This window comes from Candidatus Hydrogenedentota bacterium (genome assembly GCA_012730045.1).
GTDB lineage: Bacteria > Hydrogenedentota > Hydrogenedentia > Hydrogenedentales > CAITNO01 > JAAYBR01.
The window spans coordinates 1-57671 of sequence record JAAYBR010000110.1; the positions used below are offsets into that span (position 1 = coordinate 1).

Annotated in this window: 46 protein-coding genes, 1 tRNA gene and 1 pseudogene (1 of these 48 running past the window's edge); 27 read left to right on the forward strand and 21 right to left on the reverse strand. The window is 70.2% G+C overall.

Annotation, left to right across the window (positions count from 1 at the left end; translation table 11 throughout):
* The first annotated feature begins 480 nt into the window (after window positions 1–480).
* From GXY15_12255 to GXY15_12275, 5 genes are all read left to right on the forward strand, one after another.
* Entirely contained in the window at window positions 481–2259 is a 1779-nt protein-coding gene (locus GXY15_12255; GenBank protein ID NLV41984.1) for a hypothetical protein, read from the forward strand.
* Window positions 2260–2281: 22 nt separating this feature from the next.
* Complete coding sequence (locus GXY15_12260) at window positions 2282–4096, forward strand: hypothetical protein (GenBank protein ID NLV41985.1); 1815 nt, start codon at window positions 2282–2284, stop codon at window positions 4094–4096.
* Window positions 4097–4526: 430 nt separating this feature from the next.
* Window positions 4527–7220 carry a fused MFS/spermidine synthase gene (locus GXY15_12265; protein ID NLV41986.1) on the forward strand — a complete coding sequence of 898 codons (2694 nt, stop codon included), beginning with the start codon at window positions 4527–4529 and terminating at the stop codon, window positions 7218–7220.
* A gap of 271 nt (window positions 7221–7491) precedes the next feature.
* Window positions 7492–8229: a glycosyltransferase family 2 protein gene (locus GXY15_12270; protein ID NLV41987.1), complete on the forward strand. Its 738-nt coding sequence runs from the start codon at window positions 7492–7494 to the stop codon at window positions 8227–8229.
* Entirely contained in the window at window positions 8226–8375 is a 150-nt protein-coding gene (locus GXY15_12275; GenBank protein NLV41988.1) for a hypothetical protein, read from the forward strand. The genes GXY15_12270 and GXY15_12275 overlap by 4 nt, the downstream gene beginning before the upstream one ends.
* Window positions 8376–8393: 18 nt before the next feature.
* On the opposite strand, the gene GXY15_12280 is transcribed toward GXY15_12275, so the two are convergent.
* On the reverse strand, window positions 8394–8804 hold the full coding sequence (locus GXY15_12280) for a hypothetical protein (protein NLV41989.1): 411 nt from the start codon (window positions 8802–8804) through the stop codon (window positions 8394–8396).
* A 243-nt stretch (window positions 8805–9047) separates the two neighbouring features.
* Here GXY15_12280 and GXY15_12285 point away from each other — a divergent pair, with 243 nt between their 5' ends.
* The gene (locus GXY15_12285) at window positions 9048–9992 is read left to right on the forward strand and encodes a DUF1559 domain-containing protein (protein NLV41990.1); all 945 of its coding nucleotides are present in this window, start codon (window positions 9048–9050) and stop codon (window positions 9990–9992) included.
* Window positions 9993–10076: 84 nt separating this feature from the next.
* Here the strand turns inward: GXY15_12285 and GXY15_12290 are convergent, their stop codons facing one another.
* The 3 genes and pseudogenes from GXY15_12290 to GXY15_12300 all read right to left on the reverse strand — a co-directional run bounded on the left by GXY15_12290 (window position 10077) and on the right by GXY15_12300 (window position 14001).
* The gene (locus GXY15_12290; protein ID NLV41991.1) at window positions 10077–11027 is read right to left on the reverse strand and encodes a hypothetical protein; all 951 of its coding nucleotides are present in this window, start codon (window positions 11025–11027) and stop codon (window positions 10077–10079) included.
* Between the two features lie 61 nt (window positions 11028–11088).
* Window positions 11089–13731: a hypothetical protein gene (locus GXY15_12295; protein ID NLV41992.1), complete on the reverse strand. Its 2643-nt coding sequence runs from the start codon at window positions 13729–13731 to the stop codon at window positions 11089–11091.
* Between the two features lie 147 nt (window positions 13732–13878).
* Window positions 13879–14001 (reverse strand): annotated as a pseudogene (locus tag GXY15_12300) (polyphosphate kinase 2).
* A 98-nt stretch (window positions 14002–14099) separates the two neighbouring features.
* On the opposite strand from GXY15_12300, the gene GXY15_12305 reads away from it, so the two are divergent.
* The 4 genes from GXY15_12305 (at window position 14100) to GXY15_12320 (ending at window position 17644) form a co-directional block, all read left to right on the forward strand.
* Entirely contained in the window at window positions 14100–15056 is a 957-nt protein-coding gene (locus GXY15_12305; GenBank protein NLV41993.1) for a hypothetical protein, read from the forward strand.
* Between the two features lie 20 nt (window positions 15057–15076).
* On the forward strand, window positions 15077–16231 hold the full coding sequence (mnmA, locus tag GXY15_12310) for a tRNA 2-thiouridine(34) synthase MnmA (GenBank protein NLV41994.1): 1155 nt from the start codon (window positions 15077–15079) through the stop codon (window positions 16229–16231).
* Between the two features lie 107 nt (window positions 16232–16338).
* Window positions 16339–17247 carry a serine/threonine protein kinase gene (locus GXY15_12315; protein ID NLV41995.1) on the forward strand — a complete coding sequence of 303 codons (909 nt, stop codon included), beginning with the start codon at window positions 16339–16341 and terminating at the stop codon, window positions 17245–17247.
* Window positions 17248–17302: 55 nt separating this feature from the next.
* Window positions 17303–17644, forward strand: a complete 342-nt coding sequence (locus GXY15_12320) for a hypothetical protein (protein NLV41996.1) — start codon at window positions 17303–17305, stop codon at window positions 17642–17644.
* A gap of 370 nt (window positions 17645–18014) precedes the next feature.
* Here the strand turns inward: GXY15_12320 and ftsA are convergent, their stop codons facing one another.
* A complete protein-coding gene (ftsA, locus tag GXY15_12325) occupies window positions 18015–19316 on the reverse strand; it encodes a cell division protein FtsA (protein NLV41997.1) in 1302 nt (433 codons plus the stop codon).
* A gap of 27 nt (window positions 19317–19343) precedes the next feature.
* On the reverse strand, window positions 19344–21065 hold the full coding sequence (locus GXY15_12330; protein ID NLV41998.1) for a hypothetical protein: 1722 nt from the start codon (window positions 21063–21065) through the stop codon (window positions 19344–19346).
* 424 nt (window positions 21066–21489) lie between these two features.
* Between GXY15_12330 and GXY15_12335 the strand changes: the two genes are divergently transcribed.
* The 8 genes from GXY15_12335 to GXY15_12370 all read left to right on the forward strand — a co-directional run bounded on the left by GXY15_12335 (window position 21490) and on the right by GXY15_12370 (window position 35062).
* The gene (locus tag GXY15_12335) at window positions 21490–24243 is read left to right on the forward strand and encodes a galactose-1-epimerase (GenBank protein NLV41999.1); all 2754 of its coding nucleotides are present in this window, start codon (window positions 21490–21492) and stop codon (window positions 24241–24243) included.
* A gap of 24 nt (window positions 24244–24267) precedes the next feature.
* Window positions 24268–25596, forward strand: coding sequence for an alpha-L-fucosidase (locus GXY15_12340; protein ID NLV42000.1), 1329 nt, complete (start codon window positions 24268–24270; stop codon window positions 25594–25596).
* A gap of 51 nt (window positions 25597–25647) precedes the next feature.
* Window positions 25648–26604 (forward strand): ChbG/HpnK family deacetylase, encoded by a 957-nt coding sequence (locus tag GXY15_12345; protein NLV42001.1) that lies wholly within the window; start codon window positions 25648–25650, stop codon window positions 26602–26604.
* A 281-nt stretch (window positions 26605–26885) separates the two neighbouring features.
* Window positions 26886–27491 carry a response regulator gene (locus GXY15_12350; GenBank protein NLV42002.1) on the forward strand — a complete coding sequence of 202 codons (606 nt, stop codon included), beginning with the start codon at window positions 26886–26888 and terminating at the stop codon, window positions 27489–27491.
* Window positions 27492–27965: 474 nt separating this feature from the next.
* The gene (locus GXY15_12355; protein NLV42003.1) at window positions 27966–29264 is read left to right on the forward strand and encodes a Gfo/Idh/MocA family oxidoreductase; all 1299 of its coding nucleotides are present in this window, start codon (window positions 27966–27968) and stop codon (window positions 29262–29264) included.
* Between the two features lie 29 nt (window positions 29265–29293).
* Window positions 29294–31966, forward strand: a complete 2673-nt coding sequence (locus tag GXY15_12360) for a DUF1080 domain-containing protein (protein ID NLV42004.1) — start codon at window positions 29294–29296, stop codon at window positions 31964–31966.
* Between the two features lie 179 nt (window positions 31967–32145).
* Window positions 32146–33516, forward strand: a complete 1371-nt coding sequence (locus GXY15_12365) for a uroporphyrinogen decarboxylase (protein ID NLV42005.1) — start codon at window positions 32146–32148, stop codon at window positions 33514–33516.
* Window positions 33517–33553: 37 nt separating this feature from the next.
* Complete coding sequence (locus tag GXY15_12370; protein ID NLV42006.1) at window positions 33554–35062, forward strand: sialate O-acetylesterase; 1509 nt, start codon at window positions 33554–33556, stop codon at window positions 35060–35062.
* 264 nt (window positions 35063–35326) lie between these two features.
* On the opposite strand, the gene GXY15_12375 is transcribed toward GXY15_12370, so the two are convergent.
* Both GXY15_12375 and GXY15_12380 read right to left on the reverse strand, forming a co-directional pair.
* Window positions 35327–36271 carry a tetratricopeptide repeat protein gene (locus GXY15_12375; protein NLV42007.1) on the reverse strand — a complete coding sequence of 315 codons (945 nt, stop codon included), beginning with the start codon at window positions 36269–36271 and terminating at the stop codon, window positions 35327–35329.
* Window positions 36272–36369: 98 nt separating this feature from the next.
* Window positions 36370–36534, reverse strand: a complete 165-nt coding sequence (locus GXY15_12380) for a hypothetical protein (GenBank protein ID NLV42008.1) — start codon at window positions 36532–36534, stop codon at window positions 36370–36372.
* 154 nt (window positions 36535–36688) lie between these two features.
* On the opposite strand from GXY15_12380, the gene GXY15_12385 reads away from it, so the two are divergent.
* Both GXY15_12385 and GXY15_12390 read left to right on the forward strand, forming a co-directional pair.
* Entirely contained in the window at window positions 36689–37978 is a 1290-nt protein-coding gene (locus tag GXY15_12385) for a Gfo/Idh/MocA family oxidoreductase (protein ID NLV42009.1), read from the forward strand.
* A 40-nt stretch (window positions 37979–38018) separates the two neighbouring features.
* The gene (locus tag GXY15_12390; GenBank protein ID NLV42010.1) at window positions 38019–39509 is read left to right on the forward strand and encodes a sugar ABC transporter ATP-binding protein; all 1491 of its coding nucleotides are present in this window, start codon (window positions 38019–38021) and stop codon (window positions 39507–39509) included.
* Between the two features lie 80 nt (window positions 39510–39589).
* On the opposite strand, the gene GXY15_12395 is transcribed toward GXY15_12390, so the two are convergent.
* Together GXY15_12395 and GXY15_12400 are read right to left on the reverse strand one after the other, a co-directional pair.
* On the reverse strand, window positions 39590–40774 hold the full coding sequence (locus GXY15_12395) for a glycosyltransferase family 9 protein (GenBank protein NLV42011.1): 1185 nt from the start codon (window positions 40772–40774) through the stop codon (window positions 39590–39592).
* 102 nt (window positions 40775–40876) lie between these two features.
* Window positions 40877–40966 (reverse strand) — tRNA-Ser (locus tag GXY15_12400).
* A gap of 288 nt (window positions 40967–41254) precedes the next feature.
* Between GXY15_12400 and GXY15_12405 the strand changes: the two genes are divergently transcribed.
* Window positions 41255–42748: a PilT/PilU family type 4a pilus ATPase gene (locus GXY15_12405; GenBank protein ID NLV42012.1), complete on the forward strand. Its 1494-nt coding sequence runs from the start codon at window positions 41255–41257 to the stop codon at window positions 42746–42748.
* Here the strand turns inward: GXY15_12405 and GXY15_12410 are convergent.
* The 11 genes from GXY15_12410 to GXY15_12460 form a co-directional block, all read right to left on the reverse strand.
* Window positions 42741–43718, reverse strand: coding sequence for a DMT family transporter (locus tag GXY15_12410; protein NLV42013.1), 978 nt, complete (start codon window positions 43716–43718; stop codon window positions 42741–42743). The genes GXY15_12405 and GXY15_12410 overlap by 8 nt on opposite strands.
* Window positions 43719–43788: 70 nt before the next feature.
* Window positions 43789–44625 (reverse strand): MBL fold metallo-hydrolase, encoded by an 837-nt coding sequence (locus GXY15_12415; protein NLV42014.1) that lies wholly within the window; start codon window positions 44623–44625, stop codon window positions 43789–43791.
* 295 nt (window positions 44626–44920) lie between these two features.
* A complete protein-coding gene (locus GXY15_12420; GenBank protein ID NLV42015.1) occupies window positions 44921–45259 on the reverse strand; it encodes an ATPase in 339 nt (112 codons plus the stop codon).
* Window positions 45259–45690, reverse strand: a complete 432-nt coding sequence (locus GXY15_12425) for an iron-sulfur cluster assembly scaffold protein (protein ID NLV42016.1) — start codon at window positions 45688–45690, stop codon at window positions 45259–45261. The genes GXY15_12420 and GXY15_12425 overlap by 1 nt, the downstream gene beginning before the upstream one ends.
* A 5-nt stretch (window positions 45691–45695) precedes the next feature.
* Window positions 45696–46577, reverse strand: a complete 882-nt coding sequence (locus GXY15_12430; GenBank protein ID NLV42017.1) for a 4Fe-4S binding protein — start codon at window positions 46575–46577, stop codon at window positions 45696–45698.
* A complete protein-coding gene (locus GXY15_12435; protein ID NLV42018.1) occupies window positions 46574–47449 on the reverse strand; it encodes a P-loop NTPase in 876 nt (291 codons plus the stop codon). The genes GXY15_12430 and GXY15_12435 overlap by 4 nt, the downstream gene beginning before the upstream one ends.
* Window positions 47446–47808: a dinitrogenase iron-molybdenum cofactor biosynthesis protein gene (locus tag GXY15_12440; GenBank protein ID NLV42019.1), complete on the reverse strand. Its 363-nt coding sequence runs from the start codon at window positions 47806–47808 to the stop codon at window positions 47446–47448. Before GXY15_12440 ends, GXY15_12435 begins: the two co-directional genes overlap by 4 nt.
* A complete protein-coding gene (locus GXY15_12445; GenBank protein NLV42020.1) occupies window positions 47805–48146 on the reverse strand; it encodes a DUF5320 domain-containing protein in 342 nt (113 codons plus the stop codon). The genes GXY15_12440 and GXY15_12445 overlap by 4 nt, the downstream gene beginning before the upstream one ends.
* Window positions 48147–48183: 37 nt before the next feature.
* A complete protein-coding gene (locus tag GXY15_12450) occupies window positions 48184–48690 on the reverse strand; it encodes a hypothetical protein (protein ID NLV42021.1) in 507 nt (168 codons plus the stop codon).
* A gap of 284 nt (window positions 48691–48974) precedes the next feature.
* Window positions 48975–50360, reverse strand: coding sequence for a sigma 54-interacting transcriptional regulator (locus GXY15_12455; GenBank protein NLV42022.1), 1386 nt, complete (start codon window positions 50358–50360; stop codon window positions 48975–48977).
* Window positions 50357–51631: an amidohydrolase family protein gene (locus GXY15_12460; protein NLV42023.1), complete on the reverse strand. Its 1275-nt coding sequence runs from the start codon at window positions 51629–51631 to the stop codon at window positions 50357–50359. Before GXY15_12460 ends, GXY15_12455 begins: the two co-directional genes overlap by 4 nt.
* A gap of 215 nt (window positions 51632–51846) precedes the next feature.
* Between GXY15_12460 and GXY15_12465 the strand changes: the two genes are divergently transcribed.
* The 6 genes from GXY15_12465 to GXY15_12490 all read left to right on the forward strand — a co-directional run.
* Window positions 51847–53085 carry a beta-lactamase family protein gene (locus GXY15_12465; protein ID NLV42024.1) on the forward strand — a complete coding sequence of 413 codons (1239 nt, stop codon included), beginning with the start codon at window positions 51847–51849 and terminating at the stop codon, window positions 53083–53085.
* Between the two features lie 112 nt (window positions 53086–53197).
* Window positions 53198–54097: a sugar phosphate isomerase/epimerase gene (locus GXY15_12470; GenBank protein ID NLV42025.1), complete on the forward strand. Its 900-nt coding sequence runs from the start codon at window positions 53198–53200 to the stop codon at window positions 54095–54097.
* Between the two features lie 22 nt (window positions 54098–54119).
* Window positions 54120–55259: a Gfo/Idh/MocA family oxidoreductase gene (locus tag GXY15_12475; GenBank protein NLV42026.1), complete on the forward strand. Its 1140-nt coding sequence runs from the start codon at window positions 54120–54122 to the stop codon at window positions 55257–55259.
* 22 nt (window positions 55260–55281) lie between these two features.
* Window positions 55282–56499: a hypothetical protein gene (locus GXY15_12480; GenBank protein NLV42027.1), complete on the forward strand. Its 1218-nt coding sequence runs from the start codon at window positions 55282–55284 to the stop codon at window positions 56497–56499.
* Window positions 56500–56800: 301 nt separating this feature from the next.
* Entirely contained in the window at window positions 56801–57259 is a 459-nt protein-coding gene (locus tag GXY15_12485; protein ID NLV42028.1) for a hypothetical protein, read from the forward strand.
* A gap of 175 nt (window positions 57260–57434) precedes the next feature.
* Window positions 57435–57671, forward strand: partial view of a hypothetical protein gene (locus tag GXY15_12490; GenBank protein NLV42029.1) — the beginning only. It continues 1176 nt past the right edge of the window; 237 of the gene's 1413 nt are visible here — the first part of the coding sequence; it begins with the start codon at window positions 57435–57437; the stop codon falls past the right edge of the window.

Here is a 57671-nt window from a genome sequence, read left to right on the forward strand (position 1 = left end):
CCCGGGGATGATCCATGCCGCACCCCTCACGGCAGCTCTTTCCCGGGAACCAAAGCGGCGTCGTTGCCGCCGCACTCCAAAAGGAGACGCCGCGCGCCCCTCTCGTCTCGCCACGGCTTCAGCTCCCTCCATCGCCCAAACCACGCGCCCCCTGGGATCGCCAAGCTCCAGCTTGGCCTCTTGGGTTCTTCCGCGCGGGCCTGGTCGCCCCGTGTTTCCCCGAAAGCCAAGCTGGAGCTTGGCGATCCCAGGGGCGCGGCCGCTCCAGCAAACCCGGTACTTTCTTAGCAGGAGCGCAGCGACTGCGGCGATCTCATTCCCGCCACGGCTCCGGCCCGCGCCCGTGTTCTCCGGCGATCCGGCGGGTGGGACGCGCGGCCGGGAATGGTGTACCATAGGGCGGTCCTGCGGCGGGACGGGCCGCGTAACAGAAGTCCGGGACGGCCGCCGTGCCGTCCCCCGGCGAATGGTAAGGCAATCGTGTTCATTTTCATCCGACGACCGGTGCTGCGCGCGCTGTGCGCGCTTTTCCTGATGCTCCTTCCCGCGGCGCTGGCGGCGGGGCAGGACCCCAACCCGCCGACCCTGCGCTCGACGCAGGGGGCGTGGCCCATCCGGCGGCAGTGGACGCCCGCCGAGACGCGGCACTACGCGAAGTGGTGGGAGCACCTCTACCTCATGAAGACCACGGGGGACCCGGAGCAGCGCCAGGCCAAGCTGGAGCGCCTGCTGACGGACCCGGCGATGAACCTGCTGCAGGACCCGGCGTTCCTGGGCGAGGGCGGCAACCCGCAGCTTCCGGGCGACGTGATGCGGGCGATGCACCACTTCATGGACTGCGGCAAGTTCACGGCGTTCATGCCGGCCTACTACGCCTACCGCCGCGCCCTACCGTGGATGACCGCGGTGGTGACCTCCGGCGAGGGCGACATCCGCACCTCGCCGTTCAACATCCCCATTAACAGCGTGAACAGCTTCGCGTACCCGTCCGCGGGGGCCTTCTTCCGCGAGGCGGTGGGCTGCTTTATCTCGGGCAACTACCGCGTGCCGCTGGACGGCAAGAACGCCCACCTGACGGACACGGTGCCCGTGGCGGTGACGCGCGAGTTTCTGCTGCCGGGCTGCGTGAACTATGTGGACGGCCACTGCCTCATGCTGGCGCAGGTCTCGGAGTACGGCGAGCTGCGCTTCCTGAACTGCAGCACGACAGACTCGCGCGATATCTTCTCGTACAACGGCATGAACGTGGTGACGGGGATCACGCCGCGGAACAGCGGCGCGACGGAGTGGGAGGGCTGCTTCCAGGGGCTGCGCGTGCTGCGCTACCCCCTGGCCGTGACCGACGCCTCCGGGCGCGTCACCTCGGTGCGCCGCCGCACGGACGAGGAGATGCGGGAGTTCGGCTTCTCCACGGAGCAGTATGAGATCGTCGGCGAGATCACGCGCACCCACACCATCGCCATGGGCAAACTCAAGGCGCAGAGTTTCCACGACTTCGTGCGCCTGCGCATGAAGTCCGTGGACCGCATCGCGCCCATGCCGTTCATGGAGTCCTATGTGGACGAGGTGCTGGAGGCCTACGCGGCCCGCGTGCCCTTCGTGCAGGACGCCTGGGCCGACGTGCGCGCCCACGGCCCCATCACCTATCCCGAGGAGCTGCACAAGGAGAACATCTTCCAGGCCCTGGGCCGCTGGGAGACCTGGAGCTCGCCGTCGTCCGACGTGGACCGCCGCAACAAGTACTTCTACCTCGCCGACTGGATGGAGTACGCCATCCGCCTCTACGGCATTGACCCGGGCTTCGTGGACCTCACGGGGCTGGAGAAATATGCGGTGCGGACCCAGTCCGATCTGGCGAAGGCCATGATCGCCGAGAAGAACCGCCTCTTCGCCGAGCATTCGCTGGAGTACACGACGTCCAAGGGGGACAAGGTGCGCCTGACACTGCTCGACCTCGAGACACGGCTCTACGACCTGTCCTTCGACCCGAACCACCCGCCCGAGCTGCGCTGGGGCGCGCCGATGGGGAGCGAGGAGCGGGCGAACGCCCCGGAGCGCCCCACGCCGGTGCCCAAGGGCGGCAGCGTGGCCATGGAGGACGCCTACCGCTGGCAGTATTTCTACCGCACCCTGTGCGAGCGGGAGACCGGAATGAGCTGCCTGCGCGGCATGTTTGTGAAGGGATTCCCCGTCCGCGACAAACTCGACCAACAGGTGGGCAAGTGGGTGGACGACGCGCCGCCCGCGGCCGCCCCCTGAACCCGCCGAGGACCTTAAGCCGATGACGAGACCGCTGTTCCCGCGGGCCCTGGCCCGCGCTGTCTGGATGTTGCTGGCGCTGTGCCCGGCGGCCCTCGCCGCCGACCCGAACCCGCCGACCCTCGACTCCACGCGCGGCGCGTGGCCCATCCGCCGCCAGTGGACGCGGGAGGAGGTGCGCCACCACGCGGAATGGATCACGCGCATCTACGAGGCCAAAACCACGGGCACCCGAGAGCAGCGGCTCGCCCGCATTGAGCGCGTGCTCACCGACCCGGAGATGAACCTCCTGCTCGACCCGGAATTCGCCGGCGACGGCTGCAACCCCCAGATGGAGGTCCCCGCCCTCCGCGCCATGCACGGCGTCCTCGACTGCGCCAAGCTCACCGTGGCCCTGGGCACCTACTACGCCTGCCGCCGCGCGCTCCCCTGGATGGCCAGCGGCGTCCGCTCCGGCGACGGCACCGACGTCCGCACCGCCGCCTACACCGTGCCCGGCGGCGTCACGAGCTGCCTCGACTACGACACGCCCGAAGCCTTCCTGCGCGACACCCTCACGGGCACCTGCACCGGCAACTTCCGCGTGGAGCCGGGCCGCGAGCGTTCCGAACTGTCCGACACCGTCCCCGTCGCCATCACCCGCGAGCACCTGCTGCCCGGATGCCTCTACTACCTCGACGGCCACGTGCTGGTCGTCGCCAAGATCAACCCGCGCGGCGAGACGCTGTTCCTCGACGCCACCACCTCGCCCACCCGCGACATCTACGCGTTCAACGGCCTCAACGCCGTCTCCGGCCTCACCACCGCCGGGGGCGGGGACTTCGCGGGCTGCTTCCGCGGGTTCCGCGCCCACCGCTGGCCCCTCGCCGTGACCGACGACACCGGCCGCGTCACCGGCGTCCGCCGCCGCACGGACGCGGAGATGGCCGAGTTCGGCTACTCCCTGGAGCAGTACGAGAAGCTGGACGAGCTGAAAAGCACCGGGAAGATCCTGGTGGACGGCGCCGCCGCCGGCAGCTTCCACCAGTTCCTCCGCCTGCGCCTGCGCACGGCGGACCGCTTCCGCCTGCAAGGCGACCTTCAGGCCTTCGCGGAGGGCACGGCCGCCCTGCTCCGGGAGCGCGAGCTGCGCGTCCAGGAGGCCCGCCGCGACGTCGCCGAAAACGGCCCCGTCGCCTTCCCCGAGGGCAGCGCCGCCGCGAACGTCTATACCGCTCCCGGCCGCTGGGGGCGCCTTGCCACGGCCCTCGAGGACGCCGAGCTGCGCGGCCGCTACTTCGAGCTGGCCGAGCACCTCAACAACGCCGTGGCCTGGTTCGAGGCGCACCCGGGGGACTTCGACCTCGACGGGTTCAACGCCGACGCCGTCTGGACCGCCGCCGACCTCGCCGACGCCCTCCTCCGCGCCAAGACGCAGGTGTTCAGCGAGGCGGCATTCGAGTACGCCAACTCCGCCGGACAGCCCGTCCGGCTGACGCTGCTGGATGTCGAGGCGCGGCTCTACGACCTCTCCTTCGACCCCAACCATCCGCCCGAGCTGCGCTGGGGCGCGCCCCCCGGCAGCGACGAGGCCCGCACCGCCGACGCAGGCCATCCCACGCCCCTGCCCCGCGGCGGCGCCGTGCCCGTGGACGAGGCCTACCGGCGCGAGGCCTACTACCGCTCCCTCTACCGCTGGGAGCCCGAGGAAAGCCCCCTGCGCGACATGTTCACCGAGGGCTTCCCCCGCCGCGACCGCCTCGACGCCGACCTCGCCCAGAAATGGTTCGGCGTCCCCTCGCCGCCCCTCGTCCCCAGCGGCGGCCGCGCCGCCTGGCTGGCGAAAAACGGCGGGTGACGGCTCCGCGCAGCGCGCAGCGCCTTGGAGTGCGGCAGCTTGCTGCCGCCTTTCTTCGCGCGGGCTTGCCCGCGCGGGGGCGCACGACAAATGACCGTGGCCGCGCTTTTCCCCAAGGCCGTCGCGGTACGTCCCGCCGCAATTTCGGCTGCCCCGTTGGGGCATGATTGTTCTGCGCGGGCAACCCAGGGCAGGCCTGGCCCTTCGGGCGGCGGCCTGGCCTGGGCTATATGCGGCAACGCTTTCAGCGTTGAAGAGGCCGGACAAGGGGCAATGCACGCACTCCATCCAGAAGCTGTCCGCGGAATTTAGTGCGATTCCCCTGTAGCGCCCCCGTGCCTTGCGGTGTTCGGGTTCGCGGATGGGGTAAGATGCGGGGATGCGGGCCGGTGGGGTCCGCGCGGGTTCCCAACCGCCGGAGTAAGGCTATTTGGAAACGCAATCCCTGACGGCGCGGCGGCTGGCGGTGTTGTCGCTGGTGCTGCTGTTCTTCTTTGTGTCCGGCGCGTGCGGGCTGGTGTACCAGGTGGTCTGGACGCGCTGGCTGGTGCTGCTGGTGGGCGCGCGGGCGCACGCCGTGGCCATTGTGCTGTCCGTCTTCTTTCTGGGGCTGGGGCTGGGCAGCCGGTGGGGCGGGCGCTTTGCCGACCGCACGCCGCGGCCCCTGTGGTGGTACGGCGTGTTCGAGGCGCTCATCGGCGTGTGGGCCGTGGGGGTGGCGCTTGCGATGGGCCCGGCGGAGGGCCTGGCGGCGGCGGTGCTGCGGGCGGCGCAGTCGAGTCCGGCGGCGGGGGTGCTGGCGCGGGCGGTCATGGCGGCCGTGCTGCTGCTGCCGCCGGTGACGCTCATGGGGGCGACGCTGCCGCTGCTGGCGCGGCATGTCACGGGGGACCCCGCGCTGGGCGGGCGGCGCGTGGGGCTGCTTTACGCGCTGAACACCTTCGGCGCGGCGGCGGGGTGCTTTCTCGCGGGCTTCGTGCTCATCCAGCGCTTCGGCTACCTGCACACGACCTGGCTGGCGGCGGCGGCGAACGCCGCGGTGGCCGTCGGGGCGGTGGGGGTGGCGCGCCTTTCCGGCGGGGGGACGGTGTCGGCCGTGCCCGCGGCGGACGACGCGCCCCCGGAGGGCCCCGAGACGGGCCGCCGGACGGCGCTGCTCCTGACGGCGGCCTTCGGCGTGACGGGCTTTTCCGCCCTGGCGATGGAGGTGATCTGGACGCGCCTGCTGGCGATGGTCTTCCTGGGCACCACCTACGCCTTCACCACCATGCTCACGGCCCTGCTCTGCGGCATCGCCCTGGGCGGGCTGGCGGGGGCGGCGCTGCTCTCGCGGCGGACGCGCTTCGCCGTGCCCCTGTCGGGGGGGCTGCTGCTGCTGCTCGGGCTGTCGTGGCTGTGCATGATCCATGCCTTCGACACCCTTCCCGCGCGGGCGGTGGAGATGCAGGTGTCGGCGGGCAACCGCTGGGAGCTGGTCGTGCGCGGCATGTTCCTCCACGCCTTTATGCTGCTCCTGCCGCCGGCGTTCCTGTCGGGGATGCTCTTCCCGGCGCTGGTGCGGGCGGTGTCGCGGAGCGCGGGGCGCTTCGGGCGCGACGTGGGCCGCCTCTACGCCGTGAACACCCTGGGCGGCGTGCTCGGCTCGCTGGCCGGGGGCTTCCTGCTCCTGCCGCTGCTGGGGGCGCAGCACGCCATGACCCTCATGGCCCTCGCGCCGCTGCCGTTCGGGCTGGCGGTGCTGTGGGGGCGGGGCGGGCTTCTGCCGCGCACGGCGGCGGTGCTGCTGACGGCGTCGTCGGTCCACGCGTTCTGGTCGCTGCCGGCGGACATCAACCGCCGCCTGAGCGCGTCGTACATGCCGAAGGACCACGAGACGGTTTTCTACCGCGAGGGCGTGGAGGGGACCGTCGCCGTGTCGCAGCCTGCGGGCGCGGCGGACGGCGCGGACCGCGTGCTGTGGATCAACCGGGTGCAGGCGACGACGTCCATCGAGCGCGGCGTGAAGATGAACCGCCTCCAGGGCGCGCTGCCCCTGCTCTTCGACCGCGACCCGAAGCGGGTGCTCTTCATGTGCTTCGGGTCGGGCATCACCTGCGGCACCCTGGCGCTCTCGGACTTCGGGCGGATAGACGCCGTGGAGATCTGCCCCGAGGTCCTGGAGGCCGCCCCGCTCTTCGCGAAGGACAATCTCGGCGTGCTGGAACGGCCGGACATCCGCTTCGTCGTGGACGATGCGCGGAACTTCCTCCTCACCACGCCGGAGACCTACGACGTCATCACCTTCGAGCCCATGCCCCTCGCGCTGGCCGGCGTGTCCAACTTCTACACGGAGGACTACTACCGGCGCTGCCTCGCGCGGCTGGCGCCCGGCGGCGTCGTGTCGCAGTGGGTGCCCCTGCACAGCCTCAACGCCGAGGTGGTCGCCTCGCTCGTGTTCACCTTCACCCGCGTGTTTCCCGAGTACTGCGCGTTCTTTGTGAACGCCGACCTCTTCCTCATGGGCTCCGACCGGCCCCTGCGGCTGGACCTCGACGCCGCCCGCCGCCGCCTCGCGCGGCCCGAGCTGGCCGCCGCCCTCGCCGCCGTGGACCTGGGCGACCCCGTGGAGCTGCTGGGGTCGTTCCTGATGGACAAGGCCGCCGTGGACCGCTTCGCGGCGGGCGGCCGCGTCATGCGCGACGACCTGCCCTGGGCGGAGTTCATCGCGCCGCGCCTCGTGTACGCGCGCGCCGTGCCCGAGAGCCTGGAGCGCCTGCGCGGCGCGGCCACGCCGCCCACATCCCTCATGGACCCCGCCGCCCTTTCGCCGGAGGACCGCGCGCGCCTGGAGCGCCGCCACCGGTCCCGCGTGCTCGACCTCGCCGCGCTCAAGGGGTACTACGGCGGCTTCGTCATGGACGGTGCCGCGCTGGAGGGGTTCATCGCCTCCCTGCGCGAGGACCCGGACAACCCCACGGCGAAGTACTACCTGCGCCAGATCCTCGGCGCGCAGGTCGGCACGTTTGTCGGCTGGCGCGAACCCGACAAGGCCCGCGCGGCGGTCGAAAAGGCCGCCCCCTGGCTCCCCGGCGACGCGCTGGTGGAGAAGCTCCGCGCCGACATCGCGGCGATGCCGGAGGAATAGGACGGGGAATGGACGAAATGGACGAAATGGACACTATGGACGAAATGGACACTATAGACGGCATGGACACTATGGACGGCATGGACTTTGTGGACAGCATGTCTTCTTGTCCATATCGTCCATAGTGTCCATATCGTCCATAGTGTCCATAGTGTCCATAGTGTCCATTTCGTCATTCAGTCCATGGGCGCGGACCCCGCACTTTCGCGGGTCGCCCCCTTCCTGATACGATGACCGCGGCGGGCGGGTCCCGCCGCACGAGGTGCCAGCCGTGGCCGAAGCCCCCCAGGCAGCCGAACCGCTTCCGCAGGTCGCCGTGGTGATCCCCTGCTACAACGCCGGGGCGCGCATCGCGCCGGTCGTCGCCGCCGCGCGCGGCCGCGCGGGCCGGGTCATCGTGGTGGACGACGGCGGCACGGACGGCGCCTGCGACGGCCTGGCCGGGGGCAACGCGGAGGTGCTGCGCCTGCCGGTGAACCGGGGCAAGGGCCACGCGCTGCTGGCGGGGATCCGCCGCGCGCTGGAGGACCCGGCCGCGCGGATCGTCTGCACCCTCGACGCCGACGGCCAGCACGACCCCGCCGAACTGCCGGGGCTCGCCGCGGCCTTCGACGCCGCCCACGCGGACCTGCTCATCGGCCGCCGCACCTTCGGCGGCGCGGTGGTGCCGTGGCGCAGCCGCTTCGGCAATGAGACGACGGCGCGGGTGGTGCGGCTGCTGCTGCGCCGCGACCTGCCGGACACGCAGTGCGGCTACCGCCTGCTGTCGCGCCGCTTCGCGGAGGCCGTGCTGGCGCATGTCTCCGGCGGCCGCTACGAGACGGAGATGGAGATGCTGGTCTTCGCCGTGCGCGCCGGGCACACCGTGGCCTACTCGCCCATCCGGACGCTCTACGAGCCGGACAACTCCTCCTCGCACTTCCGCAAGGTGCGCGACTCGCTGCGCATTTACGCGCGCCTCGCGCGGGCGGTCCTGCGGCGGCCGCGCGCGCCGGAGCCGCCGAAATGACCGCCCCGCCGGGAGACGCGCCGGAGCGTTTCGGCGCGCGGGACGCGCTGGTCCTCGCGGGGCTGCTGGGGATTGCCCTGGGCACGCGCGCCGCCGGCATCCCCATTCCCGGGCCGCTGCTGGCCTATGTGGAACAGGTCCCCTGACGCGGGCCAGACGCCGGCCTACAGAAACGGCCGGATCGTTGTGAGCGTCACGGTGAAGGCCGCCTCATTCGACGCGGCCACCCTGTGGGAAAACGGTTTCTCCTCCAGCGCCTGGGTCACGACCGCGTTGGGGCTGGGGGTGAGCACGTTCAGGCGGAGGAATATCTGCTCGGGCATGGACTCGGCCACCACGATTTCAGGGGCCAGGAGCGTGTAGCCGCCCGTGGGGAACAGGAAGCTTCCCTCGACCAGCCATTCGGCGTCCTCCAGGGAGGCCTTGGTGATCGTGCCCTGGAGCCCGAGGGGCCCCTCGAAGGCGTAGCCGTAGCGCCCCGACAGGACGGTCAGGGTGATGTCCGTGTGCTCCCGGACGCATCCGGACGGCAACACCGCGCAAAGCGCGCAAACGGCAATGAGAAGTCTCTTCATGGCGCGTCTCCCTGTGTCTGTCATGAATACAAACACCGGAGGGGCGCGTTACCCTGCCGGGGCAGGGAAAAAGTGGACGGGATGGACGCTGTGGACGGGGTGGACGGAAGCGGGGGGATGGAATCCGGCCACCGATTGCTTGACTTCTAACGGTCAGTTCCCTACAATACCCGGCGGCGGGTACCCGCCGTGGGATGACACAAGGGCAGACAGCGCCCCCTCCGGGCGCAAAGGAGCACTTTCATGAAGAAACACACGGGATTCACCCTGATTGAGCTGCTGGTGGTCATCGCGATCATCGGCATTCTGGCGGCGATCCTGCTGCCGGCGCTGGCGCGGGCCCGCGAGGCGGCGCGGCGGTCCTCCTGCCAGAACAACCTGAAGCAGATGGGCCTCTCCTTCAAGATGTATGCGGGCGAGGCGAAGGACCTGTTCCCGCCGATGAAGCGCAACCTGTCCGGCTGGACCCCGGCGAACCCGGTGGGCGACCCGTCGGTGACGTGCAACCTGCCGAACACGGTGACGACGGACGCGAACGGGGACGGGGTGAAGGACGACTTTGACATCTTCTTCGACGTGCAGAGCATGTACCCGGAATACCTGTCGGACCTGAACGTGACGGTGTGCCCGTCGTCCGCCGTGATTGATCCGGGGGACCACCACTACAACGACGACCCGGCGAACCCGGTGGACCCGTGCGCGGTGACGGACCTGTCGTACATGTACTTCGGGTGGTCCATCCTGGACGAGGTGGTGACGGCGCCGGGGACGAACGCAAACGACATGAACCCGACGCCGAACCAGAACCTGACAACGATTCTGGTGTTGAAGCTGGTGGAGCGGGTGACCAATCCGGCGGCCTACGACAACGACATCACGTATGAGGACAGCTACGCGGGCGGCGCGGACCGCACGCTGTACCGTTTCCGCGAGGGGATCGAGCGCTTCCTGGTCACGGACATCAACAACCCCGGCGCTTCGAACAAGGCGCAGAGCGAGCTGCCGGTCCTGTGGGACCAGATCTCCTCGGACCCGGCCGGCAGCGGCTTCAACCACATCCCCGGCGGCTGCAACGTGCTGTACATGGACGGCCACGTGGAGTTCATCCGCTACCCGGGCGCGCACCCCGTGACGCGGAACTTCGCCAACATCGTGGCGCAGTTCACCTCGAGCGACCCCAACATCTGATCCCCCCCCCCGGGAAAACGAACCGCCCGGCAGCCCGCCGGGCGGTTCTTTCTATGGTTGCGCCGCTGGGCGGCGTTGTGGGCGCTAGTTCGCCGGCACGGCCCCCGCCGCGCGGGGCGCGGGCACGGCCTTGGCCGCCACCGCGCCGCGGTAGGCCGCGATGCGCTGGTTCCAGGTGGTGTCCGCCACGCGCAGGGCGGTCTCGGGCGCGCGCGCCGTGGAGGCGGGCGCCGTGTCATAGCGGGCCGACGTCTCGCCGGGCATGGTCCGGTAGCTGATGCCCGCGTCCGCGGCGGTCTTGGCGCCCGGCGTCTTGCGGATGGCGCCGCGCGTTTCGGCGCGGCGTCCCGTCGCCGCCTTTTCGATGAGCGTGTTCGGGTCCGTGCCGTACTCGTAGAGGTAGACGGGGCCGTAGACGCCGGTGCCCCGGTCCACCTCCTCCAGGTACACGTCATAGCCCTCGCGGTAGTACATCATGCCGTCCAGCCAGTCGAAGGGCAGGCCGTCCACATAGTCCACCGCGCCCATCACCAGGCCCTCGGAGAAGCCGTCGTTGTACCCGTCCGACCAGCCCCCGTCCACATACTCGGGGTGCTCGTCCGCGGCGAGGATGTCCGGCCAGTTGTCGGCGTAGCCGATGTCGTAGCCCTCGCTGAACCCCACGGTGAACGCGTAGTCGTACTCCACGAAATACCCGTCGTTGTAGGCGTACCACACGCCGTCCCAGTAGCCCGCGTCGGATTCGGGGGTCTCGACCACCGGAATCTCCGAGCCGCTGTAGTAGATCGGGCCCGCGTCCCGCGTGTAGTAGCCGTCGTCAAAGCCCAGCCAGTACTCCTCGTCCACCAGGAAGCCCTCGTCAAAGCCCGCGTCGTAGGCGCTCTGGTCCCACTTCGGCGTCTCCGGCGTCTCCGGCGTGCCGGGGGTGTCCGGGGGATCCCCGTTTTCCGGGGGGCAGCCCGCAAGCAGCGCCGCCATCACCAGGCCCGCCGCAGTCATCGCGGTGCGGGCGGTTCGGTTCCAATAGCTGTTCATGATCCTGTCTCCTTTGAAGTCAGGTTTCGGTTTTCAAGTGTGGGGGAGGGGGGGGCGGGCCTCAGCGGCCGCGGCCCCCGCCCCGGGGCATGCCCACGCCGCGTCCCGCGGACATGGGGGCCCGTCCCGACGAGACCGACGGTGACGGCGACACGCCGCGCAGGGAGGAGGAGCCGCCCGACGGCGCGGACCGGAACGAACTGCTCGGCGGCGCCGAGATTCCCCGCGAGGAGGAGGACGGCGGCCGGGACGGAACCGGCGACAGCCGCGGCGCCGAGGACACTCCCCGGGAGGAGGACGGCGGGGCGGACGGCGCCGGGGAGTACTTCGGGGCGGACGACATGCCCCGCGAGGAGGAGGACGGCGGCCGGGAGGGAATGGGCGTCAGCCGCGGGGCCGAAGTCATTCCCCGCGAAGGGGAGGAGGACCGGGGAACGGACGGCGACAGGCGCGGCGCCGCCTGCCTCGGCGCGGTCACGCCGGAGGATCGGGGGGCCTTGGTCGTGCCGCCCGAATACGGGGTCAGGGAGCGCTGCGACGGGGAGGCCAGGGGCTTCGCACTGCGTCCCGTCGTGGACGGCGTCCCGGTGCGGCTGTCAGGAACCAGTCCCGACCGCACGCCCGTGGACAGGCTGCCCGAGGTGCGGGGCTCCGTCTTGCGGGGCACCGCCGGGGTCGTCGGCTCCATGTCCTGCAGGGCCATGCGCCGCGTTGCGGGCTTGGCTTCCGAGGACCGGGGGGACGCCGGGGCCGGTGTCCGCATTTCACGCGGGGCCGCCGGGGCCGGTGTCCGCGTCCCGCGCGGGGACGCGGCGGGGGTGCGTGTCGTTCCCGTCGGGCGGGGCTTGACGGTCGTTTCGGGCTTGGCGGCCGCGTCGGGCCGGCCCGCCGGGACCGACCTGCCTGCCGGGGCGGGTTTGGCGGTGCTGCGCGGGGCCGGGGCGGCGCGGTCGGCGCGGTCGGGGGCGGTGGAGGGCCGTCCCGCCTCGGCGGGCTTGGTCCGCACGCCGGGGGCGTCTGTCCGGCCGCGCCGGGTGTTCACCGCCTCCGTCGCGGGCTTGTCCGGGGTCCTGGTGCGCGCGTCGCCGTCTGTCCGGCCGCGTGCCGCCTCGTCCCTGCCCGCCGTCCCCGGCTTCGCGGCGCGCGTGTTCACGGCGCCCGAATCACCCGTCTGGGGCGGCATTCTGAAGGACTGGCGCGCCTCGGTGCTGGCCAGGCGCACGGACCGGACCGATCCGCCCGCGTTTGCCGCGGGGGCCTTGGACCGCTCGTTGCGGACTCCCACGGCGGGCTTGGTGGCGAACTGGTCGCGGCGCAGTCCGGCTTCCAGGGTGCGCGCCCGGTCGTTCAGGCCGGCGCCCTTGCCGCTTTCCGCGGGCACGCCGCGGATGGAGCGCTGGGGCGCGTAGTCACGGACCCGGAGCGTGCCGGTGTCCTCGGGGCGGTGCTGGGGCCGCGCGACGGGGCGCGGGCCGCCGCCGCCGCCGTGGCCGTCCCCGTAGTTGTTGACGGTGATGTTCCAGATGTTGACCTCGCGGGCCGGGATGCCGGCGAAGCGGTTCGCGAAGACGGGGCTCACGCCGTACACGGGGGCGTACCCGGCGTTGAGGTAGGTGCCGGTCATGTAGCTGGTCGAGGCGAGGCAGAAGGTGAACCCGCCGACGCCGAAGGTGGCCGCGCCCGCCACCATCACGGGACGCCCGTAGAAGTCCATGGGGGCCCACATGAAGGTGTCGCGGACATAGACCGTGCTGGCCCAGGCCGGGGCCCACACGGGGTCATAGTTCCACAGCCAGCCGTAGCCCGCGTTGAAGCTCCACCGCCCGTAGTGCGAGGTGACATAGGCGAAGGGGTACGGCTCGACCCACACATGCCCGTACACCGGCATGTGGTTCCAGTAGCCGGTCCGGTACGGCACATAGTCCACCACCACCGTGGGCCGCCAGTAGGGCCGCCGGTCCACATACACCCACTCGCCGTAGGAGCCCAGGTCCGCCGCGCCGATCACCGCCCCCGTCACGGGCACCGCCGTCGGGATGGTCTTCATGCCCCCCTCCAGCAGGCTCACCCGCTCCGTGTTCCACTGGTCAAAGGCGTCGCCGAGCGCGCGGTCGAACAGCATCGGGTCCGACGGCAGCATGCCCGGGTCCACCCACACACGCTGGCCGTCGGCCGCCGTGGTGTCCCCGCCCGACGGGGTGGTGACACGGACAAAGCCCGAGCGCACCGTCACCACCGACGCGCCGGCCTCGTCAATGTCCACCCGCACCAGCGAATCCGGGGAGATGTCCACCGCGCACGCGGGCGTGGTGAACTGGAGGGTGCCCCGGCTCCGGCCCAGACGCTGGACATAGAACGAGCCGACCCAGCCCCGGATGTTGGCCGACGGCGGCAGCGCCACAATGTCCGCCTTGCTTCCGTCCGCCAGTCGCAGGAAATTAAGGTCGGCCAGCTCCAGCTCGGTGGAGCCTTCGCGGTCCACCCACAGGGTGTCTCCCGGCGTCACCAGCGTGTTTACCGTGCCCTGGGTCCACTCATCGGCCCCGGAGGCCTTCAAGAGGATGCCCCCGGAGTCAAAACTGACCCGGGCGTGCATCTGGTATTCCTGGGCGGTCCCGGTGCCGGATGCCGTCCAAACAGCCAGGAAAGCCGCCATTGCGGCCGCGATGCCCGCGCCGCCCCGTTTGGTGAAGTGTCTGTTCATGGTCTGTACCTCCAAGGAATCCCTTTCTGGGAATCCGTTCAAATAGACGGCAGATGGGGCCCGGTTATTCATTTCCCCGGGAAAGAGGGGGGGGGCGATATGGACGATATGGACGGGATGGACGATATGGACAGAAAGAAAGCCCTGCCCATGTTGTCCATATCGTCCATCCCGTCCATATCGTCCATCTTGTCCATCCCGTCCATATCGTCCATCCCGTCCATATCGTCCATCTTGTCCATCTTGTCCATCCCGTCCACCGTTTCGCCCGGGGCAAGACGTTTTCTCCCGGTTCCGGTATAATAACGCAAGGTTCGTGGCGGCATGCGGAAGGGCCGCGGGCTTTTCCACGGACCGGAGGGCGCGACATGAGACGTTTGCTTGCCTTTTCGGCGGCATTGCTGGCGGTTTCGGGCGGGGCGGCCTGGGCGCAGCAGGCGACGGTCACCCTCAGCCGCACCGTGTCCTCGGAGAAGTTTCAGCCGGGGGGGCTGGTGGAGGTGACCCTGACCATCGGCTACACCGGCACCACGGAGCTGACGGCGCTCGGGGGGTGGGAGACGGTCCCGCCCGGCTGGAGCGCCTCGAATTTCACGGGGCCAAACCGGCCGGAGGTCATGGAGGTGAACGCCTCCTCGGGCCGCCTGGAATACGCCTACATCGCCCTGCCGGGCACCTATCCGCTGGTGCTGAAATACACCCTGCGCGCCGCCCTGGGCGACACGCAGGACCGCGCCCTCTCGGGCCGGGCGCTTTACCGGGTGGGTTCGGGCAACCAGCAGGAATCCGCCGAGGCGGCCACGGCGCTCTTCTACAACGCGCCGCAGGACGACACCCTGACCCTGGCGCGGCAGGCGGGGCCCACCTACACGGCCGGCGCGCCGCTGCCCGTGACGGTGACGCTGGACCACACGGGAACGGGCATCCTCTCCGACTTCGTCGTGCGCGAGGCGCTGCCCGCCGGCTGGCAGGTGGTCGCCCCCTCGGGCGAGGGCGCTCCAAACACCTTCACGCTGGACGCGAAAACCAACGTGGTGCGGTTCGGCTTCTCCGCGATTCCGGCCTTCCCCGCGACCTTCACCTACCAGGTCATCCCCCTGGTCAACGTGACGGGGGCCCAGAAGATCACCGGCGTCCTCCGGTGCAAGGTGAACGGCCAGGACCGGGAGTCCCCCGAGGTGTCCACGGACCTCACGCTGCCGTCCTCCGAGGGCGCGGGCTGCTCCGCCGCCTCCTGCGCGAAGGGCGGCGGGCTCTCCGTGGCCGATCTGCTGGTCTGGCTCCTTACGGCGGCGCTGATGGCTTCTCTTTCCCTGAGGCCCTGACCGCGCCGGAGGCTTCTTCCTTGCACGCTGACAACGCCCGGCCCGCCGACCTGTCCGTGCCCGGGGAGGTGCTGGACGCGGCGCGCGCCCTGCGCCTGCCGCCGCCGGGGGCGCGTGTGCTCGTGGCCATGAGCGGCGGGGTGGACAGCGCGGCGGCGGCGGTCCTCCTGCGCGCGCTGGGCTATGACTGCGTCGGGGTCACCCTGCGGCTCGTGCCGGAGCCGGAGGGCAGGCCGGTCTTCGAGCCCTGCTGCGGACTGGAGGCGGCGGCGGACGCGCGCCGCGTCTGCGACCGCCTCGGCATCCCCCACGAGGTGTTCCGCGCCGTCGAGCGCTTCGACCGCGACATCATTTCCCACTTCACCGCCGTCTACCGCGCGGGCCGCACGCCCAACCCCTGCCTGCGCTGCAACCGCATGATCAAGTTCGGCGCCCTTTACGCCCGCGCCGGCGCCCTGGGCTGCTCCCACGTCGCCATGGGCCACTACGTCCGCCTCGAAACCCTCGACGCCCGCCTCTGCCTGCGCCGCGCCGCCCATGCGGCCAAGGATCAGTCCTACGTCCTCGCTCCGCTCACCCAGCCCCAGCTCCGCCGCGCCTGCTTCCCCCTGGGCAGCCTCGACAAGGCGGCGGCCCGCGCCCTCGCCGGACAGGTGGACGCCCGCAGCGGCGGCAAGCGCGAGAGCCAGGAGCTGTGCTTTGTCCCCGACAACGACCACGCGGGCTTCATCGAGCGACGCACCGCGCCCGCCATGCCGGGGCCCGTCGTGGACCGCGCGGGCCGCCGCCTCGGCACGCACCACGGACTGCTCCGCCACACGGTTGGACAGCGGAGGGGGCTTGGCATCGGCGCGGCGCGCCCGCTCTATGTGCTCGAACTCCGCCCCGAGACCAACACGCTCGTTGTGGGGCCGGAGGAGGAGACCTTCTGCGCCGCCTTCGAGACCGGCCCCCTGCACTGGGGCGGCGCGCCGCCGTCGGACGCGCCCTTCGATGCCCTCGTTCAACTCCGGTCGCGCCACCGGCCCGGCCCCGGGCGGATCACGCCGACCCGGCTGGGCGCGCGGGTGGACCTGGCGGACCCCCAGCGCGCCGTCACCCCCGGACAGTGGGCGGTCTTATACGACGCGGAGGACCGGGTGCTTGCCTCGGCGGAAATCCGCCGGGTTTTGTGATATGATTCTGCAAGATGCGGGTGACGTGAGGGGAAGGGCGACGGCGGGCCGTTATTGGGAAAAATCCCCAATAGGCCCGCGTTGCGCTCAACTCCCGGGGATAGCGGATGACGGAAGAACAGGCCGCACAGAAGATCACGGTGGGAAGTGTTGTCGCGGGGCGTTATGAAATCCGCAGCCTCATCGGCAAGGGCGGCATGGGCGAGGTGTTTCTTGCCCACGACCTCCAGACGGACCGCGATGTCGCCCTGAAGACGCTCCACGCCAAGTACAGCCAGAGCCGCCACGCCATCGCGCGCTTCGGGCGCGAGGTGCGCCTCGCCCGCCAGCTCAACCACCCGGGCATCGTGAAGATTTTCGACGCGCAGAAGTGGGAGAACACCCTCTTCTACACCATGGAGTACATCGAGGGGAAGAGCCTGCGCGCGTGGCTTCAGCAGCGGCGGGCGCTGGACCTCGGCTCCACGGTGCGCGTGCTGTGCCTCGTGGCGGAGGCGCTTGAGCACGCCCACCGCGTCACCATCCACCGCGACCTGTCGCCCGAGAACATCATGGTCCTGCGCGACGGCACCGTCCGCCTGCTCGACTTCGGCCTCGCCAAGATTGACGACCAGTATGTCGGCCTCACGGTGGTCGGCACCAACTTGGGCAAGTTGCGCTACATGGCCCCCGAGCAGGAGCGCGACGCCGCCGCCGTGGACCACCGCGCCGACCTCTTCTCCATGGGCGTCATGTTCTTCGAGCTGCTCACGGGGCGCTCCCCCCTCCCGGGCCAGCGGATCACCCAGGTCATCCCGGACCTCCCCGCCAGCGCCGACACCTTTGTCGCCAAGGCCATCGCCCGCGACCCCGATGAGCGCTACGCCGACGCCCGCGAGTTCCGCGAGGCCCTCCTCGCCGTCTACCGGGACGCCCAGGCCGCCGGCCCGATTCCCGCCGCCGGCCCGCCGCCGGAGAAAAAGAAGGGCACCCTCGCCCGTCTCCTCCGGAAACTCCGCTTCTGGAAGAAGGGCTGACCGGGCGCGTCCGGGGGACGAAGCGGAAAAGACTTCAAAAAAGGAAACGGGAGAAATGGTGGAACAGATTTGGCTGCAGAGGACGGTGGTTGCGGTGCTCTTTGTGGCGCTTGTTGTGCTGATGGTGCTCGCAAAACGTACCCAACGGAAGAACTGGGGGCCCCTTCCCGGGTTGGCCGACCATATTCGAGAGGGGCGGCGGTTCCATGTCTATCTGGCCCAGGGGGAGGTTCTTCGGAACGTCCGCTTCGTGGACTGTGTCTTTGACACCCCTGCCGCTCCGCTGAGCTTGTTCCTGGACCCCGCACAGCATGGATGGATCGTGGCGGAGAGGGAGGATGGCGGCCGCGTGCGCATCCGCCCGTCGGCGGTCGCCTCGTTTGAGGACGCCGGGTAGCCGGGGAGAGACGTTGGGGAGTCTTTGTTCCTGGGCTTGCCAGGGCAATCGCACTTGGAGTCTTGGGCACTTTCTGGTTGGAGACCGTTCATTGCCCTTTGTCTAACCTCTTTACCGCCGAAAGCGTTGCCGAATACAGCCCAGGCCAGGCCGCCGCCCGAAGGGCCAGGCCTGCCCTGGGCTGCCCGGACAGAGAGAATCATGCCCCAACGGGGCAGCCGAAATTCATGTGCCGGGAAGAAGAGAAGGCCGCCGGGACGGCGGCGCCACGAAACAGCAGTCCGCCGACCCACTCCGCACCGTCGGCGGCCAGTCGGCCTGGTCACTGGGCATTCTTCACAATCTCGGCCACCACTCATCGTAGACGGCCCTAGAAAAAGAGCTCGCGGATTTTTTCCCAGTAGTAGCGGATGCGCCCGGCGAGGGGGGATCCGCCGCGGGGGATGACACGGCCGGAGCGGAGGGCGTCGTAGTATTCGAGGCCGTGGCGGACGATGCCGGTGATGGGGGCGTTTGCCGGGGTGTTGTAGTAGGTGGGCATGCCCTCGAGTCCCTCGGGCGCGCCGATGCGGACGGGGAGCCTGCACACGGTCTCGAGGAGCTGGGCGAAGGTGCGGATTTCAGCGCCGCCGCCGGTGAGGACGATGCCGCGGGCGAGCATCTGGTTCATGCGGTGGCGGTTGAGGAAGCGGGCGACCTCCTCGGCGAGCTCCTGGGCGCGGGCGAAGATGATCTCGTCCACGAGCTTGCGGGAGACCACGTCGGGCGCGCCGTTGACGGGGCTCTTCAGCTTGATCCGGGGGGCGTCGGCGGCGGACGACGACGACGGCGCGGCGGGGGCGTCGGGGCTGCCCTCCTGCTGCATCTGGTCGAGGAGGAGCCTGCTGACGCCGTACTCCTGGAGGATTTCGCCGGCCTCGTCGAAGCGCACCTTGAGGCCCGCGCTGAGGTCGTTGACGATGAGGACGGTGCCCTGGGGGATGTAGGCGGTGCCGAGGATGCTCATGTCGTGGTAGGCGGCGATGCCGATGCCGGAGTTTCCGATGTCCACGACGGCGGCGCCGAGCTGGGTGTCCTCGCTGCTGAGGCATCCGAGGGCCGCCGCGATGGGCTGGTAGACGAAGTCCTCGAGGATGCGGCCCTGCGAGTCAATGCAGGCGCGCAGGTTGTCCGCCGTCACCGAGGGGATGTTGGCGACGTGGATTTTCGCCTTGAGCACGGAGCCGCGCATGCCCAGCGGCTCGATGACGCGGGTGCCGTCCACCTGCCACTCCTGGGAGGAGGTGGAGGTGATGGCGTAGCACCCGGGGTGCAGGGCGTTCTGCGCGGCGTTGCCGCGGGCGCTTTCGAGGTGCTCCAGCTCGACGACCCCCTTGGTCAGGGGCACGCAGCCCTCCTGCACGACGGAGCGCACGGCCTCGGAGGTGATGCCGCAGAAGAGGGCCTGGGCCTGGGCGCCGGACTTCTTCCGCGCGTCCTCGAGGGCGGCGCGCAGGGCGCGCTGCGCGTCGTGCTGGTTCTGGATCTGGCCGTGGCGCACGCACCCGCGCGACGGGCTGGCCCCGTCGCCCCGGTAGCGCAGGGAGCCGTCGGGCGTCCGCTCCGCGATGAGCACGCGCACCTGCCTCGCCCCGAAATCCACCGCCGCGACCAGTTCACCTTTTCTGCCCAAGGGTTGCCCCTCCTTTCGCGCGCCGCGCTAGAACAGCAGGCCGTCCGGCTGGCCGGCCTCCGCCGGCGCGCCGCCCCCGTCCAGGGGCCGGGTGATTTCCCCGATGGCGCGCCGCCGCTCCTCAAGTTCCGTTTCCAGGGCCAGGATGTCGCCGAGAATCCCGCGCCGCCCCTCCTCCAGGTCCGCCACGCGCCCGCGGGCCTTCTCCAGCAGCTCGCGGGCCGCCTCCTCCTCCTCCATGAGCGCCTCGATCTCCGAGCTGACCAGGCTTTCCGCGGCGATGGTGTCCGTGCGCGCGATTTCCTGGTCCCGCAGGCGCTGCGCCGCGGCGGCGCGCTCCTCCTGCAGCGCGGCGATCCGCGCGTCCAGGTCCTCCAGCCCCGCGCGCGTCTCCGCGATGTCGCCGTCGAGCGCGCCCAGACGGGTCCGCGCGTCCCGCGCGTCCGCCTCGCGCGCGGCGATCTGCTCGTCCGCGCCGCGCACGCGCTCCTCCGCCTCGCGCACCCGGCGCGCCGCGTCCTCCGTCGCGTCGCCGTTCAGGCCGAGCCGGCTGCGCGCGCCGTCGAGGGCCGCGGACACATGGTCCGCCTCCTGCCGCGCCAGGGCCGCCGCCAGATGCAGCGCCAGCACCTTCGCCCCCGCGATGTCGCCCGCCAGGATGGCCGACTGCATCGCCCGGTTGACGTCCTCCACCGTCCGCGGGGCCGGGGGCGCCGGTTCGGGGGCCGGCTCCTCGGCGGGGGCTTCCCCCGTCACCGCGCTTGATGCCTCTTCCTCCTCTTCCCCGGCGGCGGGCTCGTCAGAATGGTCTGATGCGGGCGTCTCTTCGGACGCCTCCGCGTCGCCGGGCGCATGGTCCGTGTCTTCCTCCGTCGCGGCGGGCTCGGTGTCCGTCTCTTCCCGCGCGGGCTCTTCCCCGGTGACATCGCCGCGCACGTCTATCTCGCCCAGGTCCTCTTCCACGGGGGCCTCGTCGTCGGTCTCCTGCGGCGCGTCCTCCCCGGGGAAGTCCCCCTCCGGGGCGGCGTCCGCGTCATTCTCCCAGGGGGAGGCCGGCGCGTCGGTGTCGTTGGCGTCGTCTTCCTCCGGGGCGGGGGCGGCTTCTTCGGGCGTGCCGCCAAAGGGGGTTTCGGGAAGGTTCCTGGCGGGGGCTTCCGGCTCAACGACGGGTGCGGGGGCCGGTGCCGGTGCGGGCGCGACGGGCGGCGCAGGTGGCGCAGGCGGCACGGCCGCCGTCTCCCTGACGGGCTCCTCCTCGGCGGCCTCGTCCTCCACGAGGGCGATGCCGTCGCGGCGCATGGCCTCCAGCGCGCCCTGGTAGTGTTTCTGCCAGGCCATGCGCACCGTCGGCGTCTCGTTGTCAATGATGATGTCGCCGATCATCATGGAGAGGGCGTCGTCGCACGCGCGCAGGAAGGGGAGGCACTGCGCGGTGCGCCGCGCGCGCTCATAGCTGCACAGCACGCGCGCCGTGTCCGTGACCGCCTCGCGCAGGGTGTCCCACCCGCTCTCGGCGGCGATGTTGAGAATCTTCAGCAGCTCCTGAAGGCACTCGCCGGGCCACTGCGCGTGCTCCGGCGCGCCGGTGGCGTGCTGGATGTGGCGCTTGAACCGGCCCAGGGAAATCAGCACCGCCTGCGACGGGTCGTTGGGCGTTCCCGGCTGCGGCGTGAACGGATCTTCCGGCATGACCTGCTCCTCCATTTCCGGCACGGGCGCGTCGCCGGCACACGCCGCGCCGTCTTCCACCGGGGGTTCCGGCGCGGTGGCGGAGTTCTCCCCGAAAAGCTTCCGTCCGAACGCCGCCCATGTCTTGTTTTGTTTACCGAAGCGCACCGAGCGATACCTCCGTGTGGAGGATTTTAGCACAAGCGGACCGGGGACACAATATATATTGTGGTTTTTTCCGCCCCGCCGCCAAAAACACACAATATAGCGGCGCGCTGGGGAGAAGCAGGCATCGGGGCGCCTCAACGCGCGGGAAGACGCGGGAATTCCGCCGCGCTGTGTGCTATTCTAGGCGCAACATTCAATCGGCAGCCTCCGGGCGTAACAAGAGGACAAGAGGGTCATGACACAATATGCATTGGCGGGAATGGTGGCAACCTTGGTGCTGGGCGCGGGCGTCTGCGCGGCGGAGCCGCCGCGGGCGGAGCATCCGCGTCCGGACATGATGCGCGGCGCGTGGGTGACCCTGAACGGGGAGTGGGAGTTCGCGGAGACGGACGACAACAAGGCGGAATACCTCGGGGACGCCGCCTACCCGGACAAGATCACCGTGCCCTTCTGCCGCGAGAGCGCCCTGTCGGGGCTCGGCCGCACGGGCTTCATCCGCAACGTGTGGTACCGCCGGGCCTTCGAGGTTCCCGCGGGCGACGGGTGGACGGGAAAGCGGGTCCGCCTGCATTTCGGCGCGTGCGACTGGCGCACGCGGGTGTGGGTTAACGGCGTCCTCCAGGGAACGCACACCGGCGGCAGCGCCCCCTTCTGGTTTGACGTGACCGCCGCGCTGAAGCCCGGCGCGAACACGGTCATCGTCCACGCCTTCGACGACGTGCGCTCGGGCGTGCAGTCGTCGGGCAAGCAGTCGCAGAAACTGGAAAGCCACGCCTGCGTGTACACGCGCACCACCGGCATCTGGCAGCCCGTCTGGCTCGAGGCCGTCGGAAGCGCCTTCATCGAGAAGCTGCGCGTGACGCCGGATGCGTCCAACGGCCGCGTGACCGTGTGGGCGCGCGTGGACGGCGCGGCCCAGGGCATGACCCTGAAGGCGTCCGCCGCTTTCGGCGGCCAGGACATGGGCGCCGCCGAGGCCGCCGTCGAGGGCGGCCAGGCCGCGCTGGTGCTGGACCTGAAGGAGGCGCACCTGTGGGCCGTGGGCGACCCCAGCCTGTACGACCTGAACCTGTCCGTCCTTCAGGGCGAAAAGACGCTGGACGCGATGGACAGCTATTTCGGCCTGCGCTCCGTGACCATCGAGGGCCGCGCCATCCTGATCAACGGCAAGCCGGTCTTCCAGCGCACGGTGCTGGACCAGGGCTTCTACCCCGACGGCATCTGGACCGCGCCGGCGGACGCGGCGCTCAAGGCCGACATCGAGATGAGCCAGGCCGCCGGGTTCAACGGCGCGCGGCTCCACCAGAAGGTGTTCGAGCCCCGCTTCCTCTACTGGGCCGACAGGCTGGGCTACCTCGTGTGGGGCGAGTTCCCCAACTGGGGCCTGAACTACAAGAAGCCCGAGGTCAACGCCCCGGTGATCAACGAGTGGCGCGAGCTCCTCGAGCGCGACATGAACCACCCGGCCATCATCGGGTGGTGCCCCTTCAACGAGACCTCCGAAGACGCCGAGTTCCTCCAGAACACCGTGGTGGACCTGACCCGCGCGGTGGACCCCACCCGTCCGGTCATTGACTCCAGCGGCTGGCACCACGGGCACCCGAGCCCCATCGTCATGGACGCCCACGACTACAACCAGGACCCCGCGTCGTTCAAGGCGCGCTGGGACGCCGAGTGCGGCCCGGACGCCTATCCCGCGCCGCGCAAGGACGTGCCGGGAACCCCGATCCCCTTCTTCGTCAGCGAGTACGGCGGGATCGGCTGGAACGTGGCCGAGGGCGCGTGGGGCTACGGGAACAACCCGAAAACCCTGGACGAGTTCTACACGCGGCACGAGGGGCTGACCAAAGCCCTGCTGGACAACCCGTACATGTTCGGCTTCTGCTACACCCAGCTCACGGACATCGAGCAGGAGCAGAACGGCATCTACACCTACGACCGCAAACCCAAGTTTGACCTGGCCCGCATCAAGGCGGCGAACAGCGCCCCGGCGGCCTACGAGCAGAACCCGCCGATCGGAAAGGGAACCGGCATGAGCATCAGCAAACAGTCCTACGGCACCCTGCCGGACGGGCAGGCGGCGGACATCTACACCCTGTCCAACGGAAACGGCATGAAGATGTGCGTGACCAACTACGGCGGCATCATCACCGAGCTGTGGGTGCCGGACAAGAACGGCGCCGCCGCCGACGTGGCCCTGGGCTACGACAAACTGGAGGGCTACCTCAAGGCGACGCCGTACTTCGGCGCGGTCGTGGGCCGCTACGGCAACCGCATCGCCAAGGGCAAGTTCACCCTGGACGGCAAGGAGTATTCCCTGGCGGTGAACGACGGCCCCAACGCGCTCCACGGCGGGCTTAAGGGCTTCGACAAGGTGCTGTGGGCGGCGGAGACCGCGCGCCGCGCCGACGCGGTCGGCCTGCGGCTGAAGCGCACCAGCCCCGACGGCGAGGAGGGCTATCCCGGCAACCTCACGGTCACCGTGACCCACTGGCTCACGGCGGCCAACGAGCTGGAGATCGAGTACGCCGCCGAGACGGACGCGCCCACGGTGCTCAACCCCACCTGGCACGGCTACTTCAACCTGCGCGGACACAACAACGGCGACATCCTCGGCCACGAGATCATGCTCAACGCCAGCCGCTTCACGCCCGTGGACAAGACCCTCATCCCGACGGGGGTGCTCCAGCCCGTCGCGGGAACGCCCTTCGACTTCACGAAGCCCTTCGCCATCGGCGCGCGCGTGAACGACGACCACGAGCAGCTCAAGTTCGGGGGGGGCTACGACCACAACTTCGTCCTCGACCGGACGGCGGACGGGCTGTCGCTGGCGGCGCGCGTGCGCGAGCCGGAATCGGGCCGCGTCGTGGAGGTCTGGACCACCGAGCCGGGCGTCCAGTTCTACTGCGGCAACTTCCTCGACGGCACCAACGTCGGCAAGGGCGGCCACGTCTACCAATACCGCACGGGGTTCTGCTTGGAGACCCAGCACTTCCCCAACTCGCCCAACCAGCCGGATTTCCCCTCCGTGGTCCTGCGCCCCGGGGAGACCTACACCCAGCACACGGTCTACCGTTTCATGACGGACTGACCGGAACCGGAAAAGGAGACGGCCATGAACACGCTCCTCTGCGCGGCCCTCGCGGGCCTGAGCCTCGCACAGCCGGCCTACAAGGCGGACTGGGAGTCGCTGGACAAGCGCCCCAACCCGCAGTGGTTCGAGGACGCCAAGTTCGGCATCTTCATCCACTGGGGCGTCTACTCCGTGCCCGCGTGGGGGCCGAAGGAGCGCTATTCCGAGTGGTACTGGCACGACATGCAGGACAAGGACGGCGAGACCTGGAAGTTCCACGAGGCCACCTACGGCGCGGACTTCACCTACCAGGACTTCGCGCCCATGTTCAGGGCGGAGATGTACAACCCGAAAGACTGGGCCTCCGTGTTCAAACGCTCCGGCGCGAAGTACGTCGTGCTCACGTCAAAGCACCATGAGGGCTTCTGCCTCTGGCCCGACCCGAACAACTGGAACTGGAACGCCGTGGACATCGGGCCGCACCGCGACCTGGCGGGCGACCTCGTGGAGGCGGTGCGGGCCGAGGGCCTGCGCATGGGCTTCTACTACTCCTTCTACGAGTGGTTCAACCCGCTCTACAAGAGCGACGTGAACCGCTACGTGGACCAGTACATGCTCCCGCAGCTCAAGGACCTCGTCGAGCGCTACAAACCCGACCTCGTCTGGCCCGACGGCGAGTGGGAGCACCCCAGCTCCGTCTGGCGCAGCGAGGAGTTCCTCGCCTGGCTCTTCAACGAATCGTCCGCCCCCAGGGACGTGGCGGTCAATGACCGCTGGGGCAAGGAGTGCCGCGAGAACCACGGCGGCTTCGGCACGCCCGAGTACCAGCACCGCTCCAACGGCCGCCTGTCCAGCGCCGGCCTCTTCGAGGAGTGCCAGGGCATGGGCATGTCCTTCGGCTACAACCGCAACGAGTCCGCGGAGAACTACCGCAGCACGGAGAAGCTGCTCGAGCTGCTCGTCAACACCGTGAGCCGCGGCGGCAACCTGCTGCTGGACATCGGCCCCACGGCGGACGGCCGCATCCCCGAGATCATGGAGCAGCGCCTGCTTGAGATGGGCGAGTGGCTCGCCGTCAACGGCGAGGCAATCTACGGCGCCGACCGCTGGGAGAAGGCCCCCGAACTGGAGAAGGTGCGCTTCACGCAGAAGGACGGCGCGGTCTACGCCATCTGCCTCGGCTGGCCCGGCGAGAAGCTGGCCTTCCCGAACGTCACCGGGGCGAAGGCCGCCGAGGCGTCCATGCTCGGCCTGGACGGCCCGCTGGCCGCCGCGGTGGACGCCGACACGGTTTCTGTTACCATACCCGCGCTCACGCCGGACAAGCTCCCCTGCCGGCATGTGTGGGTGGTCAAACTCACGCTGAAATAGAAACCCCCGGGACGGCGCGGTCCGCCCCCGAACCGAAGAAGGAAGTGCGCGATGCGAGACATGCTGTTTGCGGCGGCGGTTGTCCTGATGGCGGCGGGAATGGCCCCCGCGCAGGACGCCCAGACCTACGCCGAGAAGCTCGGCTTCCCCAAGGGCGCCAAGGTCGTGATCTTCCACGTGGACGACGCGGGCATGCACCACGACGCGAACGTGGGCGCCATTGAGGCCATGGAGAAAGGCGTGGCCACCTCGGCCAGCATCATGTTCCCCTGCCCCTGGGCCGCCGCGGCCGCCGCCTACGCCAAGGAGCATCCGGAGTCCGACTTCGGCCTCCACTGCACCCTCACTGCGGAATGGAAGAGCTACCGCTGGGGCCCCGTGGCGGGCAAGGCCGCCGTCCCCGGCCTCGTGGACGAGGAGGGCTGCCTCTGGCACGAGGTGGAGCAGGTGACGGCCAAGGCGACGCCCGACGAGGTCGAGAAGGAGCTGCGCGCGCAGCTGGACCGCAGCCTCACCATGGGCTGGCGGCCCACCCACCTCGACACCCACATGGGCACCGTCTTCGCCACCATGCCCTTCATGGAGCGCTACGTGAAAATCGGCGCCGAGTACGGCATCCCCGTCATGGCCCCCGGCGGCCACGGCCAGTACGTCGCCGCCGAGGACGAGAAGATCGGGCCCCTGCTCCCCGGGCTCGGACAGATGGTCTGGTCCCTCGGCCTGCCCGTCCTCGACGACGTCCACACCGGCTACGGATGCAAGGACCCCGCCGACAAGAAGGCCCAGGTCATCGCCTTCCTCCGCGAGATGAAGCCCGGCCTCACCCAGTTCATCGTCCACGCCACCCGCCCCTCCGAAAACTTCAAGGAGGTTACCGGCTCCGGGCCCATGCGCCTCGCCGAGCTGGAGGCCCTCACCTCCCCCGAGGTCAGGCAGGTCGTCGAGGAGGAGAAGGTCATCCTCACCACCTGGCGCGAGCTCAAACAGCGCCGCGACGCCGCCAAGTAGGCAGACAGCCTTTTCGGCGCGGGGACGCATTCCAGCGTCCCCGCGCTTTCTTTTGGAGCACTTCAAGGGGGGGAAAGCCGCATCTACAGAATCCCGCCTCTCAACCCCAAGATGCCCTATCCTTGGGCTCGCTTCCTCCTGTCCACCCCGTCCACTCTGTCCACATCGTCCACCGAGCCCCCCGCCTACCCCTTTCTCCGGCCCCGGTGGTACAATGCGCCCAGCCCCGAATACCCCGCGTTTCAGGGTTATCCGGAATACCTTGCGGAGGACGTTTTACCATGAAAAACCGCGTGTTCACCACCGGCGAGGCCGCCGGCATCTGCGGCGTGTCCGCCGACACCGTGTCCCGGTGGTTCGACCTCGGCCAGATTGACGGCTACCGGCTGGGTCCCGGCGGCGACCGCCGCATCCCCTACCAGAGCCTGCGCAAGTTCATGCTGAGCCACGGCATCCCCCTGGACCGGCTGGAGGAGAGCGAGCGCCGGGTGCTCGTGCTGGACGACGACCCGTTCTATCTGGACACCATCCCGTCGGTCCTCGGGCGCGACGAGGTCTACGCCGTGCTGACCGCCTCCACGGGCTTCGATGCCGGGGTGATCGTCGTGGAGCACACCCCGCAGCTCGTCATCCTCGACGTCAACCTGTCGGACACGGACGGGCGGATGGTCGCCGAGCGGGTCAAGAACCGCGCGGAGACGCGCAACACCCGGATCCTGGGCATGTCGGCACTGCTGGACGAGGCGGGCGCGCGCGCCCTGGAGGACCACGGTTTCGACGGCTTCCTGAAAAAGCCCTTCACCGACGAGGAGCTCCTCGCCCGGGTCGGCGAGCTGTTCGAGCTGCCCAACGCCAAACTGAACCGCCCAAAACTCCCGCGCTACTGAGAAGTTTTCATAACGCAAAGCCGCGGAGAGGCAAAGACGCCGGGTGAGACGGTCCTGCCGGGAAAGAAGAGGGCGCGGCAAGCGGCGCCCCTACATGCCCGCGCCTTGGGTATGCGCACGTAGGGGCGCCGCTTGCGGTACCCCTACATGGCCGCGCCTTGGGTATGCGCACGCAGGGGCGCCGCTTGCGGTACCCCTACATGGCCGCGCCTTGGGTATGCGCACGTAGGGGCGCTGCTTGCGGTACCCCTACATGCCCTCGCCTTGGGTATGCGCACGTAGGGGCGCCGCTTGCCGCGCCCTGGAGCGGACACAAAGGCTGCGGATTGTCCGGCGATCCGGGTTCATTCGCCTCGTGCCGGATCTGGCTCCGGATTTCTCCTTGACACCCGCCCCCCCGGGGGCCCAGAATGCGGAGGGTGGCGGCGGCGGGCGTGTTCATCCACAAACTTCGGCCTTTGGGAGACCCTTGCCATGACGAAGAAACTCACGCGTCGCGGATTCCTTTCCGCCTCGGCGGCCGCGGTGGCCGCGCCCATGATTGTGCCCGCGTCGGCCCTGGGCCGCGACGGGACCGTCGCGCCTTCGGAGCGGATCACCGTGGGGTGCATCGGCATCCACGGCCGGGGCTTCAGCGACCTGCAGTGGCTCATCGGCAACAAGGACACGCAGGTGCTGGCCATCTGCGACCTGTGGAAGCAGCAGCGCGAGAAGGTGAAGGCCTTCGTGGACGAGACCTACGGCAACACGGACTGCGCCATGTACCGCGACCTGCGCGAGTTCCTGCCGTCGCGTCCGGACATTGACGCCGTGCTCATCGCCACGGGGGACCACTGGCACGCGCAGGCGTCGGTGCGGGCGATGCGCGAGGGCAAGGACGTGTACACCGAGAAGCCCTCGACCATGACGATCGCCGAGGGGCAGGCGGTGGTGGAGGCGGCCAAGCGCTACGGCCGGGTGTACCAGACGGGCACCCAGCGCCTGAGCGAGGCGAACCACGTCTTCTGCATCGAGATGGCGCGCACGGGACGCCTGGGCAAGGTCCACACGGCCTACGCGCACATCGCGCCCTGGGACATGGCCAAGATGCCGCGCGAATGGAAACCCGCGCAGCCGCTGCCGCCGGTGGACGAGGTGGACTGGGACATCTGGCTCGGCCCGTGCCCCTGGCGGCCCTTCAACCTGTCGTATGTCAGCGGCGGCTGGCGCGGCGACTACGACTTCCACACGAGCTGCATCGGCGAATGGGGCGCCCACACCTTCGCGCAGGCGCAGGCGGGCCTGGAGGCGGGCGACACGTCGCCGGTCCACTACCAGTACGTGGAAAACGACTCGGGCGACGGCATGGTCTGCACCTTCGCCAACGGGCAGAAGATGGTGCTGGCGCGGGGCGACAAATACTGGCACGGCTCCTGCGGCGAGCGCTTCGACGGCGAGCGCGGCTGGGTGGCCGCGGCGGACGGCTACACCGCCCCCGAGGCGTCGTCGCCGGAGCTGCTGGCGGAGTACGACAAGGTGGTCGGCGAGTACGTCGCCCGCACGGGCCGCTCCCTCGACCACATGCGCAACTTCCTCGACTGCGTCAAGTCGCGCGAGCTGACGGTGGCCAACCCCTCCGTCATGCACCGCTCCATGAGCACGGTCCACGCCGCCAACATCTGCATGTGGCTGGAGCGCGACATGGAATTCGACCCCAAGGCCGAGGCCTTCCTCAACGATGACGAGGCGAACCGCCTGCGCGCCCGCGCCCAGCGCGATTCCTGGACCATCTAACCCCAGCATCCCACCCGGAGGATTTTGTCATGCGCATGCGCGCCGCCGTTCTGATGTCTGTGCTGTTCGCCCTGTGTGCTGTCTCCCTGCCGGCCCGCGCGGCGGAACCCGAAGCCCCGCTGGTCTCCTGGGAGCAGACCGAGGCCCTCCGCCTGCTCTCGCTCTCCGGCGGCCCCGCCGACGTGCCCGCGGCCGCGGCGCTCCTCGGCGACGCCGCGCAGTCGCACCTCGCCCGCCTCGCCCTCGAGGCGATCCCGGGGCCCGAGGCCTCCCAGGCCCTCCGCGACGCCCTCGCCACCACCTCCGGCCCGCTGAAGGCCGGCGTCATCGGGTCCATCGCCGTGCGCCGCGACCTGGAGGCCGTGCCCGCGCTCGCCGCGCTCCTCGGCGACGCCGACCCCGTGGTGGCCGGAGCCGCCGCCGCCGCCCTCGCGCGCCTCGCCCCGCCGGAGGCCGCCGACGCCCTGAAGCAGGCCCTCGCGCGGACCGACCTCTCCCCCGTCACCCGCGCCGCCTTCTGCGACGGCCTCCTCGGCTGCGCCGACGCGCTGGCCGCCGACGGCAAAAAGGACGCCGCCCTCGCCCTGTACGATTCGCTCCTCGACGCGGCCGACACGCCCCGCACCGCCCGCTGTGGCGCCCTGCGCGGCGGCGCCCTGGCGCGCGGCGGCGCGGACGCCCTGCCCCGGCTCACCGACGCGATGAAGGGGGAGGACCGCCATCTCTTCGAGGCGGCCCTGCGCGCGGCCCGCGAGCTCGGGGGCGGCGCGAAGGTGACCAAGGCCCTCGCCGCGCTCCTGCCGGAACTGCCCGCGGAGCGGAAGACCGCCTTCATCCAACTGCTCGGCGAGCGCGGCGACGGCGCGGGTCCGGCGCTGCTGGCCGAGGCCAGGACCGCCCCCGCGCCGGTGCAGGTGGCCGCCCTGCGCGCCCTCACCCGCATTGGCCACAAGCCCGCCCTGGACCTCGCGAAAGACTGGCTGGGATCGCAGGACGCGGAACTGTCCGCGGCGGCCCAGGAGACGCTGAAGTATTTCCCCGGCAAGCGCGGCGACAAGATGCTCAAGGACATGCTGAGGGACGAGGACCCGGCCACCCGCACGCTGGCGGTGAAACTGGTCGGCGCGGGCGGGCTCGAGGAGCCCAACAAACCGCTCATGAAGGCGGCGGAGACGGACCAGGACGCGGCGGTGCGCGCGGCCGCGCTGGGGGCCCTGAGGAACATCGCCGGGACGAAGGAGATGCCCGCCCTGCTCAAGCGCCTGACCGGCGCGCCCACGCCCGAGGAGACGCAGGCCGCCGAGGGCGCCCTCGCCGCCCTGTGCGCCCGAAGCCTGAAAGTCACCGCCGACATCGTGGTCACAAAGGCCGTGTACGGCGCCCTGCCCGACGGCCCCTCCGCCGACGTGACGGAGACCGTGGCCCGGATCGTCGCGTCGGGCGCGCCCGCCGTGGACGCCTCCAACGCGCTCTTCGGCGACACCGCCCCCAACCTCGTGAAGAAACTTCAGGTGGAATGCACCGTGAACGGCTCCCCGGCGGTCCGCACGGCCGCCGAGGGCGAGCAGCTCACCCTCGCGGCGGCCACCGCGCCCGCGGAGATCGCCGACGCGTTCCGCGCCGCCTATGACACAGCCGACGGCGAGGCGAAGGCCGCGCTCCTGCGCCTGCTGGCGACCACCGGCAACGCCGCCGCGCTCGACACGCTGAAGGCGGCCGCCGCGCAGGACGGCCCCCTGAAGGACGCCGCGCTCCGCGGCGTCTGCGCGTGGCCCACGGCGGACGCCCTGCCCGCCGTCATGGAGCTGGCGATGGCGTCGCCCGACCCCGCGGTGAAGACCCAGGCGCGGCGCGACGCGGTGCGCATGCTCGGCCTCGGCCAGACCGAGACGGCGGAGCGCCTGCGGCTGTTCGGCGAGCTGCTCGCGGCGGCCGCCGACGCGGACGAGAAGAAGCTCGTGCTCAGCGGCCTCGCCCAGATCCCGCGCGCGGACGCGCTCGAGATGGTGCTGCGCCAGTTCCCCGACGAGGCGGTGAAGAGCGAGGCCGTCCAGGCCGCCGTCGCCATCGCCAAGAGCCTCGGCACGACGGGCCGCGAGGACGCCGCCATCCTGCCCGCCGCCGGGCTGGCCGGGTGGAAGGGCAACACGGAGTACTGGCGCTTTGAGGACGGCGCGGCCGTCGGCGGCAGCGGCGAGAAGATCCCCCGCAACGAGTTCCTCTGGGCGCCCGTGACGGTCGGCGACTTCTACCTCGCCCTCGACGTGAAACTCGACCCGCCCTCCGCCAACGCCGGCATCCAGTTCCGCTCGAAGCCCGTGGACGAGGCCGGCCAGGCCCTCGGCTACCAGGCCGACGCGGGGCCCGAGGAGTGGGGCCGCCTCTACCACGAGCACGGCCGCGGCAAGCTCGACTGGACCGACCGCGCCGCCGCCGCCGTGAAGCACGGCGAGTGGAACCGCTACGAGATCCTCGCGGTCGGCCCGGCCATCTGGCTGGTCATCAACGGGAAGCTCGGCGCCGCCTGCCTCGACATCAACAAAGAGGGCGAGCGCAGCGGTGGCATCGCGGTGCAGATCCACGGTGGCCCCCCCCAGACCGCCAGCTACCGCTTCGTCAAACTCGTCCACGACCCGGCCTTCAGCCTCCTCGAGGTGGACGCGAAACGCCTCTTCAGCGCCCTGGCCGTGCCGGAACTGTAGGGCGGCCCGGCCGGAAATAGGAAGCAGGGGAAGTATGGGACGCGGGCGGTCTTGGTGATCGTTGGCAGCCCGGTGTGCCGTCCCCGGTCCATCCCGTCCATCCCGTCCATCTCGTCCACCCTTCCGGAATCGTGCTACACTTTCCCGCGCGCCCGCATTGGGCGCGCAGGAGCCCTGCCATGACGGGAAAAGAGCTGGTGCTGGCCGCGTTCCGCCGGGAGACGACGCCCCGGGTGCCTTGGGTGCCCTTTGTGGGGGTTCACGGCGGGTTCCTCATCGGCATGCCCGCCCATGACTATCTGCGCTCCGCCGAGGCCATTGTGCGGGGCCAGCTTCTTGCGGCGGAACGGTACCGCCCGGACGGATTGCCGGTGGTCTTCGATCTCCAGGTGGAGGCGGAGGCCCTGGGCTGCCGTTTGGCCTGGGCGGAGGATGTGCCGCCGTCGGTGGTGTCGCACCCGCTGGAGCATCTGGCGGACATCACCGCCCTGCCGGAACTGTCCTTTGACGCGGGGCGCTTCCCCGTCATCGCGGCGGCCACGAAGGGGCTGGTGGAGAAGGCGGGGGACGACCTCGCCCTCTACGGGCTGATCACCGGGCCCTTCACGCTCCTCTCGCACCTGCGCGGCGGCGAGCTGTTCCTCGACCTGCTCACGGACCCGGACGGCGTGCGCGCGGCCATGGACCGCTGCGCGGACATCGCGCTGCGCTGCGCGCGGTTCTACCTGGACCTCGGCGTCCCCGTCGTCGCCGTGGTGGACCCCATGACCAGCCAGGTCTCGACGGGGCACTTCACGGAGTTCATCGCCCCGGCGCTCGACCGGGTCTTCACGGGCGTGCGCGCCCGGGGGGGGTACTCCTCGCTCTTCGTGTGCGGCGACGCGACGCGGAACCTGGGCGCCATGTGCGCGACGGCGTGCGACAACGTCTCGATTGACGAGAACATTTCGCTGGTGGCGCTGCGCGAGCACGCGGCGCACTACCGCAAGTCCTACGGCGGGAACATGCGCCTGACGACGGTGCTGCTCATGGGAACGCCCGACGACGCGAAGCTCGACGCGATCCGCTGCCTCGACGAGGGCTACGGCCCGGGCTTCCTCCTCGCGCCGGGCTGCGACCTGCCCTACGCCACGCCGGAGGGCAACCTGCGCGTCGTCGCCGACATGGCCCGCGACCCCTACCTGCGCGACATCGCCCGCGTGGCGGCGCAGGCGAGCGCGGACGCCTTCGACGACATCGTCCTGCCGGACTACGCCCAGGAGATTGGGATCACCGTGGACTGCGTCACCCTCGACTCCGCGGCCTGCGCCCCCTGCCAGTACATGCTCGACGCGGCGGTGCGCGCCGCCGAGCGCGCCCAGGCCCCCGTGCGCGTGAAGGAACACAAGATCAAAAACCGCGCCGGCGTCGGCATGATGTGCCGCCTCGGCCTCAAGAACATCCCGGCCCTCTGCCTCGACGGGCAGCCCCGGTTCATCTCCATCATCCCGGACATTGACACGCTCGTGGCGGCCATTGAGGACGCCTGGCGCGCGAAGAAGAAACGCTGACCCGGCCCGCGCCCCCGCGCGCCGAAAGGAGTCCCCCATGACCGCTGTCGCACTGGTCCTTGCCGCCCTGCTGGTGCCCCTCGACGACACCGCCGCCGTCCGCCTGACCGCCGGCCACCAGGTCCTCCAGCGCGACGCCGCCGGCGTGGCCGCCTGCGTGGTCGAGCTGCCCGCCGAGCTCTTCGCGGGCGAGACCGTGGAATACTCCGTCGCGCGCCCCGGCGCGGACTCCGTCCGGGACGCGATCCGCGTGGCCCAGGACCCCGAGCGCGGGCGCGCGGGGCTGCTGCTGAAAAACCTGCCCGCGGGCGGCCCCTATGACATCGAGGTCCTCGCCCGGGGCATGGACGGCAAGGAGACCTTCCGCGCCGCCTTCCAGGGCGTGCTCGTGGGCGACCTGTGGGTCCTCGCCGGGCAGTCCAACATGCAGGGCGCCGCGCCCGTGCCCGGCCCGCAGACGCCGCACCCGCTCGTCGCCATGCTCGGCATGGACAACGCGTGGCGTCCCGCCGCCGCGCCCACCCACCGCATCGTCGAGTCGGACGCGCCGGTGATGAAGGCGCTGCTGCTGAACCGCGGCGGCTACAAGTCGGAGGAGGACATTCTCGCGGCGCGCAAGGCGAGCCGGGAGGGCACGCCCTGGGGCGGCGCGGGCTGCGACGTCTTCTTCGCCGAGTTCCTGGCCAACGAGGCCGGGGTGCCCGTGGGCCTCATCCCCTGCGCCTTCGGCGGCACCTCGCTCGACGAGTGGAGCCCCGCCCTGCTCGACAAGGGCGAAGAGAGCCTCTACGGGAACATGGCCGCCCAGGTGAAGCGCGCGGGCGGGAAGGTCCGCGGCATGCTCTGGTACCAGGGCGAGTCCGACAGCGCCCCGGGCGTGTGCGACACCTATTTCGACCGCTTCAAGACCTTCGTCGAGTCCGTCCGCCGCGACACCGGCAACCCCGACCTCGCCGTGTTCACCGTGCAGATCGGCCGCGTCGTCGTGCTGGCGCCCGAGACGGCTTTGGGCTGGAACAAGGTCCGCGAGCAGCAGCGCCGCGCCGCCCGGGAGTTCCCCGGCGTCTACATGACGGCGGCCAACGACCTCCAGATGAGCGACGGCATCCACATGGGGTGGGAGGGCCACCGCGTCCTCGGCGGGCGCCTGGGCCGCATGGTCCTGCCGCTTGTGCGCGACGGCGCGGCGGTCCGGCGCGGCCCCGACTTCGAGAAGGCGCAGTTCGCCAACGAGGCCCGCACGGAAATCTGGGTGGACTGCTCCAACGTCACCGGCGACCTTAACGGCGGCGGCGGCATTATGCGCGGCTTCGCCGTGTCCGCCACGGCGGAAGAGCCCGGCCGCGACGTCTTCTTCGCCGTGCAGACCGTGCCCGGCGTCCCCGGACGCCTCCTCCTGCGCACCGGCGCGCCCCTGGCCCCGGAGACCCTTCTCAGCTACGGCATGGGCCTCAATCCGGCGGTCAACGTGGTGGACGCGGACAACCTGCCCCTGCCCGCCTTCGGCCCCGCGGCCATAGAGCCCTTCGCGCCGCCCGCGGGCTGAGGGATGAGGCGGCTCCCCGCTGGAGGGGGAGCGATGGCGCGGAAGTCGGGCGCGGCAAGCGGCGCCCCTACGGGCGGAACGCCCGGTCTCTTCGTGTATGCCCACGGCGCGCGCATGTAGGGGCGCCGCTTGCTGCGCCCTATGTGCGCATGCTCTGGGCACATGCGAAGACACCGGATATTCCGCCCGTAGGGGCGCCGCTTGCTGCGCCCTGGCGCGGACACGAAGACCGTCCGGTTGCGTCCGCCGCGTCACGCGGCAGGATCACCCGCCCGCCTCCTCCGGCGTCTCCGTTTCCGGCGCGGGCGCATCCTCCTCCCCGGTTTCCGGGGCGGCCTCCGGTGCGGGCGCATCCTTCTCTCCGGTCTCCGGCGCGGGCGGGGCCTCGGGGGCGAAGCCGCCAAGGGCCTCCTGGAACCCCGGCGTCTCGCGCAGGGCGGCGAGGTCGGGGTCGAGCAGGGCCTCGCGGCGCAAAGCGTCGGAGCGGCGCGTGGCCAGGGGGAGCCATTCGAGGGCCTTCTCGTTCATGCCGCCGAGGGCGTAGAGGCAGGCGAGGTTGTAGGCGGGCTTCGGGTTTTCCGGGTCGAGCTCGTGGGCGGCCAGATAATGTTCCTCCGCCTCGGCGAGCCGCCCGAGCTGCACCAGCAGGTTCGCGTAGTTGTTGTGCGCGGCGATGTCGTCCGGGTCCAGCTCCAGCGCGCGCAGGGCGTGCTCCTCCGCCTCGGGGTACTTTTCCTGAAGCCGCAGCACGACCGCCAGGCTGTTGTGCGGGCGCGCCCAGTCCGGCTCGAGCGCGATGGCCCGGCGCAGCTCCTCCGCCGCCTCCTCCAGCCGGTCCGCCGACCGCGCCACCAGGCTGCCCAGGGAGGCGTGGGGCCAGCTCCAGTCCGGCTCCGCCATGGCGGCCCGGCGGTAGAGCGCCTCCGCGGCCGACGGGCTCCCCTCGCGCTGAAGCTGCACCGCGGTCACATAGAGCGCCCCCGGGTCGTCCAGCCCGTGCTCCTCGGCGGCCGCCGCCGCGATGCGCACGGCGGACCGGGTGTCGTCGCGCCAGGCCGCCGGATCCTCCGCGAGGAGGTCCAGCGCGTAATCCACGCGGTCTCCGGGCGCCGCCGCCGGGGCCGGCGCGCCGCCCGGCCACTGGCGGCAGACAAGCACCCCCGCCGCGAGAAGCAGCGCCGCAAAAGCGATTTTCCACGCGACACGCACCGGTCGCACTCCTGTGCCCGGAAAGCCGGGCGGGTCCCCCTGGACACGCCCGGTCTTCCCCCTGTCAGTGTACTATACCCGCGCGCGCCGCGTGCGTGTCAGGGGAAGGGGCGCGCAAAAATGGACGAGATGGACAGAATGGACGGTATGGACAGAATGGACGGTATGGACAGAATGGACGAAATGGACAGGGTGGACACGGTGGACCAAGGGGCCCGCCCCCCCCGCCGGTCCATCTCGTCCATCTCGTCCATATCGTCCATTCTGTCCATTCCGTCCATCGTGTCCACTCCCGTTCTTCCCGCGCCGACTGGATTCTTTCTTTTCGCTGGGCTATGCTTTGGGGCGGCGTTCCGGCCTCCGCCGCACGGGTGCGGCGGAGGCGCGGACTCGCCGCAACTTAGGGAGACGACCGACATGTCCGGCAGCCACGACCCCTCCAGCCCCACCCGGCGGGCCTTCCTCCAGCGCACCACGACCACGGCGGCGGCGGCCGCGGGGGTGTTCTCGGTGCTTTCGCGCGCGGCGCGGGCCGACGCGGCGGCGCCGCTGAAACTCGGGCTGGTGGGCTGCGGGCGGCGCGGCACGGGCGCGGTGATGAACGCCCTGGACGCGGACCCCAATGTGACGCTGGTGGCGATGGGCGACCTGTTCCCCGACCAGATGGCGAAGGCGCGGGAGAAGTTCGCGGCGCGGGCGGATCGCGTGAAGGTGACGGACGAGACCTGCTTCACGGGCTTCGACGCGGCGGACAAAGTGGCGGCGTGCGACGTGGACGTGGTGATGCTCTGCGAACCGCCCGGCTTCCGGCCCGCGCACTTCCAGGCCGCCGTGGAGGCGGGCCGCCATGTGTTCATGGAAAAGCCCGGGGCCGTGTGCCCCGCGGGCGTGCGCTCCGTGCTGGCGTCGGCGGCGCTGGCGGACCAGAAGGGCCTGTGCGTCGTGGCGGGCACCCAGCGCCGCCACCAGAAGCCCTACCAGGAGGTCATCAGGCGCCTCCAGGACGGGGCCGTCGGCGACATCGTGTCCGCGAGCTGCTACTGGATCGGCGACTACGGGTACTACCCGGCGGTGCTCCGGCAGGACGGCTGGTCGGACGTGGAGGCCCAGATCCGCAACTGGAACTACCATGCGTGGCTCTCGGGCGACCACATCGTGGAGCAGCACCTGCACAACATTGACGTGATCCACTGGGTGCTCGGCCAGAACCCGGTCAAGTGCCTCGGCATGGGCGGCCGCCAGCAGCGCACGGGCCCGGAGTTCGGCCACATCTACGACCATTTCTCCGTGGAGTTCGAGTATCCGGGCGGCGTGCTGGTGCAGAGCCTCTGCCGCCAGATGCAGGACACCGAGGGCCGGGTGAACGAGCACGTCGTCGGCACGAAGGGCGCCGCGGTGCCCGGCAACAGCATCCGCGGCGGCAGGAAGCCCTACACCTTCCGGGGCGACGCGTCGGACCCCTATGTGCAGGAGCACGCGGACCTCTACGCGGCCATCCGCTCGGGCAACCGGATCACCGAGGCGCACGCCCTGGCCCAGAGCACCCTGGCCGCCGTCATGGGCCGCATGTCCGCCTACACCGGCCAGACCGTGACCTGGGACTTCGCGCTCAACCAGAGCACGCTCGATCTGACGCCCAAGAACCAGGCCTTCGGCGACCTGCCCCAGGCCCCGGTTGCCATGCCGGGGGTGACCCCGCTGGTGTGAGGGCGTGACACGCCCGGCCCCGATGCGGTACCATGCGCCCATGGCCGAGCATGTGCTGGAAATGCGGAACGTGACCAAGCGGTTCCCCGGCGTGACCGCGCTGGACGGCGTGTGTCTGGCCGTGCGGCCCGGGGAAATCCATGCGCTGGTGGGGGAGAACGGCGCGGGCAAGTCCACGCTCATGAAGATCCTCGCCGGGGCCCAGCCCATGGACGGGGGAGAGATTCTCCTGGACGGCATGCCCGTCCATATCCGCACGCCCCACGACGCGCAGGCCCTCGGGATCAGCATGATCCACCAGGAGTTCAACCTGGTCCCCCGCCTGAGCGTGGCGGAGAACATGTTCCTCGGCCGCCTGCCGTCGCGCGGCACGCCGCGCCGCGTGGACTGGCGCCGGGCATACGCCGGGGCCGGCGACGTGCTTGCCCGCATCGGCGCGGAGATTGACCCGCGCCGCCCCGTGGGCGAGCTGAGCATCGCCCAGCGGCAGATGGTGGAGATCGCCAAGGCCCTCACGGTCAACGCGCGCATCCTCGTCATGGACGAGCCGTCGGCCACGCTGACGGACCACGAGCTGCGCGCCCTCTTCCGCCTCATCCGCGAACTGCGGCGGCAGGACATCGCCGTCGTCTACATTTCCCACCGGCTGGAGGAGCTGTTCGAGATCGCCGACCGTGTCACCGTCATGCGCGACGGGGCCTGGGTCGGCACGCACGACGTCTGCGACCTCACCCGCGAGGACGTCATCCAGAAGATGGTGGGCCGCGAGCTGGCGAATGAATACCCCGTGAGCCCCCGGCCCCGCGGACCCGAGCGCCTGCGCGTCGAGGGGCTGTCCCGGCCCGGCGCCTTCGAGGACGTGTCGTTCACCCTGCACGCGGGCGAGATCCTCGGCCTCACCGGCCTCGTGGGCGCGGGGCGCACCGAGGTCGCCCGGGCGGTCTTCGGCGCGGACCGCGCGGCGCGCGGCGCGGTGTTCCTCGACGGCGCCCCGGCGCGCATCCGGTCCCCGCGCGACGCCGTCCGCCTGGGCGTCGCCCTGCTCACAGAGGACCGCAAGGGGCAGGGCCTCGTGCTGAACATGTCCGTCCGCGAGAATGTGACCCTGTCCAACCTGGGCGCCCTGGGGCCGGGGCCCCTGCTGCTGCCGGGCCGCGAGCGCGAACCCGCCGCGCGGCTGTCCGAAGAGCTTCAGGTGAAAACCCCGTCCATCGAGCAGGCCGTGCGCTTCCTCAGCGGCGGAAACCAGCAGAAGGTCGTGCTGGCCAAGTGGCTCTTCACCGGCGCGCGCGTGCTCATTTTCGACGAGCCGACCCGCGGCATAGACGTGGGGGCCAAGGCGGAGATCTACCGCCTCATTGACCGTCTCGCCGCCGGGGGCGCGGCCCTCCTGGTGATTTCCAGCGAGCTGCCCGAAATCCTCGGCATCTGCGACCGCATCCTCGTCATGCACGAGGGCCGCCTGCGCGGGGAACTCCCCCGCGAAGGCACCACCCAGGAGGACATCATGCGCCTGGCAACGGGGGGGTAGGGGAGTCTGGAGTCTGGAGTCCAGAGTCTGGAGGAAGAGGGGAGAGGGGAACATCGGACCGATCGGTCGGATCCGACGGATCAGTCGGAGGGAGGGCGTTGGTCCGGCCTGTCTGACCTGTCCGACCCGTCCGACCCGTCTGACCCGTCCGACCTATCCGACCTGTCCGACCCGTCCGACCCGTCCGACCCGTCCGGCCTGTCTGACCTGTCCGCCGCCTTTGCCGGCCGTCTCTCCGGCTTCAGCAGCCCCAGTCCGGCCTCCCAGGCCTCCTGCGGGGTGATCCGGGCGAGGAGTTCGGGGCCGCGGGCGCGGTCTATGGGCTTGTCGGGGGGGGTGTCGCCGCCGTAGAGCACGGCGCAGGGGGGGCGCAGGGGGCTGTGCATGCGGGGGTCGGTGCCGCCGAAAAGGCCGACCACGGGGACGTTTACCGCCGAGGCGATGTGCATGGGGCCGGTGTCGCCGCCGATGAACAGGTCGCTGCGCAGCAGGAGCGCCGCCAGATGCTTCAGCGTGGGGGTTTCGGGCGCGATTTCGGGGTTGCGCCTGGCGAGGGACTGGACCTTCTCCACGACCCCGCGCTGCCCCGGCGCCCAGGTCAGCAGCACCTCGAAGCGCCCGTCGGCGAGCAGCAGGTCCGCCAGGGCGGCGAAATGCGTCAGGGGCCACTGCTTCTCGGCGCGGTCCACCGGCGCGTGCAGCACCACCAGGCGCTTGCCGCCGTGGAACTTGTCCGTGAGGTACTCGTCCACCTCGTCCTGGACGGCGTCGGGAATCTCGATTTCGACCTCGAGGTTGAGGCGCTTCGCGCCGAAGACCCTCACCAGCTCCAGGTTTTCCTCGATGCGGTTCATCCGCGCGGCGGGGAGCCGGACCCGCTGGCTGGCGAAGAGGGCGCTGCCCTCCTGGCTGCGGGGGCGGGCGAAGGCGACGCGCTTCCGGGCGAGCGAGGCGCCCATGATCAGGCCGCTTTTGGCGATGCCGTGGAAGTCGAAGACGACGTCATAGCGGTTGCGGCGGATTTCACGGCAGAACCGGAGAAAGGCGGTCGTGGCGGACCAGGCGTCGTCCGGACGGGGGAACACGATGACCCGGTCCAGCGCGGGGTGCCCCTCCAGGATGCCCGCGCTCTTCGGCTCGACGGCCCAGTCAATCTGGGCGTGGGGGTGCAGGTCGCGCAGGGCATGCAGCGCCGGCAGCACGCGCACCACGTCGCCGATGGCGCTCAGGCGGATGATCAGGATGCGGGGCACGCCGTTGAGCATGAACGGGTTCCGGACGGTTGGGGCGGGCACCCCCCGGAGGACGGCATGCCCGCCCGTGAGAGGATGCGGGACAGGCGCGGCGCCCGGCCCGGAAATTCAAAATGGCGGAGAGAGAGGGATTCGAACCCTCGGTACGCTTCCGCGCACACACGCTTTCCAAGCGTGCACCTTCAACCACTCGGTCATCTCTCCGGGGCGGCGCAGATTATAGGGGTTTTGGCAGGGGGAATGCAAAGACGGGGCGGCGGGCGCGGACGCCGCCGTTCCGGGGATTCCGGGTTTCCTTTGAATCGCCCGCCGGCCCCGTGATAGGATACCTTTCCCGCGTGTCGTCACCCTGCGGGAACCGGCGGCGGTTCCCGTCCCGGCGGGTGTTCGGGCTGAGCACCGCGCGCCGGGCCTCACTCACGGGGGCAAGAGCCGGCCTTCCCGGGCCGGGGCGTGCCTTCGGACGGGGCGCAGAAATACGGAAACGACCCTATGTACATTGGCAGCCAGACAAGCAGCACCCTTGTGGACGTGTTCCGCATCGGCCTGCAGGAAGTCATCAAAGCCACGGGGTTGCCGGAGGAAGTCCGGTTCAACACGGACAACTGCACCCTGTTCATCCGGGGCACGGACCTCGCCAACCGGATAGACCAGCTGCGGATCCTCTTCAAGCCCAAGGCCGGCGTGACCCAGGAGGAGCTGGAGAAGGGGGTCGCCTCGACACGGATCAACTGCCGGGTCAAGCTGGAGGAGGGCACCGTCAAGCTGGGCGTGCCCGCCTTCGAGTGGCGCCAGCTCCAGCAGCTTCTCCCCATAGACGCGCTGGTCGAGCATTTCATCGTCAAGTCCCTGCGCTCGGCCACCTGGAGCCTCGAAGTCGAGAAGTACATGGAGTCCGGCTTCAACATCAACGTGCTCATCGAGGAGATGAAGCGGCTGAAGGCGTCGGACCTCCACCTGCGCGCGGGCAACCGCCCCTTTGTGCGCGTGGACAACGACCTGCAGCCGCTCGAGAACTGCCCCGCCATCACGGCGGAGGACATGCGCAAGTTCGTCCTCCAGCTCGGCGGCCCCGACGAGATGCGGCTGCTGGAGACGGAGCGCGAGTCGAGCTTCCAGTACCACGCCGTCGGCGTCGGCTACCTGCGCTGTTCCGGCTACATCAAGCAGAAGGCCCTGGCGCTGGCCGTCCGCCTCATCCCCGAGGCGCCGCTCCCCTTTCCCGCGCTGAACATTCCCGACGTCGTGGCCTCGGTCTGCTTCAAGCACCGGGGCCTTTTTTTGGTCTGCGGCGTCACCGGCTCCGGCAAGTCCACCACCCTCGCCGCCATGATTGACTTCATCAACGAGCGGCGCCGCAGCCACATCATCACGGTCGAGGACCCCATCGAGTACGTGTACACCGACAAGTCGAGCATCATCTCGCAGCGGCAGGTCGGGCGCGACACCCACTCCTTCGCCAACGCCCTGCGCGGCGCCCTCCGCGAGGACCCCGACGTGATTCTCGTCGGCGAAATGCGCGACATCGAGACCATCCGCGCCGGCCTCAGCGCGGCGGAGACCGGCCACCTCGTGTTCAGCACCCTGCACACGACCACGTCGGTGGACACGATCAACCGCATGATCAGCTACTTCCCCCAGAACGAGCGCGACCTCATCCGCCAGGAAATCGCCTACACCCTCCAGGGCGTGGTGTGCCAGCGCCTCCTCAAGCGCATCGGCGGCGGCCGCATCCCGGCGGTGGAGATCCTCCTCGGCGGGCGGCCCATCGTCCGCGACGCCATCCTCGACGGCGACCTGGACAAGCTCTACGGCATCATCGAGGTGGACAGCGACATGCGCAGCTTCGACCAGTACGCCGTGGAGCTGTACCAGAAGGGGCTCGTGACCAAGGAGGAGGCCATCACCTCGTGCAGCAACGAGGAGGGCTTCCAGCGCATCATCTCGGGCATCAAGGGCACCGAGGGCCGCCGCCTCCTCAAGTAGGCCCCGGATCCTCCTCGTCCGGCGACCGCCGCGCCCGCACCACCAGCGCGCTCCCCCCGATCAGCAGCGCCGCCCCCGCCCACTGCACCGCGTTCATCGCCTCGTCCGGCCACAGCGCCAGCGCCACGGCGTACGTCGCCAGCGGGTTCAAAAGGTGCAGCGTCGTGCAGAAGGCCGCCCCCAGCCGCACCTGCGCGTAGTGGAACGCGCTGTGCGACAGGCTGATGCTCACCGCCCCCGACAAAAACGCCACCGCCGCCACCCCCGGCCCCGCCGACACCACCTGGCCCGCGTCCCCCTTGCACAGCATCACCGGCAGGAAGCCGACCGTCGCCATGTTCGCCACGAGGGTGAACATCGGCACCGGGTGCAGGTCGCGGCACGCGTGGCGGCTCGCCACGATGTACACCGCCCAGCACACGTTCACCAGCATCAGCAGCCAGAAGGAGAGGTCCGGCGACGGCAGCGCCCCCGCCCCCGGCGCCTTCAGCAGCACCCCCCACACCCCGAACAGCGACAGCACCGCCCCCGCCAGAAAGCGCGGGTCGCGGATCACCCCCCGCTCCTCGCGGAACGCCGCATAGCTCAGCAGCGCCACCATCGGCACCTGGAGCTTCACCACCAGCTGCGCCGACGTCGCCGTCGTCTGGTAGATCGCCACCGTCCACGCCGTCTGCATCAGCACCACCAGCAGGCTGATCCCCAGCAGCGCCCGCCACCGCCCCAGCGCCTGCCGCAGCTCGCGCGGGTAGAACACGGCGCACCAAGGCGTCAGCGCCGCCGCCGCGCTCGCATACCGCACAAAGGACTGCGTGTACGCGTCATAATGCGGCGAAAGATACCGGATGAACACCGGCGCCAGCGCCCACCCCAACGCCGACACCCCCAGCGCCGCCCACGCCCACCCCAACCCCGGCGCAAAGGGGCTTTCCGTCGGGGAACCGGCGGCGGGTGCGGGCTTCGTCGTCATGCGGGGGAGGCTCCGTGCGGGGGAAGGATTAAGATTTCGAGTATACCACAGGCCCCGCAGGCGTCCGGGATCAGAACCTCAGCGTCATCCCCGCCGCGCCGGGGGTGGCTTTTTCGCCGAAGGCCTCCTGCAAAACCTGGACGGCGGCCTCGCCGGTGCAGTGGCAGGGGACGATGGCGGCGGGGTTCAGGGTGCGGAGCGTTTCCAGGGTGCGGGCCATTCGCTGTTCTCCGGCGTTGACCAGGTGGAAGCCGCCGATGAGCGCGCGCAGGGGCCGGCCGCCGGTCCGGTTGCGCGTCAGCATGAGCGTGTTCATCAACCCGGCGTGGCAGCAGCCGGTGAGCACGACAACGCCCTCCGGCGTCTCCATCCACAGCGACAGGTCGTCCGGGAGCAAGTCCGGCTTCGTGCCCTCGGGATCCAAAAAGAACGGCCCGCCCGTGTCCTCATAGGGGTTCCCCCGGGGCACGGGTCCGGTGATCCAGACGCCGGGGGTCGCCAGCACCGGCGCCGTCACCCGGCGCAGTTGTCCGGCGGGCAGGGCCGTCAGCGCCTCCCGCGCCGCCGGGGGCATCCCGATCTCGCGGGGCTGGCCGTCGCGCAGGGACCACCGCGGCACGAACACCCCGGGATGGCACCACACGGCGGCGCGCGGCGCGCGGGCCAGCGCGAGCGGCACGCCGCCGGTGTGGTCGTAGTGGCCGTGGCTCAGCACCACGGCCTCCACCCCCGACAGATCCGCGCCGAGGGCGTCCGCGTTGGCCCCGAGGACGGCGCCGGTCTGCCCCGTGTCAAACAGGATGCGCCGCCCGCCCGCCTCGACGAGGACGGCGAAGCCGTGCTCGACGGCGAGGCCCTCCCGGGCCAGGTTGTCCACGAGTAGCGTGATGTTGACTTCTTTCAGCATTCACCCGGCTCCTTGCGGCGGGCCCATGAACACGGACCCGCACGGACAAACCACCGACGTACACGGACACCCCGGCGCGCGAGCGCCCGACCCTGTCCGTCATTCCCGCGAAAGCGGGAACCCATCTTGTGTCAGCGGGTTATGCCGCGCGTCCAAGGCATGGACCCCCGCCTTCGCGGGGGTGACGGGAGGGGCGGATATCCAAGGATACCCGGTTGCCGCCTTTTCGTTGCTTTCTTGATGGGCCCTGTTCAAAGGGGAAACCAAAACAGCCCACAGGGCAGTCCGCAGATGCTCAATGGTCGCAGGCGTTCTGGCCCGTTTCCAGGGACTGGGCGAGGAAGGCCGCCACGAGGGTTTCCGGTTCCTCGGCGGGGGTGCCCGTCACGACCTCAATGCCCTGGGCGTCGAAGAGCATCAGGGCGCGCTGGCCCATGCCGCCAGCGAGGATGACATTCACCTTTTTCTCGCCCAGCCACCGGGGCAGCAGCCCGGGCTCGTGGGGCGGCGGGGTCACGTTTTCCCGCGAGAGGATCTTGCCCGTGTCCGGGTCCGCGTCAATGAGGGCGAACTGCTCGCAGTGGCCGAAATGCTGGGCCAGTCTTCCGTCCGCCAGGGGGATTGCGATGCGCATCAGTCATTCTCCTTTTTCGTTGGGGGTTTAAGCGCGATGCCTCGGGACTTCGCCCAGGCAAGGTAATCTTCACAGGCCGCCCGCAGCGTGTTCGCCGAGAGCAGCGCGCAGTGGCGGGCGGCCTCCGGAAGGCCGCCCAGCGCCGCCAGGACATGCTCCTGCTGGATGCCCATGACAGTGTCGAGGGCGCGCCCCCGCGCGAGGCAGGTCGTCATGCTGCCCGCCGCCAGGGAGGAGCCGCAGCCCGTCGTGGTGAAGGACGCGTCCTCCACGAGGCCGTTCCACACGGCGACCCAGAACTCCATCGTGTCGCCGCAGGGCCCGGTGATCCGCGCGTTGCCGTTGTAGTCCTCCAGCGGCCCGTAGTTGCGCGGCGCGGCCGCGTGCTCCTGCGCCGTCGGCGAGAAGGCGCCGTGTCCCTCGGTTTCCATGTGTTTTATCCCTCCGTTAATGCCAGTTGCCGCCATAGCGCCCGGATGTCCTCCGCGCCGGGGGTGTCCGTCTCCACGGCGGACAGGCCCCGGAGCTGCGCCCGCGTGACGCCCGCATCGTAGCGGATGCGGCCTGCGGGCTCGGCGCCCCTCTCCCGCGCGCGCCCCTCGATGCGGTCCGCCACCCCGGGGTTGATGTCCCACTTGTTCACGCAGACCGACGCGGGGATCTTGAAATGGTCCGCCAGTGCCAGCACGCGCTCCAGGTCGTGCTCTCCGGATACGGTCGGCTCGGTGACCACGAGCACCCGCGACGCGCCGGTCACGGACGCGATGACGGGGCAGCCGATGCCCGGCGGGCCGTCCACAATCACCAGCTCCCGGCCCTGCTCCTCCGCGACGCGCGCCGCCTCGCGGCGGACCGTGGAGACGAGCTTGCCGGAGTTCTCCGCCGCCGTGCCGAGGCGCGCGTGGACCATCGGGCCGCACCGGGTGCCGGACACCATCCAGACGCCGCAGTTGCGCTCGGGGAAATCAATCGCGCCGACGGGGCAAAACCGCACGCAGACGCCGCAGCCCTCGCAGGCCGCCGGGTCTATGGTGAACACGGCGTCCCCCGCGCCCCGGCCGTTCCTGCGCACGGCCCCGTAGCGGCAGTGGGCCAGGCAGCCCCCGCAGGCGACACAGTCGGCCTGGCGGATGACCGCCCCGTTGCCGCTGAAAAAGTCGTGCCGTTCGCGGACCTGCGGCGGGAGAATCAGGTGCAGGTCCGCCGCGTCCACGTCGCAGTCCGCCAGCACGGCGTTCCCCGCGAGAACGGCGAGCGACGCCGTCACGCTGGTCTTGCCCGTGCCGCCCTTGCCGCTGATAACCACCAGTTCCCTCATGCGGCGCCCTCCGCGCGCGCGAGGGCGGTTTCGAGCAGGGCCGCAAAGAGGGGGCGGTACTCCGGCAGGGCGTCCACGATGAGTTCGCCGCGGGAGTAGGCCTCGGCGATCCGCCGGTCGTCGGGGATCTCCGCATATACGGGCACGTTCTCCCGCGCGCAGTAGTCGTGCACCCGGGTGTCGCCCGATCCCATGCGGTTGACCACGACACCGAAGGGGCGGTCCAGCGTGCGGACCGTGTCCACGGCGAGGGCCAGGTCGTTCAGGCCGAAGGGCGTGGGCTCCGTCACCAGCACCACGACGTCCGCGTCGCGGAGCGTCGCGATGACGGGGCACGAGGTGCCCGGCGGCGCGTCCAGGATCACCAGTCCGCCGCCCGCGGCGTGGCGCTTGACGGCGTGGATGAGCGGCGGGGCCATGGCGCGCCCCACGTCGAGGCGCCCCTGCACGAGGGTGATGTCCCCGGCGCGCAGGGTCTCCACCACGCCGATGCGGTGGTCCTTCTCGGTGATGGCGCCGCGGGGGCAGACCTTCATGCACCCGCCGCAGCCGTGGCACATGTCCTGAAAGACCAGGGGCGGCCCGCCAAAGCAGGCCAGGGCGTTGTAGGCGCAAAACCGCGCGCACTCGCCGCAGCCGTCGCACAGGGCGGGGTCCACCCGGGGCACCGGAATGCCCGCCGTCTCCTCCGCCAGCAGCTCCGCCTTGAGGAAGAGGTGGGCGTTTGGCTCCTCCACATCGCAGTCGAGCAGCCGAACCCCCGCGCCCGCGGTCCGCGCCAGGTTGAGCGACACCGTCGTTTTGCCGGTGCCGCCCTTTCCCGACGCGACCGCGATGACGCGGGGTCTGTTCTGTTGCGGAAAGGCGCTCACACCCAGTGCCCCTCGACGTCCGGCGCGTCGGCCTCGGCCAGCGCGCCCGCGACGTACTGCTCCAGGGCCTCGCCCACCGTCGCGGCGGCGCAGGGGTAAATCTTCACCCCCGCCGCCGACAGCACGCGGAAGGCCTTGGGGCCGCAGTGGCCGGAGACCAGCGCGCCCGCCCCCAGCTTCGCCACGGCCTGCGCGGACTGGATGCCCGCGCCCTGCGCCGCGTTCAGGTTTTGCACGTTGTCGGCCACCTCGAAGGCGCCGCTGTCCAGGTCGTAGACCAGGAACTTCGGCGCGCGTCCGAAGCGCTGCTCCAGGGGCGCGGAGAGGTCGTCGCCGCTGGTGGTGAAGGCGACCTTCATTCCCCACCCTCCTTCCCCGCCAGCGCCTCCAGCCGCCGCAGCACCGTCTCCAGCCCGGCCTGGAGGGCGCTCACCTGTCCGCGCAGCAGCTGCGTCTCCGTTTCCGGGGCCGCCGCCGGCGCCGCGCCGAAGCGCTGCCATCCCGGGAGCCCCGTGGCGAGAAACATGTTGCGCCGGCCGCGTCTGCGGCCACCGCCGCAGCCCGCGCCCCGGCCAAAGCCCCTGCCGCCGCCCGCCGGGTTCATGAACCCGGGGCGGTCGTTCCCCGCGCAGCGTCCGGCCGCGCGTCCGGTCTTGGGACCCATTCCGAGGGGGCCCGTCCTGTCGCCTCTTGGCATTCTAAAAATCCTCCATGCGTTGTGTTTGGGTGTCTCTTCAGATCCTGGTCATGGCCGCGCCGCACTTCGGGCACTGCCGGGTGACGCAGGGAACACCGCGCTCATGCGGGAGCCGGTGGCCGCAGGCGGGGCACACACACTCCCCGCCCTGGCCGCATCCGCCGCCCATGCCGCCCTGGCCGCAGCCCCGCCCCTGCCTCCGTCCCCGCCCGCAGCATCCCGGCATGGCGAAGCGCTCCCCGTCAAGGGTGTTTCCCAGCCACGCCCGCACGACCGCACCGGTCTCCCCCGTGACGAAGGGCACCACCTCAATCCCCTGCGAGGCGATGAGCTGGTGCAGGGGCCGGGAAATGGCCCCGCAGACGAGGATGCCGACCCCCAGCTCCGTCAGACGCCCCGCGATCCGGTGCGGATCGTCCGGGGGCAGGGATTCCAGCGATTCGCCGGTAACGGTAGTCCCATCGCTCTCCACCAGCCGCAACTGGCGGGCCGTGTCAAACACGGGGGCGATGCGGTCTTCCCAGATGGCAAAGGCGGTTTTCATGCCTTTATAGGGGCAAGAACCGGGCCATGAAATGCCAAAGGATGGCACATAACACAAGCCGTGTCATAAGAATGGCTTGTGAGTATAAGGAATTTCCGTAAAGACGTGGCATGGATGCGCTGGCGCGTCTATATAGGGCATTTTATAGGTGCGCTGACGCTACGACAGCGCCGTTCTGGCCAGAAGACAAGGCCGCCGGGACGGCGGCGCTACATAGCGGCGACCGTCGGGCCTCTCTTCCGTAGCGCAGCCGTCCCGGCTGCCTTGTCTTTCCGCTTTCCGGGCTATTTCCGGCGTGTGCGGCCGTTTTCCTCGGGCAGGGGCACGCCCAGCCGCTTTGCCCGGCGGAAAAGCGTGGTCTTGTGGATGCCGAGTTCCCGGGCGGCGGCGGTGCGGTTGCCGTGGTGACGGTCCAAAGCGGCGCGCAGGGCCTGCGCGTCGAGCACATCGTGGAGCGACGGGGTGCCCTGGCCGCCGCCGCGGAGCACGCCGCGCGCGGTCAGTTCGGCGGGCAGATGCTCCAGGCCGAGGAGGCCGTCGCCGCAGAGGATGAAGGCCCGCTCGACGGCGTTTTCAAGTTCGCGGATGTTGCCGGGCCAGTCGTGGGCCATGAGCAGCGAGAGGGCCTCGGGGGCGATTCCGCGCACGGTCTTGCCCTGGAGCCGGTTGAACCGGGCGATGAACTGGTCCACGAGCAGGGGGATGTCCTCTTTGCGGCGGCGGAGGGGGGGCAGCTCCAGGCGCACCACGTTGACCCGGTAGTACAGGTCCTCGCGGAAGACGCCGTCGCGCACGAGGGCGGCCAGGTCGCGGTTGGTGGCGGTAATGATGCGGACATCGGCCTGTTCGGACCGGGTGCCGCCGAGGGGCTCATAGGTCCGCTCCTGGAGCACGCGGAGCAGGCGCACCTGGAGGGCCGGGCTGACCTCGCCGATCTCGTCGAGGAACAGCGTGCCGCCCTTTGCCTGGGCGAAGCGGCCCGGCTTGTCCTGCGCCGCGCCGGTGAAGGCGCCCCGCTTGTATCCGAAGAGTTCCGACTCCAGCAGGGTGTCCGGCAGGGCGCCGCAGTTCACGGCGACGAAGGGCCCCTTTTCGCGCGGGCTGAGGGCGTGGATCGTGCGCGCGGCCAGCTCCTTGCCCGTGCCCGTCTCGCCGAGGAGCAGGACCGTGCTGGGGCTGGCGGCCACGGCGGGCAGCACCTCGAACAGCCGCTGCATGAGGGGGCTTCGGCTGGAGAGCTCGCCCGCGTGGTACTTGCCCTCGAGGGCCTCGCGCAGGGTCTCCACCTCCGACAGGTCGCGGAAGGTCTCCGCGCCGCCGATCACGCGGCCGTCCGCGTCCCGCAGCACCGCCGTGGACAGGCTGATGGGGATGCGGTTTCCGTCGGCGTCCACAATGAACGCCGTCTTGCCGATGACCGGCCGCCCGGTGCCCAGGGTCTCGCGCAGGGCGCAGCCCGCCCCGCAGAGGCTCGACCGGAACACGTCGCAGCACAGGCGCCCCAGCGCCTCCGCGCGCGGCACGCCGGTGATCTCCTCCGCCGCGCGGTTGAACGACGTGATGCGCCAGTCGGCGTCCACGGTGAACACCCCGTCGGAGATGCTCTCCAGGATGGCCTCCGTGGGCGTGGGGGGAGGCGCGGCGGCGCGCTTTTTCCGGTCCGCGCTCACAGGCGGAAGAACTCCATCGCGTTCTCGCGGAGGATGCGCGCGGCGATCCGCTTCGCCTCGTCCAGGGAAAACGCGCCCCCGTCCACCTTGTCCGCCAGCATGCGCGCGGCCACGCGCCGGGCGATGGCGCAGTGGCCGTAGGCGCCCTCGGCGTAGTTGCTGTCGCCGCCGACGGCGAAGATCTTGTTGGACGGGATGACGTCAAGCCACTCGTCGAGGATGCGCGCGGCGGACGCGGGGGACACCACCTGGATCCAGCACAGGTCGGCGTAGACGTTGGGAAAATACTTGGCGAGGGCGGCCGTCTCGCCCGCCCACGGCCAGCCCGCGTGGAACAGCGCGAAGCGCGCGTCCGGGAAGTCCATAATCAGGTCCGTCAGGAGCAGGGGGTGCGAGTTTTCCAGATGGTTGCCGTTGCCCTCCTGGAGGCCCGTGTGGATCTGGACCGGCAGGCCGCGCTCCGCCGCCAGCGCGACGATGCGGCGCATGACGAAGTCCTGGAGGGGTTTCAGGTCGTCCTGCGACAGGTCGAGGGCTTGCGAGAGCCACACCCGGTCAAAGGCGCGGGCCGCCTCGGCCTTCGGGACCCGGTCAAAGCGCAGGCTGCGGCGGTAGGCCAGGAAAATCTTCACGGCCACAATGCCCTCTTTAACAAAACCATCCAGCCGCGCCTCCAGCGCCGCCAGCAGCTGGTCCAGCGTCTGGATCGCGCGGCCCGTCTCCGCCTCCAGGGCGTTCAGCTCGGCCCGCGTGGACACCATGGCGAAGTGGTCCAGAATCGGCACAGCGCGGAACAGCTCGCGGTCCACCGCCACCGACTGCCCCGGCCACCGGATCACCAGCGCGCGGTCAATCCCCGCCTTCTCCCGCAGGACCGTGCGGTACCAGCCCGGCTTCCGCGCGGCGCGGATGCGGTCGCACAGGGCCCCGATGGTGTCGCGCCCGATCTCCGCCACGCCGAAGAGGTCGGTCATGTATTCGGCCATCGCGCGGCCGTAGCCCGTCGTGCGGACATGGGGCCACCACGGCGCGACGAGGTCCCAGCGCTCCACGTCCGACAACCCGTTCCCCGCCGTGCGCACCCGTTCCAGCGTCTCCCGGGGCATCCCCGCCGACACGAAATCCGACGAGACATAATGCTCCAGAAACCCGAAAAAGCCCAGCGTGTCCGCGCAGGCCACCACCTCGTCCGGGATGTGCTCATGCGTGTCCACCACCCGCAGGGCGGTGATGAAGGAGGAAAGCTCCTCAAAAGCGGCGGTCTGTGCCATGAAAAAAACTCCTCCTGAGGGAAAGGGAGATTATACCCGCCCAAGCACGCCGCAGGGGAAATGGACGATATGGACGATATGGACGATATGGACAGGCTGTCGGCGTCCGGCGGCTTCGTCCATCAAGTCCATCCCGTCCATACCGTCCATTCCCCCTTGCCCTCCCGCGCGCGGGCCTGTTATCGTCTTCCCGTTACCCCACAGGAGTCCACGCCATGCACCGCATCCTCCGCCCCAGCCGCCGGGAGTTTCTCAAGTGCGCCGCCGCCGCGGGACTGGCGGTGGCGGGCCGCGCCTGCGCGCAGGAAGCCCTGCCGCCGCGCGAGGCGCTGGCCACGGTCGCGCCGGAGGCCGTCGGGGTGGACCCCGCGCTGCTCCAGAAAGCGGTGGACTTCGTGGCGGAGGCCGTCGCCGCGAAGACCGTGCCCGGCGCGGCGCTGGTGGCGACGCGCGGGGGCCGGGTCTTCCTGGAGAAGTACTGGGGCGTCTGCTCGGGGGTGGACCGCGACGGCGTGCCCTATGACGGGAACACCCAGAACTTCGTCTACTCCTTCTCCAAGGCCGTCACGGCGACCGTTGTCGTCATGGCGCACCAGGACGGCCTGGTGGACTACGACGCCCCCGTGATGAAGTACATCCCCGAGTTCACCGGCGGCGGCAAGGAGGCCGTCACGGTGCGCCACGTCCTCACGCACTCGGCGGGCCTGACCGCCGCGTCCGTGGCGCCGGTGCTCAGCGGGGACGAGTGGAAGGCCGCCATGGCCGCCCTCTGCGCGATGGACACGGAATGGGAACCCGGCTCGCGCACGGGCTACCACGGCGTCAGCGGCATGCTGATCGCCGCCGACATCGTGCGCCGCGTGTCGGGCAACCGCCCGTGGAACGACCTCTGCCGCGAGCGCCTCTTCGACCCCCTGAACGCCGACCTCTCCTTCGCCCCGCCGCGCGCCGACGCGCCCCTGGCCGTCGTGCCGCCGCCCGCCTCCCGTCCCTGGACGGTGGACACGGCGCACATGCCCTTCCTCGGCCACCCCTCCGGCGGCGCGGTGGCCCGCCCCTCCGGCATGCTCAGGCTCCTCAACCTTCATCTCGCGGGCGGCGTGTGGAACGGCAAACAGCTCCTCCAGCCCGAAGCCCTCGCCGAGATGCACCGAGTGCAGTACCAGGACAAGATAGACGCCGCCCTGCGCGACGGCAAGACGCCCAGCCACGAGTACTGGGGGCTCGGCTGGCTCCTGCGCGGCGCCACCACGGAGGGCTGGTTCGGCTTCGGCAACATCGCCTCCCCCCGCACCTTCGGCCATGCGGGCATAGACACCGTCATCGGCGTCGCCGACCCCGAACGCGACACCGCTCTCGTCTTCATCACCACCGCCTCCCCCGGCGAATCCGCCAACACCATGCGCCTCCGCAACACCGTCACCAACCGGGTCATGGCCGCCGTCACCGCGTAAAACCGGCCCGGTTCCAAAGCCGCCGGGGCCCCTTTTTGAACTGGGGGGTCCATTTGCTACTATAGGGGGCGGTCTTTTGGACAACAGGCACAACCCAGGAGAGGCTCTAGCCATGAAGAAGATTTCGATTGGAACGTGGGCGTACACGATTGGGCCGTATGCGGACAATCCGGTGCCGTGGGACGAGGTGGTGACCAAGCTCGCCGCGCTGCGTTTTGACGGCCTGGAGCTGGGCGGCTTCGGCATCCACCCGCACCCGGACAACCTCCCGACCCGCGAGGGCCGCCGCGAGTGCGCGCAGAAGGTCCGCGACGCGGGCCTGGAGTTCTCGGGACTCGCGGCGAACCTCTGGGGCGAGCATCTGCTGGACACGGCGGACAACGCCGCCTATCTCGCCGAGTTCCGCAAGAACCTGGCCTTCTGCGCGGACATGGGCATCCCCGGCATCCGCGTGGACGCCGTGCAGCCGCCGACGATCTTTGACACGGTGGACTACGCCACCGCCCGCGACCGCGCCGTGCGCACCTGGCGCCAGTGCGCGAAGGACGCCGCCGACGAGGGCGTCTATGTCACCTGGGAGTTCGAGCCGGGCTTCGCCTTCAACAAGCCGTCGGACATCATCGGCATCGTGGAGGAGGTCGGCCACCCGAACTTCGGGATCATGTACGACACCTGCCACGCCCACATGGTCGCCGCCGTCGGCGCGCGCCAGCCCGGCGAGAAGGAGACGCTGCCCGGCGGCGCCCTGGAACTCGCCCGGAAACTGCGCGGCAAGATCAACCACCTGCACCTGATCGACTCCGACGGCACCCTGCACGACGAGGACACGAGCACGCACGCCCCCTTCGGCGGCGGCGTCCTCGACTACGACGTCCTCATCCCGGAACTGCTCCAGTCGGGCGTGCCGCACGACTGGTGGACCATTGACCTGTGCCACTGGCCCGACGCGTGGGCGGTGACCGCGCAGTGCAAGCGGGCCATTGACGAGCTCAACCGGAAATTCGCCTCCTGAGGGGGGCGGGGAGAACCGAACCATGAAGAAACTGAACATCGGGCTCATCGGCTACGGATTCATGGGCCGCGCCCACTCGAACGCCTACCTGAAGGTGAACCGCTTCTACGACCTGGAGTACCAGCCGGTGCTCAAGGCCGTCTGCGCCCGCAGCGCGGACAAGGTGAGGGCCTTCGCCGACAACTGGGGCTGGGAAAGCGTCGAGACCGACTGGCGGAAACTGGTCGGGCGCGACGACATTGACGCCATTGACATCGGCAGCCCCAACAACACCCACCGCGACATCGTCCTGGCCGCCGCCAAGGCCGGCAAGATGATCCTCTGCGAGAAGCCCCTGGCCATGAGCGCCGCCGAGGGCCTCGAGATGACCGAGGCCGTCGAAAAGGCCGGCGTCCCCAACATGGTGTGGTTCAACTACCGCCGCGTCCCCGCCATCACCCTCGCCAAGCAGTTCATGGACGAGGGCCGGCTGGGCCGCGTCTTCCACTACCGCGCCAAGTACCTCCAGGACTGGACCATCAGCCCCGACCTTCCCCAGGGCGGCGCGTCCCTCTGGCGCCTCGACGCCGACGTGGCCGGCAGCGGCGTCACGGGCGACCTCCTCGCCCACAGCATTGACACCGCCATCTGGCTCATCGGCGGCGTGGACCGCGTCTGCGCCATGACCGAGACCTTCATCAAGGAGCGCCCCCTCCAGGACGACCCCGGCACCGTCAAGTCCGTCACCATTGACGACGCCTGCGCCTTCCTCGCGCGCTTCAAGAACGGCGCCCTCGCCACCTTCGAGTCCACCCGCTACGCCCGCGGCCGCAAGAACCAGAACACCTTCGAGGTCAACGGCGAGCTCGGCTCCCTCTACTTCGACCTCGAGGACGCCCACCAGCTCCAGTACTTCGACCACCGCAACGACTCGCAGTCCCGCGGATGGCGCACCATCCTTGTCACGGACTCCGACCACCCCTACATGGGCCACTGGTGGGTCCCCGGATGCGTCATCGGCTACGAGCACACCTTCATCAACGCCCTCGCCGACTTCCTCGGCGGGCTGGCGTCCGGCGTGCCCGTGCGCCCCAACTTCCGCGACGCCCTCGAGACGCAGTACGTCTGCGACGCCGTTCTCGACTCCGCGAAAACCGAAACCTGGAAAACCGTCGGCGCCTGACGCCGCGAAAGGGAACCCCGACATGAGCACCAAGAACCTGGCGGAAATGGCACTGGAACAGGGGAGGGGCGTCGTCCGCCTCGCCCCCGCGTGGGTGCCCCGGTCCTTCTGCGTCCCCGGACGCCGCATCAAGCTGCACCCGGACGACTACTACGCCCTCGGCGGCGTGCGCGGCGGCATTGACGAGCGCTGGTTCTCGTCCACCACCCCCGCCGACAACGGCCCCCTCACCAGCCCCAACGAGGGCCTCAGCTTCATCGTGTTCGGAGACGGCGGCGAGACGAAACAGGTCCTCCTGCGCGACGCCGTCGCGGACCTCAAGGGCGCTCTCATCGGCGGCCGCATCTGGGACGAGTACGGCCGCTGGCCCATGTACTCGAAGTTCTTCGACAACAAGGGCGCGCTCCCGCACCACATCCACCACGACGACGACCACGCCGCGAAGGTCGGCCAGCTCGGAAAGCCCGAGGCCTACTTCTTCCCCACCCAGCTCAACAACCACGGCGGCGACTTCCCCTACACCTTCTTCGGCATCCAGCCCGGCGTCTCGAAGGACCAGGTCCGCCAGGCCCTCAAGGACTTCATCAAGGGCGACAACAAGCTCACCAACCTCTCCCAGGCCTTCCGCCTCGAGCCCGGCACCGGCTGGGACGTCCCCCCCGGCGTCCTCCACGCCCCCGGCAGCCTCTGCACCTACGAGCCCCAGAAGGCCTCCGACGTCTTCGCCATGTACCAGTCCCTCACGGGCGACCAGATCGTCTCCGAGGAGCTGCTCTGGAAGGACACCCCCGGCGAGCGCAAGGGCGACGTGGACTACCTCGTCGAGGTCATTGACTGGGAGATGAACACCGACCCCAATTTCGCCGCCAAGCGCTTCATGCGCCCCGTGCCCGTGAAGCCGATGGAGGAGATGAAGGCCGCCGGGTACGTGGACCTGTGGATCTGCTACAAGTCCGACGCCTTCAGCGCCAAGGAGCTCACCATCCTCCCCGGCGCCACGGTCACCGTCCGCGACGCCGCCGCCTACGGCTGCATCGTCCTCCAGGGACACGGCACCATGGGCGCCTGGGACATCGAGTCCCCCGCCCTCATCCGCTTCGGACAGCTCACCCACGACGAGTTCTTCGTCTCCGAGAGCGCCGCAAAGGAGGGCGTCGTCATCACCAACCCCAGCAAGACCGACCCCATCGTCATGCTCAAGCACTTCGGCCCCGGCAACCCCGACCTCGTGCTCCAGTAAGACCCCCAGACAGCCCCCTGAAACGGCCCGCGCCCACAAGTGCGGGCCGTTTTCTGTTCTTGGGGGGAAACACGGACAGACACGGACCCCCACGGACGGACACGGACAAGGAAGAACAGACCGCCACCCATGACGCCGGCCCGCGCCCCTGGGATCGCCAGGCTCCAGCCTGGCCCCGCGCGCCCAAGCGCGCGCCCGCAGGGTTTTTCCCGTCCATGTCCGTCCGTGCAAGTCCGTGTCCGTCCGTGCTCCCGGCGGAAAACCATTGACATTTTCCCCCACTCCCGGTAGACTGTCCCCCATGAAGCACAACATCTTGTGGTTGTCCGCCTCCTGCATCCTGCTGGCGGCCCTGCTCCTTCTCGGCGGCTGCGCCCGGGGCCCCCGGCCCTCCTCCCGCAGCAAAGCCTCCGTCCGCGAAATGTCCGTCACCGCCTACTGTTCCTGCAAGAAATGCTGCAACTGGAAGCGCAACTGGCTCTTCCGGCCCGTCGTTGCCTCCGGCCCCAGCAAGGGCCAGCCCAAAAAAGTCGGCATCACCGCCTCCGGCCGCAAGGCCAAAAAGGGCACCATCGCCGCCGACACCGGCCACTACCCCTTCGGCACCGTCATGTACATCCCCGGCTACGGCTACGGCCGCGTCGAGGACCGCGGCTCCGCCATGAAGGGCGCGAACAAGATAGACATCTACTTCCCCAGCCACAAGAAGGCCCTCGAATGGGGCCGCCGCCGCGCCAACGTCAAGGTCTGGCTGCCGTAGGGGCGTCTTCCGCCCCGCTGCTGATGGAGTAAGTCCGCGAGAACGCCTGCACCGTAGACGCGGCATCCTGCCGCGTTCTTGGGTCTTGCGTTTTCCCGAAGAACGCGGCAGGATGCCGCGTCTACGGTACGGCCCCCGCCCCGTCGAACCCCCACCCCCCGAAAAGGCCCCCCCCATGCCCGCACCCACCGCGCCCCCGCCGCCGCCGTCGCGGGCGGCGTTTGCCCGCGTGTTTCTCTCCGACCGCCACGGCACCCCGTGGATCGTGCGGCCCTACCAGCGCGCCTCGCTGGAGTCGGACGCGGCGCGCAAGGTCCACTGCGACGGCCGCGACGTGGGCAAGACCGCCGAGATCGAGATCACCGCGTGTTGGGCCGCCGTCCACCGCCCGGGCACGGAGATGATGATCGCC

Excerpts from the sequence above, each read along its gene's own strand:
- GXY15_12260 (NLV41985.1), top strand. The coding sequence starts at position 2,282 with ATGACGAGACCGCTGTTCCCGCGGGCCCTGGCCCGCGCTGTCTGGATG.
- GXY15_12275 (NLV41988.1), top strand. The coding sequence starts at position 8,226 with ATGACCGCCCCGCCGGGAGACGCGCCGGAGCGTTTCGGCGCGCGGGAC.
- GXY15_12280 (NLV41989.1), bottom strand. The coding sequence starts at position 8,804 with ATGAAGAGACTTCTCATTGCCGTTTGCGCGCTTTGCGCGGTGTTGCCG.
- GXY15_12285 (NLV41990.1), top strand. The coding sequence starts at position 9,048 with ATGAAGAAACACACGGGATTCACCCTGATTGAGCTGCTGGTGGTCATC.
- GXY15_12290 (NLV41991.1), bottom strand. The coding sequence starts at position 11,027 with ATGAACAGCTATTGGAACCGAACCGCCCGCACCGCGATGACTGCGGCG.
- GXY15_12295 (NLV41992.1), bottom strand. The coding sequence starts at position 13,731 with ATGAACAGACACTTCACCAAACGGGGCGGCGCGGGCATCGCGGCCGCA.
- GXY15_12305 (NLV41993.1), top strand. The coding sequence starts at position 14,100 with ATGAGACGTTTGCTTGCCTTTTCGGCGGCATTGCTGGCGGTTTCGGGC.
- GXY15_12315 (NLV41995.1), top strand. The coding sequence starts at position 16,339 with ATGACGGAAGAACAGGCCGCACAGAAGATCACGGTGGGAAGTGTTGTC.
- GXY15_12320 (NLV41996.1), top strand. The coding sequence starts at position 17,303 with ATGGTGGAACAGATTTGGCTGCAGAGGACGGTGGTTGCGGTGCTCTTT.
- GXY15_12335 (NLV41999.1), top strand. The coding sequence starts at position 21,490 with ATGCGCGGCGCGTGGGTGACCCTGAACGGGGAGTGGGAGTTCGCGGAG.
- GXY15_12340 (NLV42000.1), top strand. The coding sequence starts at position 24,268 with ATGAACACGCTCCTCTGCGCGGCCCTCGCGGGCCTGAGCCTCGCACAG.
- GXY15_12345 (NLV42001.1), top strand. The coding sequence starts at position 25,648 with ATGCGAGACATGCTGTTTGCGGCGGCGGTTGTCCTGATGGCGGCGGGA.
- GXY15_12350 (NLV42002.1), top strand. The coding sequence starts at position 26,886 with ATGAAAAACCGCGTGTTCACCACCGGCGAGGCCGCCGGCATCTGCGGC.
- GXY15_12355 (NLV42003.1), top strand. The coding sequence starts at position 27,966 with ATGACGAAGAAACTCACGCGTCGCGGATTCCTTTCCGCCTCGGCGGCC.
- GXY15_12360 (NLV42004.1), top strand. The coding sequence starts at position 29,294 with ATGCGCATGCGCGCCGCCGTTCTGATGTCTGTGCTGTTCGCCCTGTGT.
- GXY15_12365 (NLV42005.1), top strand. The coding sequence starts at position 32,146 with ATGACGGGAAAAGAGCTGGTGCTGGCCGCGTTCCGCCGGGAGACGACG.
- GXY15_12370 (NLV42006.1), top strand. The coding sequence starts at position 33,554 with ATGACCGCTGTCGCACTGGTCCTTGCCGCCCTGCTGGTGCCCCTCGAC.
- GXY15_12380 (NLV42008.1), bottom strand. The coding sequence starts at position 36,534 with ATGGACGATATGGACGAGATGGACGAGATGGACCGGCGGGGGGGGCGG.
- GXY15_12385 (NLV42009.1), top strand. The coding sequence starts at position 36,689 with ATGTCCGGCAGCCACGACCCCTCCAGCCCCACCCGGCGGGCCTTCCTC.
- GXY15_12390 (NLV42010.1), top strand. The coding sequence starts at position 38,019 with ATGGCCGAGCATGTGCTGGAAATGCGGAACGTGACCAAGCGGTTCCCC.
- GXY15_12395 (NLV42011.1), bottom strand. The coding sequence starts at position 40,774 with ATGCTCAACGGCGTGCCCCGCATCCTGATCATCCGCCTGAGCGCCATC.
- GXY15_12405 (NLV42012.1), top strand. The coding sequence starts at position 41,255 with ATGTACATTGGCAGCCAGACAAGCAGCACCCTTGTGGACGTGTTCCGC.
- GXY15_12410 (NLV42013.1), bottom strand. The coding sequence starts at position 43,718 with ATGACGACGAAGCCCGCACCCGCCGCCGGTTCCCCGACGGAAAGCCCC.
- GXY15_12415 (NLV42014.1), bottom strand. The coding sequence starts at position 44,625 with ATGCTGAAAGAAGTCAACATCACGCTACTCGTGGACAACCTGGCCCGG.
- GXY15_12420 (NLV42015.1), bottom strand. The coding sequence starts at position 45,259 with ATGCGCATCGCAATCCCCCTGGCGGACGGAAGACTGGCCCAGCATTTC.
- GXY15_12425 (NLV42016.1), bottom strand. The coding sequence starts at position 45,690 with ATGGAAACCGAGGGACACGGCGCCTTCTCGCCGACGGCGCAGGAGCAC.
- GXY15_12430 (NLV42017.1), bottom strand. The coding sequence starts at position 46,577 with ATGAGGGAACTGGTGGTTATCAGCGGCAAGGGCGGCACGGGCAAGACC.
- GXY15_12440 (NLV42019.1), bottom strand. The coding sequence starts at position 47,808 with ATGAAGGTCGCCTTCACCACCAGCGGCGACGACCTCTCCGCGCCCCTG.
- GXY15_12445 (NLV42020.1), bottom strand. The coding sequence starts at position 48,146 with ATGCCAAGAGGCGACAGGACGGGCCCCCTCGGAATGGGTCCCAAGACC.
- GXY15_12450 (NLV42021.1), bottom strand. The coding sequence starts at position 48,690 with ATGAAAACCGCCTTTGCCATCTGGGAAGACCGCATCGCCCCCGTGTTT.
- GXY15_12460 (NLV42023.1), bottom strand. The coding sequence starts at position 51,631 with ATGGCACAGACCGCCGCTTTTGAGGAGCTTTCCTCCTTCATCACCGCC.
- GXY15_12465 (NLV42024.1), top strand. The coding sequence starts at position 51,847 with ATGCACCGCATCCTCCGCCCCAGCCGCCGGGAGTTTCTCAAGTGCGCC.
- GXY15_12470 (NLV42025.1), top strand. The coding sequence starts at position 53,198 with ATGAAGAAGATTTCGATTGGAACGTGGGCGTACACGATTGGGCCGTAT.
- GXY15_12475 (NLV42026.1), top strand. The coding sequence starts at position 54,120 with ATGAAGAAACTGAACATCGGGCTCATCGGCTACGGATTCATGGGCCGC.
- GXY15_12480 (NLV42027.1), top strand. The coding sequence starts at position 55,282 with ATGAGCACCAAGAACCTGGCGGAAATGGCACTGGAACAGGGGAGGGGC.
- GXY15_12485 (NLV42028.1), top strand. The coding sequence starts at position 56,801 with ATGAAGCACAACATCTTGTGGTTGTCCGCCTCCTGCATCCTGCTGGCG.